The sequence below is a fragment of the Streptomyces spinoverrucosus genome, from assembly GCF_006539505.1.
GTDB classification, from domain to species: domain Bacteria; phylum Actinomycetota; class Actinomycetes; order Streptomycetales; family Streptomycetaceae; genus Streptomyces; species Streptomyces spinoverrucosus.
Window position 1 is genome coordinate 1 of record NZ_BJND01000053.1, and the last position, 55,892, is coordinate 55,892.

The following is a 55,892-nucleotide window of genomic DNA, read 5'->3' on the forward strand; positions in this document are numbered from 1 at the left end:
CCGCGCGTACGCGAGTGCGGCCATCGCCGTGGTGGCTGCCACAGTCTGCGGAACACCGAAAGGGTCAGCTGCGCGTCGTTCTGCGGAGGTGGTGGCGGACCGCTCGTTGGGCTACCGGGCCCAGGGCCTCCAGGGCTGCTACCAGGGCACCCAGTTGCTCCAGGGCGTCCAGCGCCGCTGTGGCGCCCTCTGCGTCCACGCCCTCGTACAGTTCGATGCCTACGAAGGACGCCGCCACCGCCCTCGCCAAGCCCCTGGGGTCCGTGAAGTCGCCGAAGGGTGTTTCGGAGAGGACTCGGGTCAGGGCCTTTTCGATCTCCGTGATCCATAGGGCGAGGCCCGCGGCGGTGGCGGGGGCGAGGGTGGGGTGGGTCTGGGCGCCGGCCAGGAGTTGGCCCAGGAGGGCGACGTGGCCGTCCTGGCGTTCCTGGTCGTGGATTTCGCGGCCTACGGCCAGGAGTTCGGAGAGTGTCCTTACCGAGGCGATGCGGAGGCGGTAGCGGGCGACCGACTGTTCCGCGCCGTAGTGGCAGGCCGCTACCAGGAGTTCGTCCACCGAGCCGAAGTGGTAGAAGACCAGCGCCTGGTTGACCCCTGCTGTTGCCGCGATCGTGCGGGCCGAGGTTTTCGCGATGCCCTGTTCCGTGAGGGTGCGGAGTGCGCCTTCGAGGAGTTTGGCTTTTGTGTCGGCGGACTTCGCCGTTTCCGGGCTCATGCTCGGGGCTCTTCGCGGACCGGGCGGAGGCCGGGGCGGGTGCCGCAGGTGCGGATGTCCGTGTAGGTCGCCTTGAACCATCCCTCGTAGCCGAAGAGAGGGCCGAAGTGTTTGTTGATGACTTTGACCTGGATGCGGAAGCGGGCCGTCGAGTCGTCGTAGGACTCGCGTACCTCTGCCGTGGCGCCGATCAGGTCGGGGACCCGTACGTCCACCGGGCCCTCCCGGAAGCGGTGTTCGCCCGAGCGGATCAGGAGGGAGCCGTCGGGTTCGGCGCTGAAGCGGAGGTCGGTGGCGAGGTGCTGGTGGGTGCCCAGGTAGTCGAGGATGCGGTCGCCCTTGGGGCTGAGCACCATCTGGGCGTCGAAGCGGCGCCGGCGTCCGGGTAGGTCGAAAGTACGCACGAACGTCACCGTCTCACGGCCGAAGCTGTCGGCGTACGGCACGTTCTCGATGATGAAGGGGACGTTCCGGCCGGTGCGCGGGACGAGGATGTTGCGGGTCGCGCCGAGGGCCAGGAACGGCTTGACGTGGGGGCCGCCGTGCCAGATGCGGTGCATGACACCTCTGCCTGTGCAGGCCTCTCCGGTGGTGAGGCCGACCGAGAAGCGGCGCCGGAGCTGGGGGTGGAGGCGGTCGAAGTCGGCGCCCATGGCCGTGGCGAAGATCGAGGTCATCGCGGGGTCTCCAGAGTGCGCAGCAGGCGGGGGGCACGCGCGCGTATGGGTGGGGTGCGTAGGCAGCGGCGGGCCGCCGGTGTGCAGGGGAGGGGGGATTTGAAGATCGCCAGGCAGGCTGTCACGACCAGGAGGAGGGGATAGAGGTATGCCATGGGTGCCGCAAGCGGGCCGAGGTGGTTGAGGACGGATTCGGTGGCCAGGCCTGTGCAGGCGAGGGCGAGCAGGGTGGCGCGTGCGGACAGTTCCGCCAGCCAGTTGCGCAGTGCGCGTTCCGGTGTGATGCCGCGCTCCAGCCAGAGGCGGAGGCGGTCGAAGGACCACGCCGTCGCCCAGCCCATCAGCGGGCGGAAGAGGGCGCGGTCGGCCAGCGCGCCGAAGGCGCCCCAGCGGGGGCGGTAGTCGTAGCCGGTCAGGAAGCGGACGCCGCCGCCGTCGGGGACGTAGCGCCAGTAGCCGCTGCCCTCCGCCAGGAGGGAGAGGGGGTGGGGGGACGCGAAGCGCAGGGCCGAGGTGCGGGTGCCGTCGGGGCGTTCCTTCTCGCCCGCCGAGATCCCGGTGCCGGCGATGGTGAGGAAGGGCAGCACCCGCGTGGCGTAGCGGAAGTGCTGGGGCTCGCCCTCCGCGCGCGGGAGGTAGTCGATCTCGGTGAAGCGCAGGTCCCAGCGCTGGTGCTGGGAGGGGTGCTGGGTGTGTGTCCAGAGCGTGTCGAGGTCCGCGCAGATGCGTGTCTCTATGTAGAGGCTGCCATGGCCCATTGCTTGTTCCCCCAGTTCAGGCAGCTGTTTGAGCGAGTGCTCAAGTGGTGTGAGCATGACCGTACACCTATTTGAGCGGTCGCTCAAAGAGGCGGCAGAAGAAAACCCCGGCCCATTGGGCCGGGGTTTGTCGTGAGTGCGGGTTACTGCGTCAGGTGGCGTTCCACCGTCTCGACCTTGGACGTGAGGCCGTCCGTCACTCCGGGGCGGATGTCCGCCTTGAGGACCAGGGAGACGCGCGGCGCCCTCTGCTCCACGGCGGCCACCGCGCGCTTGACGACGTCCAGGACCTCGTCCCACTCGCCCTCGATGGACGTGAACATCGCGTCCGTGCGGTTGGGCAGGCCCGATGCGCGGACCACGCGGACGGCGTCGGCGACGTACTCCCCCACGTCCTCGCCGACGCCCAGCGGCGTCACGGAGAAGGCGACGATCACGCGTTCACGATCCCTTCCTTGCGGGCGCGCTCCGCGATCACCGCGTTCTCGGCCTCGCGGCGGAGCTTGCGCTCGGCGAAGAAGCCGCCGGTGGGGAGCACGGAGAGGATGAAGTAGAGGGCGGCCGTGCCGAAGCTCCACTTGGTGCGGTTCCAGGCGTCCGCCCAGAAGATCACGTACAGGATGAACAGGACGCCGTGGATCGCGCCCATCACGGGGACCGCGTTGAAGTCCGTGGTCCGCTTCAGCACCGAGCAGACGAGCAGGATCAGGAAGGACACGGCCTCCGGGGCCGAGACCAGGCGGAGGCGGCGGATGGCGGTGGCGGTCTTGAGATCCACGGGTCACCTTCGGTGGAGAGTCGACGACGGTTTGTGAACGGAAGCACAAACGCTCGGCCATTGTGGCAAACGGTGGGTGGAGGGGAGGGCTCGGGGTCCGGGTGCGGCGCCCCCTAGGGGCGCGCTCCGGGGTCGTCTCGGGTCTCGGGCCCTGTCGGCGGAGCCAATCGGCCGATACCTTCACATCCGTGGCGATGTTCCGACTTCAAGGCAGCAAGGTGCTTGCCGTCGACATGACCGGGGATGCCGTGAAGGCGAAGAACGGGTCGATGGTCGCGTACGACGGGCAGATGGCGTTCAAGAAGCTGAGCGGCGGCGGTGAGGGCATACGGGGGATGGTGACCCGGCGCATCACCGGTGAGCAGATGACCGTGATGGAGGTGAAGGGCCACGGGACGTGCTGGTTCGCGGACCGGGCCTCGGAGATCAACCTGGTCGGTCTCCAGGGGGACAAGCTGTACGTGGAGTCGAGCAATCTGCTGGCGACCGACGGCGGGCTGCGGACGGGCACGTCCTTCACGGGGCTGCGCGGCGCCTCGCAGGGCAACGGGCTGTTCACGACGACCGTCGAGGGCCACGGGCAGGTGGCGATCATGTCGGACGGGCCGGCGGTGGTGCTGCGGGTGAGCGCGCAGTATCCGCTGACCGTTGATCCGGGGGCGTATGTGGCGCATCAGGGGAATCTGCGGCAGTCGTTCCAGTCCGGTGTGACCTTTCGCACATTGATCGGGGAGGGCGGGGGCGAGGCCTTCCAGATGCGGTTCGAGGGGGACGGGCTGGTGTACGTCCAGCCCAGTGAGCGGAACACGATCGCGGGGGATGTGTGACATGGGCTTCCGCGAGGTCAATTCGAAGATGGTCGAGGCGACCGTCATGCCCGGGCAGCGGCTGTTCAGTCAGCGCGGCGCCATGCTCGCCTACAAGGGCGAGGTGGGTTTCACGCCCAACATGAGCGGTGGTCAGGGCGGGATCATGTCGATGATCGGGCGGCGGGTCGCGAACGAGGACACGCCCCTGATGACCGTCGAGGGCAGCGGCACCGTGCTGTTCGGGCACGGTGGGCACCACGTGCAGGTGATCAACCTCGCCGGGGACACGCTGTACGTCGAGGCGGACCGGCTGCTCGCCTTCGAGGGCAGTCTGCAGCAGGGGACGATGTTCATGGGCGCGCAGGGCGGGGTCATGGGGATGGTGCGGGGGCAGGTCACCGGGCAGGGGCTGTTCACGACCACGCTGAAGGGACATGGGGCGGTGGCCGTGATGGCCCACGGGGGTGTTTTCGAGATCCCGATCAGTCCGCAGCGGCCGGTGCATGTCGACCCGCAGGCCTACGTGGCCCACCACGGCGACGTGCGCAACAAGCTGTCGACCGCGCTGGGCTGGCGGGACATGGTGGGGCGCGGCTCCGGGGAGGCGTTCCAGCTGGAGCTGAGCGGCAGCGGTGCGGTGTACGTCCAGGCCTCGGAGGAGAAGCTGTGAGCTACGGAACTCCGGGCGCCGGGCCGGTCGTGCACGACCCGATGACGCTGCCCGCCGACGACAACGTGAACGCGTACACCTTCTGTGTGGAGCTGAAGGGGACCCAGTGGTTCCTGCAGAAGGGGAAGATGATCGCCTACTACGGCTCGATCGAGTTCAACGGCGTGGGGCACGGCCGATTGGACCGACTTGTCCGTACGTCGTTCCATTCGCCACTGCACGCCGCGGACTGGGTCGTGGCGGCGGGCTCGGGCAAGATGCTCCTCGCCGACCGGGCCTTCGACGTGAATTCGTACGACTTGGACGAAGGCAATCTGACCATTCGCTCGGGCAACCTGCTCGCTTTTCAGCCAACTCTTGCACTCAAGCAGTCGATCGTGCCGGGCTTTCTGACACTCATCGGAACCGGAAAGTTCGTGGCTGCCTCTAACGGTCCGGTGGTGTTCATGGAGCCGCCGATCCGGGTGGACCCGCAAGCGCTTGTCGGATGGGCCGACTGCCCCTCGCCGTGCCACCACTACGACCATGGCTACATGACGGGTGTAATGGGCGGTCTACGTGCGATGACGGGCCTCGGCGGGGCCTCCGGGGAGGAGCATCAGTTCGAGTTCGCGGGGGCCGGTACGGTGCTGCTCCAGTCGACCGAGACCCTGATGGCCGAGCAGGCCACGGGGGCGACCCCGCACCAGGCCGGCGTGCCGGGCGGTGGTGGGGTACCCGGAGGGCACGGAACGCAAGGCGGCGCACCGCGTCTTCCCGGACAGCTGGGGGACCTCCAGCGTCGCTTCGGGCTGTGAGCGGTAGTCTGCGGAGTGTGACGTCGAACGCGTGCGCACTGTCACACCACCCTCAGTAGTTCACCTTTCAACTTCTTAGGTAGACTTCATTTATGGAGACCGAGACGGCCACGCGCTGGCTGACCGATGCGGAGCAGTGCGCTTGGCGCACCCACCTGGAGGTCAACAGGCTGTTGACGTACCAGCTCGAAAGGGACCTGCAGCCGTTCGGCCTGACGATGAACGACTACGAGATCCTGGTGAATCTCTCCGAGTCGGAGGATTTGCGGATGCGGATGAGCGACCTCGCGTCCGCCACCTTGCAGTCCAAGAGCCGCCTCTCGCACCAGATCACGCGCATGGAGAACGCCAACCTGGTGCGGCGGGAGAACTGCGAGTCCGACCGCCGCGGACTGTACGCGGTGCTCACCGACCACGGCATGGAGACGATGCAGAAGGTCGCTCCCCACCATGTGGCGTCCGTGCGGCGGCACTTCATCGATCTGCTGGCCCCGGAGTCCCTCACTGACCTCGAAAAAGCCCTGAAGCCCATCGCGGAGCATCTGCGCGGCCAGCGCGGGCGCCCCTGACCAAGAGACCCCCGACCCTGGACCCGACAGGGCCCTAGGCGAGCGGCAGGCGGAGTTCGAACAGGGCTCCGCCTGTCGGCGCGTCATGGACCGTGAGGGTGCCGCCGTGGCGGGCGGCCACGTCGCGGGCGATGGCGAGGCCAAGACCGGCTCCGCCCTCGTCCCGGCTGCGGGCCGCGTCCAGCCGTACGAACCGCTCGAAGATCCGCTCCCGGTCACCCTCGGGTACGCCGTCCCCGTCGTCCGCGACCCGGACGACCGCCCGGTCACCCTCCCGGCGTACGGCCACGGTGACCGCCGAGCGGGCGTGCCGCTGGGCGTTGTCCAGCAGATTGGCCAGCACCCGCCCCAGTTGCCCGCGCGATCCGGCCACTTCGAGGGACTCGGCCTCGACCGACACCCCCTTGCGGCCCGCGGCCTGCTCGCGCGCCAGCTCGGCCAGGTCGACCCGCGTGTCGGTGGGCCGCTCCCCCGCGTCCAGCCGGGCGAGCAGCAGCAGATCGGCGGCGAGCCTTTGCAGTCGTACGGTGTCCTCGACCGCGCCGTCCAGATCCAGCAACTCCGGGTGCGCGGCGGCTACTTCGAGCTGGGTGCGCAAGGACGCGATGGGGCTGCGCAGCTCGTGCGAGGCGTCGGCGACGAAACGCCGCTGGCGTTCCACCGAGGTCTCCAGGGCGGCCAGCGTCTCATTGGTGGTGCGGGCGAGGCGGGCGACCTCGTCGTGGGTGCCCGGTTCGGGGACCCGTCGGGAGAGGTCCTCGGAGGCGGTGATCTCCGCCATCTCACGCCGGATGCCCTCGACCGGGTGCAGCGCACGCCCGGTGACCAGCCAGGTCACGCCGGCGACGACGCCCAGCAGCAGCGGGAAGCCGATCAGCATGACGGTCTGCGCGGTGCTCACGGCGTTCTGCTCGGCGGCCAGCGGACCGCCCGCGTACACGGTGAACGTACCCTGGCCCGGGACCTCGACGGCCACCCCGGCGAAGCGGTAGTCCGCGGCCTCGCCGTCGATCGTCGCGGAGCCGTCCGTGATGGACGCGTTCTCGGCGATCTCGCCCGGCTGGAGAGCGGCGCCGGAGGAGTCGTCGGAATCGTCGCCTGAGTCGTCCGAGTCATCCGAGTCGTCTGCATCGGCGTCGCCCGAACCGGTCCCCGGCTCGCGCACCGGCGGCGTCCGCTTCTGGGGCCGTACGGCGTCCGTCCCCGTGCCGCTGATCCGCTCAAGGCCCTCACTGGCCGCGACCAGCCTGCCGTCCTCGTCGACGACCTGGACGGGTCGGTCGTCGTCGTCCAGGGACAGCTGGTCGTACCGCTTGCCGCCGGCCAGGTCGGCCGCGACGGCGCGCGCCGAGCGTTCCGCCTGGGCATCGGCCTGCTGGGTCAGGTTGGAGTACAGGGACAGCAGTACGGCGGCCCCCGCGGCGACCAGTGCCACGGCGACGACGAGGGTGGCGCCGAGCGTGGCCCGGGCCCGCACGGAACCGAACAGGCGTCTCATCTCGGCGCCTCCAGCCCGTACCCGGCGCCGCGCACCGTCCGGATCAGCGCCGCGCCCAGCTTGCGGCGCAGCGCGCTGACGTACACCTCGACGATGTTCGGATCGCCCTCGTACGCGAAGTCCCAGACGTGCTCCAGGATCTCCGCCTTGGACACCACCTCGCCGGCCCGCACGGCGAGCTGCTCCAGCACGGCGAACTCCTTGGCGGTCAGGGCGATCTCGTCGCCGTCCCGGGAGACCCGGCGGGCGGCGGTGTCGACACGGAGGGGGCCGACCGTGAGGATCGGCGAGGCGCCGTGCTGGCCGCGGCGGCGCAGCAGGGCCCTGATGCGGGCGACCAGGACGACGTACGAGAACGGCTTGGTCAGATAGTCGTCGGCGCCCGTGTCCAGGCCCTCCGCCTCGTCGTACTCGCCGTCCTTGGCGGTGAGCATCAGGATCGGTACGTCGTTGCCGGCGGCGCGGAGGGTGGAGCAGACCCGGTAGCCGTTCATGCCGGGGAGCATGATGTCGAGGACGATCAGGTCGTACGGCGACTCGGTCGCCCGGTGCAGGCCCTCCAGGCCGTCGTGGACGACGTCCACGGCGTAGCCCTCCGCCGTCAGGCCCTTGGCCAGGGACAGCGCGAGGCGTTTCTCGTCCTCCACGATCAGCAGCCGCATGCGCCAAGGGTCCCAGACCGAACCTGAAGCGATCTTCAGGTGGCTTCAGCCTGGCTTCAGGCGGCGGACGGCAGCGTGGTGGACGTCGAAACGACAAGCCCAATTCGGGGAGGAACCATGAAGCGCAACATCGTCATCGCCGCCGTGGTCGCGACCGCCGTGATCGGCGGTGGTACGACGCTGGCGTTCGCGGGGGGTGGCGGCGAATCGTCGGGTACGTCGTCGGCGTCGTCGGCCGCCGACGCGGTGAACGCCGACGACCGGGACGACGACGGCGCCGACGACCGGGGCGACGACGGTTCCGAGGTGCGCGGCGCGAAGGTGACGGCCGCGGAGGCGATCGAGGCGGCGCTGAAGGCGCGGCCCGGGACCGTGGTGTCGGTGGACCTGGACGGGGACGACGACGGCGACGACCGGCGGGGCTGGGAGGTCGAGGTGCTCGGCCAGGGCACCACCTCGTACACGGTGCACGTGGACCCGTCGTCGGGGAAGGTGCTCGGGACGGAGACCGACCGGGACGATGACGACGGCCGCGACGACGACGGTCGGGGCAAGCAGCAGGTTCCGGACGACGACAATGGCACCGGCGACGACCAGGGTGACGACCGCGGGGACGACTGACCGTTCCTAGGAGCGGGGCTCCTGGGGGCTGCCGCCCCCCAGACCCCCGCTTCGGCCCTGAACGGGCCTCGTCCTCAAACGCCGGACGGGCTGGGATGCCTGGACCGGCACCCAGTCATGCCCCGTCCGTCACGCCCGCCACCAGCTCATCGGCCGCCCGATAAGGATCCAGCTCCCCGGCGACTATCCGCTCCGCCAGTGCGCTCAGGCGGCGGTCGCCGTGGAGGTCGGCGATGCGTTCCCGCAGGGTCGTCACCGCGATGGTCTCGACCTCGCGGGAGGCCCGGGCCAGGCGGCGTTCCGTCAGGACGCCCCGTTCCTCCATCCAGGCGCGGTGCTTCTCCAGCGCCTCCAGGACCTCGTCGATGCCCTCACCGCGGGACGCGACCGTCTTGACGATCGGTGGGCGCCAGTCGCCGGGGGTGCGGGATTCGCCGAGGCCGAGCATGTGGTTCAGTTCGCGGGCCGTGGCGTCGGCGCCGTCGCGGTCGGCCTTGTTGACGACGTAGACGTCGCCGATCTCCAGGATTCCGGCCTTGGCCGCCTGGATGCCGTCGCCCATGCCGGGGGCCAGCAGGACCACCGAGGTGTCGGCCTGGGAGGCGATTTCCACCTCCGACTGGCCGACGCCGACCGTCTCCACCAGGATCACGTCGCAGCCCGCCGCGTCCAGGACGCGGATCGCCTGCGGGGCGGCCCAGGCGAGGCCGCCGAGGTGGCCCCGGGTGGCCATGGAGCGGATGTAGACGCCGGGGTCGGAGGCGTGCTCCGACATGCGGACCCGGTCGCCCAGCAGGGCTCCGCCGGAGAAGGGGGACGACGGGTCGACCGCCAGGACGCCGACCCGTTTGCCCTGCTTGCGGTACGCCGTCACCAGCGCCGACGTCGACGTGGACTTGCCGACGCCCGGAGAGCCCGTCAACCCCACGACGTACGCCCCGCCCGTCAAGGGCGCGAGCGTCCGCATGACCTCCCTGAGCTGCGGGGACGCCCCCTCGACCAGGGAGATCAGCCGGGCCACGGCACGCGGCCGGCCCTCCCTCGCCTGGGCCACCAGTGTGGAGACGTCCTGCATCACAGCTCCGTTCAGATCACCGACGTAACAGACCGACGCCTGCTCAGGACTTCGGTACCCGCACGATCAGGGCGTCACCCTGGCCGCCGCCACCGCACAGCGCCGCCGCGCCGACCCCGCCGCCGCGCCGCTTCAGCTCCAGCGCCAGGTGGAGGACGAGACGGGCGCCGGACATCCCGATCGGGTGACCCAGGGCGATGGCACCGCCGTTGACATTCACCTTTTCGGTGGACACCCCGAGGTCCTTCATTGACTGCACGGCCACGGCGGCGAAGGCCTCGTTGATCTCGATCAGGTCGAGGTCCGAGATCTCCAGGCCCTCCTTCTTCAGGGCGTGCCGGATGGCGTTGGACGGCTGGGACTGGAGGGAGTTGTCGGGGCCCGCGACATTGCCGTGCGCGCCGATCTCCGCGATCCACTCCAGGCCGAGCTCCTCGGCCTTGGCCTTGCTCATCACCACGACGGCAGCAGCGCCGTCCGAGATCTGCGAGGACGAGCCCGCGGTGATCGTGCCGTCCTTGCTGAACGCCGGGCGCAGCTTGGCCAGCGACTCGGCCGTGGTGTCGCCGCGGATGCCCTCGTCCTTGCTGAAGACGACCGGCTCGCCCTTGCGCTGCGGGATCTCCACCGGGGTGATCTCGGCCTCGAAGATGCCGTTCTTCTGCGCGGCGGCCGCACGCTGGTGGGACTGGGCGGCGATCTCGTCCTGCGGCTCGCGGGCGATGCCGAGGCGCGTGTTGTGCTTCTCCGTCGACTCGCCCATGGCGATGTTCTCGAAGGAGTCGGTCAGGCCGTCGTAGGCCATCGCGTCGAGCATCTGGACCGCGCCGTACTTGTAGCCCTCGCGGGACTTCGGCAGCAGGTGCGGGGCGTTCGTCATGGATTCCTGGCCGCCGGCCACGATCACGTCGAACTCGCCGGCACGGATCAGCTGGTCGGCGAGGGCGATGGCGTCGAGGCCGGAGAGGCACACCTTGTTGATGGTGAGCGCCGGGACACTCATCGGGATGCCGGCCTTGACCGCGGCCTGGCGAGCCGGGATCTGGCCCGCCCCGGCCTGGAGCACCTGGCCCATGATCACGTACTGCACCTGGTCGCCGCCGATCCCCGCACGGTCGAGGGCGGCCTTGATCGCGAAGCCGCCGAGGTCGGCTCCGGAGAAGGACTTCAGCGAGCCGAGCAGCCGTCCCATCGGGGTACGGGCACCCGCGACGATGACGGAGGTCGAGCCGTTCGTTGCAGAAGACATGAGCTGCGATCCCCTATCCGGCCTGCACTGGCCGAGGAGTGAACGAGGGTTTACTTCGAATGTACTGACCGGTACTCCACCCCGTCATCGGGCTGTCGGTGTGATCGCGCGCACGTTGCGTAACCACCTCCCAAGCGCTGCACTGAATCCATGCTGACGCGAATCGACCACATCGGGATCGCCTGCCACGACCTCGACGCGACTGTCGAGTTCTACAAGGCCACCTACGGCTTCGAGGTGTTCCACACCGAGGTCAACGAGGAGCAGGGCGTGCGCGAGGCCATGCTCAAGATCAACGATACGTCCGACGGCGGATCGTCGTACCTGCAGCTGCTCGAACCCATTCGCGAGGACTCCACCGTCGCGAAGTGGCTCGCCAAGAACGGCGAGGGCGTCCACCACATCGCCTTCGGCACGGCGGACGTCGACGGGGACGCGGCCGCGATCAGGGACAAGGGCGTGCGCGTGCTGTACGAGGAGCCCCGCCGCGGCTCCATGGGGTCACGGATCACCTTCCTGCACCCCAAGGATTGTCATGGCGTACTGACAGAACTGGTCACTTCGGCGCCCGTTGAGTCACCTGAGCACTGATGCTCGTACATATGGGCCGGTAGGGTTGGGGGCGGTCGCCGCTCAGCCTAGGGCGATCGCATTCCGGGGTCCGGGTTTCGGGGGACGAGCGTCGGGGCAGCAGCCCATGCTCCGTCGTTGATCTGACACCATTCCCCGGGGGCCCCGTTCGGCGGATGGACGGAGCTCGTTTGGAGAGACTTGCGACCAGGGGACGGATGGGACCGCGCAGTGCGGGGCTACGAGAGCCAGGAGCGAGAGCCGGCGGCTGACGTCGACCACCTCACTCGGTTCGAAGCCGAGATGAAGCGGCTGAGGACCGAGCGGGAAAAGGCCATCCAGCACGCCGAGGACCTCGGCTACCAGGTCGAGGTGCTGCGCGCCAAGCTGCACGAGGCGCGGCGCACCCTCATGACCCGGCCTGCCTATGACAGCGCCGACATCGGCTATCAGGCCGAGCAGTTGCTGCGCAACGCCCAGATGCAGGCGGACCAGATCCGTGCCGACGCGGACCGCGAGCTGAGCCAGGCCCGGGCGCAGACCCAGCGGATCCTCCAGGAGCACGCCGAGCAGGCGGCCCGCCTGCAGGCCGAGCTGCACGCCGAGGCCGTGGCCCGCCGTCAGCAGCTCGACCAGGAGCTCGCCGAGCGCCGGCAGACCGTCGAGTCGCACGTCAACGAGAACGTGGCCTGGGCCGAGCAGCTGCGCTCCCGCACCGAGCAGCAGGCCCGGCGTCTGCTGGAGGAGTCGCGGGCCGAGGCCGAGCAGGCCATGTCGGCGGCGCGTGCGGAGGCCGAGCGGCTGACCGCCGAGGCCCGGCAGCGCCTCCAGAGCGAGGCCGAGGCCGCCCGCGCCGAGGCCGAGCAGCTGCTGCGCCGCGCCCGTACGGACGCCGAGCGGCTGCTGAACGCCGCCTCCACGCAGGCCCAGGAGGCCACCGAGCACGCCGAGCAGCTGCGCACGTCCACGGTCTCGGAGTCCGACGCCGCCCGCCGCCAGGCCGCCGAGCTGAGCCGGGCCGCGGAAGCGCGGATGACCGAGGCCGAGGAGGCCCTGCGCAAGGCGCAGTCCGAGGCGGAGAAGCTGGTCACCGAGGCCAAGGAGGCCGCGGCCAAGACCATCGCCGGCGCCGAGGCGGCCAACGAGACCCGCACGCGCACCGCCAAGGAGCAGGTCGCCCGCCTCGTCAGCGAGGCCACGAAGGAGGCCGAGGCCACCAAGGAGGAGGCCGAGCAGGTCGTCGCCGACGCTCGCGCCGAGGCCGAGAAGATCGTCGCGGAGGCCGCCGAGAAGGCCCGTTCGATCACCGCCGAGGAGACCGCGAGCCAGCTGTCCAAGGCGGCCAGGACCGCCGAGGACGTGCTCAACAAGGCGTCGGAGGACGCCAAGAAGACCACCAAGGCGGCCACCGAGGAGGCCGAGCGGATCCGCCGTGAGGCGGAGACCGAGGCGGACCGGCTGCGCGCCGAGGCGCACGACATCGCCGAGCAGCTCAAGGGCGCGGCGAAGGACGACACCAAGGAGTACCGCGCCAAGACCGTCGAACTCCAGGAGGAGGCACGACGGCTGCGCGGCGAGGCCGAGCAGCTGCGCGCCGACGCGGTCGCCGAGGGCGAGAAGATCCGCGCGGAGGCCCGCAAGCAGGCCGTGGCGCAGATCGAGGAGGCGGCCAAGACCGCCGAGGAGCTGCTCGCCAAGGCGAAGGCCGACGCCGACGAGCTGCGGCAGAGCGCGACCACCGACAGCGAGAAGGTCCGTACCGAGGCCATCGAGCGGGCGACCACGCTGCGCCGGCAGGCCGAGGAGACGCTGGAGCGCACCCGCAAGGAGGCCGAGCGGCACCGCGCGGAGGTCCTGGAGCAGTCCGAGGGCATCCGTGCCGACGCCGAGCGGGCCGCGCGGGAGCTGCGCGAGGACACCGAGCGGGCCGTGGAGGCCCGCCGCGCGGAGGCCGCCGAGGAGCTGACGCGGCTGCACACGGAGGCGGAGTCCCGGCTCGCCGCCGCCGAGCAGGCACTGACCGACGCGCGCGAGGAGGCGGCGCGGATCCGCCGAGAGACCGCCGAGGAGACCGAGCGGCTGCGCGCGGAGTCCGCCGAGCGGATCCGTAGTCTCCAGGCGCAGGCCGAGGCGGAGGCCGAACGGCTGCGCGACGAGGCCGCGTCGGACGCGTCCGCCTCCCGGGCGGAGGGCGAGGCCATCGCCGTACGCCTGCGGTCGGAGGCGGCGGCGGAGGCCGAGCGGCTGAAGTCGGAGGCGCAGGACACCGCGGACCGGGTACGGGCCGAGGCGCAGGCCGCCGCCGAGCGGCTGGCCCAGGAGGCGTCCGAGACGCTGGCCGCCGCGCAGGAGGAGGCCGCCCGGCGCCGCCGCGAGGCCGAGGAACTGCTCGGCGCGGCCCGCCACGAGGCCGACCAGGAGCGCGAGCGGGCCCGCGAGCAGAGCGAGGAGCTGCTGGCGTCCGCCCGCAAGCGCGTGGAGGAGGCGCAGGCCGAGGCCGTACGTCTGGTGGAGGAGGCCGACCGGCGCGCCACCGAGATGGTGTCGGCGGCCGAGCAGCACGCCCAGCAGGTACGGGACTCGGTCGCCGGGCTGCACGAGCAGGCGCAGGACGAGATCGCCGGGCTGCGCAACGCCGCCGAGCACGCGGCGGACCGCACCCGGCGGGAGGCGCAGGAGGAGGCGGACCGGGTCCGCGCCGACGCCTACGCCGAGCGGGAGCGGGCCGCCGAGGACGCGGGCCGCGTCCGGCGGGAGGCGAGTGAGGAGTCCCAGGCCGCCAAGGCGCTGGCCGAGCGCACCATGGCGGAGGCGATCGCCGAGGCCGAGCGGCTGCGCACCGACGCGGCCGAGCACGCCCAGCGGGTGCGCACCGAGGCGTCGGACGCCATCGCCGAGGCCGACCAGGCGGCGGCACGCACGCGTGCGGACGCCCGCGAGGACGCCAACCGGATCCGGTCGGACGCGGCGACGCAGGCGGACACCCTCATCACCGAGGCGCGCAACGAGGCCGAGCGGCTGCAGTCGGAGACCGCCGCCGAGGCCGAGCGGGTGCGCACCGATGCGCTCGCCAAGGCCGAGAAGCTGGTCGGGGACGCGAGCGGCGAGGCGGAGCGGCTGCGTGCCGAGGCCGCGGAGACGGTCGGGTCGGCGCAGCAGCACGCGGAGCGGGTCCGCACCGAGGCCGAGCGGGTCAAGGCGCAGGCCGCCCAGGAGGCGGAACGGGTCACCACGGCGGCGCGCGAGGAGGCCGAGCGGACGCTGGACGAGGCCCGCAAGAACGCCAACAAGCGGCGTTCCGAGGCGGCCGAGCAGGTCGACAAGCTCATCACGGAGACCACCGCCGAGGCCGACAAGCTGCTCAGCGAGGCGCAACAGCAGGCACTGAAGACGACCGCGGACGCCGAGGCGCAGGCCGACACCATGGTGGGCGCGGCCCGCAAGGAGGCCGACCGGCTGGTGTCCGAGGCGACGGTCGAGGGCAACGCGCAGGTGGAGAAGGCCCGTACGGACGCGGACGAACTCCTCGTCGGCGCGCGCCGGGACGCGACCGCGATCCGGGAGCGGGCGGAGGAGCTGCGGGCCCGGATCACCGCGGAGATCGAGGAGTTGCACGAGCGGGCCCGCCGTGAGGCCGCCGAGACCATGAAGGCGACCGGCGACCGCTGCGACGGGCTCATCAAGGCCGCCGAGGAGCAGCTGGCCAAGGCCCAGGCGAAGGCCAAGGAGCTGGTGTCGGAGGCCAACTCCGAGGCCGGCAAGGTGCGTATCGCCGCCGTGAAGAAGGCGGAGGGTCTGCTGAAGGAGGCCGAGCAGAAGAAGGCGGCGCTCGTCAAGGAGGCCGAGGAGCTCAAGGCCGAGGCCATCCAGGAGGCCAGGCGCACGGTCGAGGAGGGCAAGCGCGAACTGGAGATCCTGGTGCGCCGCCGCGAGGACATCAACGCCGAGATCTCCCGCGTGCAGGACGTCCTGGAGGCGCTGGAGTCCTTTGAGGCCCCGTCAGCCGGCAAGGACAACACGGTCAAGGCGGGCGCGACGATCGGCGCCCCTCGATCGGGTGGCAAGTCGTCCGAAAGCTAGCGCCGAGGGTCGATTCGGGTGTCTTCTGGGGCCTTTGACCAAATCTTTGGCATGGTCCTTGGCAAGTGGTCCTGCGGTTAGCCACTCAAAAGAGGTGTCATTCTCCAGATCAAACACGCATCCGCTCGATGACACACCGCTTCGGCCCCTAGGATTCCACCTATCACCTCACCGGTCTCATTCGACAGGAACCCCATGAGCGACACTTCCCCCTACGGCTTCGAGCTTGTGCGGCGTGGGTACGACCGCGCTCAGGTGGACGAACGTATCTCCAAGCTCGTCTCCGACCGTGACAGCGCTCTCGCCCGCATCACCGCTCTGGAAAAGCGCATCGAGGAGCTCCACCTCGAAACGCAGAACGCCCAGGCCCAGGTCAGCGACGCCGAGCCGTCGTACGCCGGTCTTGGCGCACGCGTCGAGAAGATCCTGCGGCTCGCCGAGGAAGAGGCCAAGGACCTGCGCGACGAGGCCCGGCGCGCGGCCGAGCAGCACCGCGAACTCGCCGAGTCGGCGGCCCAGCAGGTGCGCAACGACGCCGAGGCGTTCGCGGCGGAGCGCAAGTCCAAGGCCGAGGACGAGGGCGTCCGGATCGTCGAGAAGGCCAAGAGTGACGCCTCCCAGCTGCGCGGCGAGGCGCAGAAGGACGCGCAGTCCAAGCGGGAGGAGGCGGACGCGCTCTTCGAGGAGACCCGCGCCAAGGCCGCGCAGGCCGCCGCCGACTTCGAGACGAACCTCGCCAAGCGCCGCGAGCAGTCCGAGCGCGACCTGGCGTCCCGTCAGGCCAAGGCCGAAAAGCGCCTGGCCGAGATCGAGCACCGCGCCGAGCAGCTGCGCCTGGAGGCCGAGAAGCTGCGCACCGACGCCGAGCGCCGCGCCCGCCAGACGGTGGAGACGGCCCAGCGCCAGGCCGAGGACATCGTGGCCGACGCCAACGCCAAGGCCGACCGGATCCGTTCGGAATCCGAGCGCGAGCTGGCCGCCCTCACCAACCGCCGCGACTCCATCAACGCCCAGCTGACGAACGTGCGCGAGATGCTCGCCACGCTCACCGGCGCCGCGGTGGCCGCGGCCGGTACGCCGGCCGAGGACGAGCCGATCTCCCGCGGGGTGCCCGCGCAGCAGTCCCGGTAACCACCCGGCGTACAGCTGCTGAACACCTGCGAAGCCCTCTGCCACTCAGGTGGCAGAGGGCTTTGTGCCGTTTTAGCGTTGCCGCATGATCGAGCTGGCGGGGCTGACCAAGCGGTACGGCGAGAAGGTCGCGGTGAACCACCTGACGTTCACCGTCAGACCGGGCGTCGTCACGGGCTTCCTCGGTCCCAACGGCGCCGGCAAGTCGACCACCATGCGCATGATCCTGGGCCTCGACCACCCCACCGCCGGGGACGTCCGGATCGACGGCAAGCACTACGACCAGCTCAAGGACCCGATGAAGTACATCGGGGCCCTGCTGGAGGCGAAGGCCTGGCACGGTGGGCGCAGCGCCTTCAACCATCTGCTGTGCCTGGCCCAGGCCAACGGCATTCCCAAGCAGCGGGTGCACGAGGTCCTCGACACCGTGGGCCTCACGGCGGTGGCGAGGAAGAAGGCCAAGGGCTTCTCCCTCGGCATGGGTCAGCGGCTCGGCATCGCGGGCGCGCTGCTCGGCGATCCACGGATCCTGATGTTCGACGAGCCGGTCAACGGCCTCGACCCCGAGGGCATCCACTGGATCCGCAACCTGATGAAGACGCTGGCCGCGCAGGGCCGTACGGTCTTCGTCTCGTCCCATCTGATGAGCGAGATGGCGCTCACGGCCGAGCACCTGGTCGTCATCGGCCAGGGCCGGCTGCTCGCGGACACCTCCATGGCGGACTTCATCGCGCAGAACTCGCGCAGCTCCGTGCGGATCCGAACCCCGCAGCGCGAGCGGCTGCTCGATGTGCTGCACGGGGCCGGGATCACGGTGGTGGAGGCCGGCAGCGGGGCGTTCGAGGTGGACGGGGGCAAGCCGGAGCGGATCGGGGAGCTGGCGGCGCAGCATCAGATCGTGCTGCACGAGCTGAGTACCCAGCAGGCCTCCCTGGAGGAGGCGTTCATGCGGCTGACGGCGGAGTCGGTGGAGTACCACGCGCACTCCGATCCTGCGGCCGAGCGGCAGCTGGGGGTGCCCCCGGACGAAGTCTGGGGGAGGGGCAACGGCTGGAGGAAGGGCTGACATGGCGGCGACGCAGGTCATCCGGTCCGAGTGGACGAAGATCCGCTCCGTCGCGTCCACGCTGTGGACGCTGTCCCTCGCCGTGGTCGTCACCATCGCGCTGGGCATGCTGATCTCGGCGCTGTCGAAGAACGAGTTCGACAACCTGGACGAGGCCGGCCGGCTCTCCTTCGACCCGACGTTCATCAGCTTCGCCGGCATGAGCCTCGGTCAGCTGGCGATGATCGTGTTCGGGGTGCTCGTCGTCTCGAACGAGTACAGCACCGGCATGATCCGCACCTCGCTGGCCGCCGTACCGCAGCGCGCCACGTTCCTGTTCAGCAAGATCGCCGTCGCCGCGCTGCTCGCCCTGGTCGTCGGCCTGGCCACCAGCTTCGCCGCCTTCTTCCTCGGGCAGGCCATGCTGGGCGACCTGAGGGCGGACCTCGGCGACCCGGGTGTGCTGCGCGCGGTGATCGGCGGCGGGCTCTACATGACCCTGATCGCGATGTTCTCGATGGGCGTCGCCGCGATGCTGCGCTCGCCGATGCTGTCGCTGGGCATCCTGATGCCGTTCTTCTTCCTGATCTCCAACATCCTCGGCAATGTCTCGGCGACGAAGAAAGTCGGCCAGTACCTGCCCGACCAGGCCGGCAGCAAGATCATGCAGGTGGTGACCCCGATCGACGACGACACCCCCTACGGCCCCTGGGGCGGGCTGGGGATCATGGCACTGTGGGTGATCGCGGCGCTCGTCGGCGGTTACGTCACGCTCAAGCGGCGGGACGCCTAGGACAGGCCCCGGCCGTCTGCGTTTTTACCCGGTCTTGGAGGGAACCGTCAGCGCCTCGGTATCCTCCTAACCCTTACGGGGGGCGTGTGCCCCGCTGTCCTGAACCTTTCGATGGGTGCGGAGCATGATCGAGGCAGTCGGCCTGACCAAGCGCTACGGCGACAAGACCGCTGTGTACAACCTTTCCTTCCAGGTGCGGCCCGGGGCCGTCACCGGCTTCCTCGGGCCGAACGGCTCGGGAAAGTCGACGACGATGCGGATGATCCTCGGGCTGGACAATCCGACGGCGGGACGGGTGACCATCGGCGGCTACCCCTACCGCAAACTGCCGAACGCGCCCCGCCAGGTCGGCGCCCTGCTGGACGCCAAGGCGGTGCACGGCGGCCGGGCCGCCCGCAACCACCTGCTGTCCCTGGCCCAGCTGTCCGGCATCCCGGCCCGGCGGGTCGACGAGGTGCTCGGCGTGGTGGGCCTGCAGGACGTGGCCAAGCGGCGCTCCAAGGGCTTCTCCCTCGGTATGGGCCAGCGGCTCGGCATCGCCGCCGCGCTGCTCGGCGACCCGCAGGTGCTGCTGTTCGACGAGCCGGTCAACGGCCTCGACCCCGAGGGCATCCTCTGGGTGCGCAACCTGATGAAGGCGCTCGCGGCGGAGGGCCGTACCGTCTTCGTCTCCTCGCACCTGATGAGCGAGATGGCGCTGACCGCCGACCACCTGATCGTCATCGGGCGCGGGCAGCTGCTCGCCGACATGAGCGTCAAGGACTTCATCGCCGCGAACTCCGCCGGTTTCGCGCGCGTGCGCACGCCCGACACCGAGCCGCAGCTGCGCGAGAAGCTGGCGTCCGCGCTCGCCGAGGCGGGCGGTCACGTACTGCCCGAGCAGGACGGCGCGCTGCGGGTGACCGGGCTGCCGCTGCCGCGTATCAGCGACATCGCGCACGAAACGGACGTACGGCTGTGGGAGCTGTCCCCGCATCAGGCCTCGCTGGAGGAGGCCTACATGCGGATGACGCAGGCCGCCGTCGACTACCGCTCGACCGTCGACCAGAAGGCCGGGCTGCAGCAGCCGCTGCCGCCGGGCGCGCAGCCGCCGCTGCCGGTGCCGGGTCAGGGCCAGCCGGGCTGGTACGCCCCGCCGCCGCCCCAGCAGGGCGGGCAGCCGTTCGCGATGCCGCAGGGGCAGCCGGGGGCGGTGCCTCCGGGGCCGTACGGCGCTCCCTCCGCGCCCGGCGCGCCCGAGGCGGCCCAGGCCAATCCGTACGCCCAGCCGGGCCCGCAGACGGCCGCCCAGGCCGCCCCGCAGGCGCCCGCCGCCCAGCCCGCGCCCGCCGCCCCGGCCGCCGCCCCGCAGGCGCAGCCCCCGGCCGCCGCGCCCACTGCCCAGTCCCCCGCCTCCTCCCCCGACGAGACCAAGCCCGAGGACGCCCGATGAGCACGCCCCAGCCCCCCATGCAGCAGGCCGCGCCCGGCGCGCCGTACGCCGGTTACAGCTCGCCGATCCCCGTCGTCCGCACGCACCTCGGGCACGCGCTCGCCTCGGAGTGGACGAAGATCAAGTCGGTGCGCTCCACGATGTGGACGCTGGGCGTGTTCGTCCTGCTCGTCGTCGGCATCGGACTGCTCGCCGGCGCGCTGGTCGCGAACTCCTCGGAGGCGGAGCTCGGCGGCGAGAACCCGCTGTCCCTCGGCTTCTTCGGGCTGCTGCTCGGCAGCATGTGCATCATCACGCTGGGCGTGCTGACCACGGCGTCCGAGTACGGCACCGGGATGATCCGGACGACGATGACCGCCTGCCCCACGCGCGGGCGGGTGCTCGTGGCGAAGGCGATCGTGTTCTTCTCGGTCGCGTTCGTGGTCACGCTGGTCTCCGCCGGCTTCGTCGCCTTCGCCCAGGTCGGCATGCTCAGCGACGCGCGGGAGCCGTCGGGCGGGGAGTGGCTGAAGGGGACCGTCGGCATCTCGCTCTACATCGCGCTGCTCGGGCTGCTCTCGCTCGTCGTCGGCTCCATCGTCCGGCACTCGGCGGGCGCCATCACCATCATGATCGCCGCGGTGCTCGCCCCGCTGGTCATCGCGATGTTCATGTTCGCGTCCTCGCTGGAGGACCTGCGCCAGGCGCTGTTCGAGTACTCGATCCCGAACCAGCTGAGCATCTTCTACGCCAACTCGCTGTCCGAGTCCGGCCCGTCCGGCTGGGACCCGCTGTGGATCATGCTCGGTGTCACGGCCGCCGCGTTCGCCGGCGCCTACGCCCTGCTGGAGAAGCGGGACGTGTAGCACACAGGACCGAATGTCCTAGAACTTCGGCGAGTTACGGGACCGCTGCACCCGCGTGGTGCGGCGGTCCCGTGCGTTCCAGCACGCCTTGTGCCAGTGCCGGCGGTCGTCGACGCCCGCGTGCGCGGGCCAGGCCACCACGTGCGGTACGGCGGACGGAATCAGCTGGTCGCAGCCGGGGCAGCGGTACGTCTTGCCCTCGGAACTGGCCCCGGCCACATGGCGCACACTCCAGTCCTCGCCCTGCCAGTCCTCCGTGGACTGCCAGCCCCCGTAGCGGCCCGAACGGTCGTCCTCGGCGCTCCGGCCTGACGAGCCTGTGGCCTTCGGGCCCTTCGGACGGTTGCGACGCGGGGACACGGGACACCTCACGGAGCTATACAGGAACCGGGTCGCATCCAGCCTACGCGGCCCGGAGAGGGGTACGCGGAAAGCGGCGAACCTCACAAGTCCCCCTCTCGGACCGTTCATTCTGCCGACAATCCGCAAATCCCTTCGCCAGGCCGTGTCCTCGGCACGTGTCAGACGGTTATGCCGAGTGGGGGAGCTCCGTGTCGGAGCCAAGGAAGCAGGAAGAGCAATGCGCGTAGGAACGTTCGTGTTGGCGGCCCAGTTCCCGGGTCAGGGCCAGGGGGAGGCGCTGTACCGCGCGGTCCGCTCGGCGGAGGTCACCGAGGAGGCGGGGCTCGACTCGGTGTGGCTGGCCGAGCACCACTTCGTGCCGTACGGCACCTGCCCGTCGGCGATCACACTGGCCGCCTTAGTGCTCGGCCGCACCCGCCGCATCCGGGTCGGTACGGCGGTCAGCGTGCTGCCCACCACCCACCCGGTCGCGCTCGGCGAGCAGGCCGCGCTACTGCATGTGACGAGCGGCGGCCGCCTCACGCTGGGCGTCGGCCGCGGCGGCCCGTGGGTGGACCTGGAGGTGTTCGGCGCCGGGCTGGAGGCGTACGAGAAGGAGTACCCCGAATCACTCGATCTGCTCATGCGCTGGCTGCGCGAACCGGCGGTGGCGGGCCCCGGCGGCCGCTTCGCCTTCCGTGAAGTCCCCGTCGTACCAAGGCCGTCGGAGAGTCTGACGGAGGCCGAGGGGCCTGAGGTGCTCGTCGCATGCACGTCCCCGGCGAGTGTGCGGATGGCCGCCGAGCGCGGGCTGTCCATGCTGCTCGGCATGCACGTCGGGGACGAGGAAAAGGCCGAGATGGTCGCCCTGTGGCGGCAGCACGCGCGCGCGGTGGGGCGGTCGGCGGAGGAGATCCGCGGCGCTGCCCATGTGTCGGCCGGCGTCTGCCAGATCGCGGACCGGCGCACCGACGCGGCGGAGACGCTGCTGAAGGCGATGCCGGGATGGCTGAAGCAGGGGCTCGACGCCCATGTCACGGTGGACGGCCGGGAGCGCCGGATGCGCGATCCGCTGGCGTACACCGAACTGCTCTGCGGGCTGCACCCGGTGGGCACCCCGCGGCTGTGCGCCGACCGGCTGGCGGCGACCAGCGAACGCACGGGAGTCTCCCGCTTCGCCCTGCTCGTCGAGGGCTCCGGCGATCTGGTGGCGACGGAGGAGAACGTACGGCGGCTGGGCGCCGAGGTGCTGCCCCAGCTGACGTGAACGGCCCCACCGCGCGGGAGGCTTGCCGCTCCGGTACAGATCGCACCTCCCGCGTACGGAGCGGCAAGCAAGCGGTTCACCGCCTCAGCAGTCCCGCAGCTCCGGGGACTGGTTCAGCAGCTGGCCGCGGATCGAGGTGAAGCGGGCCAGCCTCTCGTCCGCCGAGGCGTCCAGCGGGAACACCGCCACGCGGTGGCAGTTCTGGAAGGCCAGCCGCACACCGAAGTGCCGCTGCAGCGCACCGCGGATGGCGTCACTCGCGAGCGCACGCAGCAGCTGACCGCGTGCCTGCTCGTCCGGCGGGGGCGTCTGGTTGTCGGCGAACTCTCCGCCGTCCACCTTCAGCTGGGCCACCAGGGAGCTGATCATCTCCCATGCGTAGGGCAGGGAGGTCCGGACGCAGTCGACGAAGTCAGCTTCGTCGACCTCGCCTCGCTCGGCCTGTTCGAGTAGGGCCGGTGAGACGTCGAGCGACATGGGTTCTCCTCTCGCACCCCCAACCAGCAGGGGTTGCCGGACAGATGTGGGAGCACGCGAAAGCGAACACGCTGGGTACACAGTTCGCGACCTCCCGTTTAATACGGTAGGCAACCGACGGTGACCGCACCAGAAGAATGCGCATACAGGTAGATCCCAATAGGCACACAATCGGCCACTAATGAACACGGGTTTTCCAGGGCGAATCGCGTGCACACCAGCCCGTCGAGTAGCGTTGCCGACCATGCGTCTCGTCATTGCCCGATGCTCCGTCGACTACGCGGGCCGGCTCACCGCCCACCTCCCGACCGCACCCCGTCTGATCCTGGTGAAGGCGGACGGCAGCGTCTCGATCCACGCGGACGACCGGGCCTACAAGCCCCTGAACTGGATGTCGCCGCCCTGCACGCTGAAGGAGGGGACCGGCGAGGAGGCCGGAGTCTGGACCGTCGTCAACAAGGCGGGCGAGAAGCTGATCATCACGATGGAAGAGGTCCTGCACGACTCCACGCACGAACTGGGCGTCGACCCCGGCCTGATCAAGGACGGCGTGGAAGCACACCTGCAGGAACTGCTCGCCGACCGCATCGAGACCCTCGGCGAGGGCTACACGCTGATCCGCCGCGAGTACATGACGGCCATCGGGCCGGTCGACATCCTGTGCCGGGATACCGAGGGCCAGACCGTCGCGGTCGAGATCAAGCGACGCGGCGAGATCGACGGTGTGGAGCAGCTCACGCGCTATCTGGAACTGCTCAACCGCGATCCCCATCTGGCGCCCGTCCGTGGCATCTTCGCCGCCCAGGAGATCAAGCCGCAGGCTCGCGTGCTGGCGACGGATCGGGGGATCGGGTGCCAGGTGCTGGATTACGACGCCCTGCGCGGCATTGAGGACGACAAGTTGCGGTTGTTCTGAGGCGTACGGCGGTGAGGGCCGGGTCCGTTGGTTCGGACCCGGCCCTCTTGTGCTGCAACGGCCTCAGATCACCTCTTGCGATTGCGAGCTGCTGGGGGTGCCTGCGGCGCTGGATTCCGGGGCGCTGGCCGTGGTGCTGGATTCGATGGGGGAGCTGGCGGTGTTGGAGGTCGAGGGCGACTCCGTCGGCGGTTCAGACGTCTCCGTCGGCGGCTGCGAGGTCTCGGTAGGCGGTTCGGAGGTCTCAGTCGGGGGCTTGGACGTCGCGCTCGGGGGCTTGGGCGACCACGGCGGCTTCGTGGCCGACGGCGACGGCGAGTCCACGGAACCGCCCCCACCCGGGTTCTGCGTCCCACTCGGCTCGTCCGACGGCTCCCCCGCCCCCGAACCCCCCGCCCCCGGGTCCACCGGCGTCGGATCGTCCGTCGTACCGGGCGTGCCGTCGGGGCCCGGATCCGTCGGGCTGCTGGTCGCCCCGGCCGTGTCGCCGTCGTCGTCCTGGTCGGCCTGGTCCGCGCCGAGGCTGTCGTCGCCGGGGCCCTGGCTGGCGGACGGATTGACGCCGACGTGGTCGGAGGGGCTGTCGGCGTCGTTGTTGGAGGTGGCGCCGAGCGTCACAACCGTACCGAGCACCGCCACGAGCAGCGCGCCCGCGCCGGCCGCGACGAGGTTGCGCCGGGCGAGGCCGCGCAGGCCGCCGCCCTTCACGCGTCCGGACGGGGCTCCGGGCGTGGAGCGGTGGGTGATGAGCTCCGGGGCGCTGTCGGGCCGTTGCAGCGGCGGGAACTCCGCCACGGCCGCCGGGACTCCGCCGGGCGGCGAGGCCGACTCCTCGTGGCGGGCGTCGGGCACCTCCTCACCGGCGGTGGCGCCGAGCGCGAGCGTCGCCGCGACGCCCGGTGTCGTGCCCTCCCGGTCGGTCACCAGGGCGAGGGCGCGGCGGCCGGCCACGGTGCCGCGCTTGTCGGCGAGGGCGCCGCGCAGCCCGATGGAGGCCTCCAGTTCGGCGCGGGCCCGGTCGAGCCGTCCCTCGCAGAGCGCGAGGATGCCCAGCTCGTGGTGGAAGTAGGCCTGTTCGGCGACGTCCCCGGCGAGCCTCGCGGCCTCGGCGCCGGCGCGCAGCGCCCGTTCCCAGGCGCTCCAGTGCAGTCCGGCGGCGAACGCGGGCGCGGCGGTGCGGGCCAGCTGGACGGTGGGGCTCTCCTCGCCCTCGGCGGGCGCGGTCGTCGCCGGTACGAGCACACCCAGCGCGGTGAGCAGGGCGTCCGCCTCGGCGCACACGCGCTCCGGGGTGACCGAGGGGTGTCCGGCCCACCAGGCGTAGTGCTTGGCGGCGGTCAGGGCGTGGCCCTCGGGGTCGTCGGCGTATCCGGCGGCCTCCAGCTGGGTCTGCACGCCGGCGGCGAGCCGGTAGCGGGAGCCGACCGGTGAGACCAGCGCGCTGCCGAGCAACTCGCCCAGCGCGGCGTCCGCGTGGGTGTCGCCGACAAGGGCGGGCAGATGAGCCTGGTGGGGCACCTCGCCGCCGAGCGCCACGGCGATCCGCAGGGTGGCGCGGGCGGACGCGCTGAGCCGGGAGGCGAGCAGCGCGGCGGGCGCGGCTCCCTCGGCGAGCGAGGGCAGGGGGATGTCGGCGCCGACGGGCGGGCCGGGGACGGCGTCGAGGGGCTCGTCGACCGGGACGTCCTGGAAGACGCCGAACTCGTCGAGCGCGTCGGCGCCGGCGCGCAGCCGGTCGCGCTGCCGGAGCAGGGCGCCGGCCTGGACGAACCGCAGCGGCAGGCCCTCGGACTCGAACCAGAGGTCGCCGGCCCAGTTGGCCTCGTCCTCGGTGAGCGGCCGGCCCACGGCGTACTCCAGCAGCTCCAGGCCGCCGGCACGGTCGAGGCCGTCGAGGAAGACCTCCTCGATGGCCGACTCGGCGGACGGCGCGGGCACGTCCGGGGTGGCGGAGATGAGGAAGGCGCACTCGGGGGTGGCATCCAGCAGCTCGTCGAGCGCTGCGCCGCCGAACTCGATGTCGTCGAGCACGACGACCGCGCCGATCTGCCGGACACATGCGAGCAGTTCGTCCCGTTCCGGGCGGTGCAGGGGCGCGCTGTGAACGGCGTAGAACAGGTCGTGGAGCAGATCGGTCGTGGTGCGGTGGAAACCGGTCAGGCGGACGACGCCGTCGGGGGCGAGGTCGGAGCAGTCCTCGGCGACGGTGTCGAGGAGGGTGGTGCGGCCGGAGCCGCCGGGGCCGGTCAGGCGCACGGAGCGGCCGCGGGCGAGCAGCCGTACCAGACGCTCGCGTTCGTCCTGGCGGCCGAGGAGCGGCAGGGTGGGGCGGCTCGGGCCGGGCGGGACCGGTGGGGCGGCGGCGCGTTCCACCTCAGCGCGTTGGGCCGGGGTCAGTTTGTCGGGTGTGCCGGGGCGTTCGCCGGGCGGGCAGAGCTCTATCTCGCTGCCGTCGACGGGGTTGACGGTGAGCAGGAAGTCACCGGAGACCAGCTGCACCGTGCGGGCGAGTGCGGGCGCGGGCTGGCCGAAGTCGGAGGTGAGGGAGTCCCTGGGTGGGCGCTGGCGCGGCGGGTTGCCGTCACCGTCATGGCCGTACTCCTCGGGTCCCCGGTTGTTCGGGTCCATAGGTTCAAGCCCCCCAAAAGCGTCGGGTGCGTCGAGTGCCCTCCCGGCCTTGCCGCACACCGCGCTGTCGCTTCTGGTCCGGGCCCGCACGAGGGTCGATCAGACGCGGGCGACCGAACCCTAAACCTTCGCTCAGTATCTACGACAGTCCGGGGTGCCACCCGGTCCGAGACGTCACGGTCTCGTGAGGATTGCGTGCGTCGGGCGTTTCGCCGCGAGCCGCCCGGTCTCCCCGGCCCTGGTGACACCCCCGGTCGAGGTGTCACACCCGGGGCAGGGACTCCACGCCGATGCCGCCCTCGATCGCCAGGATCCGGTGCAGCCGGGTGGCCACCAGCAGGCGCTGCATCTGCGGGGGTACGCCGCGCAGCACCAGGCGTCGGCCGCAGCGGCCTGCCCGCCGGTGGGCACCCATGATGACCCCGAGTCCGGTGGCGTCCCACGAGTCCAGTTCGGACAGGTCGAGGACGAGGTCGCCGTCTCCGTCGTCGACGGCCGAGTGCAGGACCGTACGGGCGTCCGCCGCGCTGCGGACGTCGAGGCGGCCCCCGACGACCACCTCGGCGTGGTCGCCCCTGATGTGCATATGCGCTCCCCGTGAGTGCGGTGACGTACTCCAAGACGGTGGCTGTGCAACGTCTGACTGCTTCTGTGGCGGCGCGGTTGCTGGTTGTAAGCGAACCGATACCGAATTCACCCCTAGGTGTGATGTCTCAGGGGCGTGCCCGCCGCTTCAGTGCTTGTAGAAGCCCTGCCCGCTCTTGCGTCCGATGTCACCGGCGTCAACCATCCGGCGCATCAGCTCCGGCGGAGCGAACTTCTCGTCCTGGGTCTCGGTGTAGATGTTGCTCGTGGCGTGCAGCAGGATGTCGACGCCGGTGAGGTCGGCCGTGGCCAGCGGGCCCATGGCGTGACCGAAGCCCAGCTTGCAGGCGAGGTCGATGTCCTCGGCCGAGGCGACGCCCGACTCGTACAGCTTGGCCGCCTCGACGACGAGCGCCGAGATGAGCCGGGTGGTGACGAAGCCGGCCACGTCGCGGTTGACGACGATGCAGGTCTTGCCGACCGACTCGGCGAACTCCCGTGCGGTGGCGAGGGTCTGGTCACTCGTCTTGTAACCGCGCACCAGCTCGCACAGCTGCATCATCGGCACCGGCGAGAAGAAGTGCGTGCCGACGACCCGCTCCGGGTGCTCCGTCGCGGCCGCGATCTTGGTGATCGGGATGGCGGAGGTGTTGGAGGCGAGCACGGTGTCCGGGCGCACGATCTTGTCGAGGGTGCGGAAGATCTCGTGCTTGACGTCCAGCTTCTCGAAGACGGCCTCGACGACGATGTCCGCTTCGGCGGCCGCGTCCAGGTCAGTGGTCGTGGTGATCCGGGCGAGGGCGGCCTCGGCGTCCTGCGATGCAAGCTTGCCCTTGCTGACGAACTTGTCGTACGAGGCCTTGATGCCGTCGGTGCCACGGGTCAGCGCCTCGTCGGTGACGTCGCGCAGGACGACGTCCCAGCCCGCCTGGGCGGAGACCTGGGCGATGCCGGAACCCATGAGACCGGCCCCGATGACGGCGAGCTTCCGTGCCACTTGACGACTCCCCTGATACGCGCTGTCGTTCTTCTCTCGGGCGGACACTAGCGCTCGTGAGGGCCGGTGTGACTGACTTAGTAACGCGTTTCACGTCTCAGCAAGTGAGACCCCTGTCACGAAGTGAACGTCTAGATTGGCCTCATGGTCAATCTGACGCGCATCTACACCCGCACCGGCGACCAGGGCACCACCGCTCTCGGTGACATGAGCCGGGTCGCCAAGACCGATCTGCGGATCTCGGCCTACGCGGACGCCAACGAGGCCAACGCGGTGATCGGCACGGCGATCGCGCTGGGCAACCTCGACACGGAGATCGTCAAGGTCCTCACTCGCGTCCAGAACGACCTGTTCGACGTGGGTGCGGACCTGTCGACGCCGGTGGTGGAGCAGCCCCAGTTCCCGCCGCTGAGGGTCGAGCAGTTCTACATCGACCGTCTGGAGGCGGACTGCGACCGCTTCAACGAGCGGCTGGAGAAGCTGCGCTCCTTCATCCTGCCGGGCGGCACCCCGGGCGCCGCCCTGCTCCACCAGGCCTGCACGGTCGTACGCCGGGCGGAACGCTCGACGTGGGCGGCCCTGGAGGTCCACGGGGAGACCATGAACCCTCTGACGGCCACCTACCTCAACCGGCTATCGGACCTGCTTTTCATCCTGGCCAGGACGGCCAACAAGGACGTCGGTGACGTGCTCTGGGTCCCGGGCGGGGAGCGCTGAGGCCTCCTCGCGGGGCGCCTTCTTCGGCCAGATGGCGTACGACAGGGCGACCAGGCCGTGGATGCCGGCCGCGCGCCAGGCGGTGAAGATCCAGCTCTCCAGGGAGCCGGTGCGGCTCGGGTCGTCCACGTACCACACGGCGATCAGCAGCAGCACGCTCGCCACCGCCGCGCCGACGACCGAACCGAGCCAGACCCTGCCCTCGTGCCGGGCGCGGGCCATCCCGTAGCGGGGCGGCTTCACGGGCGGCGCGGCGCCGCCGAAGCGGTGGGCGGCGTGGCCGTCGAGCCACTTCACCGTGCGGTGGCCGTGACCGACGGTGTAGCCGATGTAAAGGGCAGCCAGGCCGTGCTTCCAGCTCGGGTCGGCGCCGTTCTTGAGGTCGATCGCGGTGGCGACCAGCAGGACGACCTCCAGCAGCGGTTCGAGCAACAGCATGCCCAGCCCCGTACGGCGCATCCGCAGCACGTAGCGGAAGAACAGCCCCGCGGCCAGCAGCACCCAGAAGCCGACCTCGCAGACGATGATCAGCGCGACGATCACGGCACACTCCTCTCGGTCACCCCTCAAGGCTCCCGTCGCGGCCGCGCCGATTCGTCGTCGGCGGTGAGGAAGTCGCGGTACATCGAAAGATGCAGTCGCGGACCATTCCCCTGGATCAGGCGCCGGGACACCACGCCGTGTTGGATGGTGGCATGGCCGTACGACTCCCCCGCCCGCACCCGTTCGACGCGCGCGTCGCGCTGGCGGGCCTGCTGGGCGGACTGCTGCTGTGGGGCATCGGACTCGCCATGCGGCCGAAGGGTGAGCCGAACGTACTGTTCGCCGGTCCCTGGCCGATCCTGCTGCCGCTCGCCGTGATGGCCGGCTGCGAGCTGCTGCGCCGGGCCGCGCCCCGCGTCGCGCTGCCGGTCGCCACGGTCGCGATCGTGGCGGACCTGCTCACACAGGGCAGTCTGGTCACCGTCCTGATGTTCACCGACGTCATGTACGCCGCCGTGCTGTACGGCACGCCCGCCGCGGCCCGCCGCATCCCGTGGGTCACCGGCATGCTCACGGTGATCGCCACCGTCGTGCCGTTCGCGGCGTGGCGGGAGCCGGAGGCTCTGCTGATCGGCGTCGCCACCGGCGTCGTCGCCTTCGGGCCCGCCAGCACCGGCCTGATCGTGCGCAACCACCGCGAGGCCGCCGACGCCGCCCGGCTGCGCGCCGAGCAGACCGCGCTGCTCGCCGAGATGGACCGCGCCCAGGCCGTCACCGCCGAACGCGCCCGGATGGCACGCGAGTTGCACGACATGGTCGCCAACCATCTCTCCGCGATCGCCATCCACTCCACGGCCGCGCTCTCCCTGGACAACCCCGCGACCTCGAAGGAGGCCCTCGGCGTCATCCGTGAGAACAGCGTCGAGGGGCTCGCGGAGATGCGCCGGCTGATCGGGCTGCTGCGGGACTCCAGCGGCGACACGGAACCGGCCGTCGCCCCCACCCTCGACGGTCTCGGCGCCCTCGTCGACACCGCGCGCGCCAACGGCCTCGACGTCACCCTCGCCGCCGAGCACGGCGAGGGGCTGCCCGCGCCGGTGGAGCTCGCGGCGTACCGGATCGTGCAGGAGTCCCTCACCAACGCCCTCAAGCACGCCGGTCCCGGCCGGGTCACGGTCGCGCTGCGGCAGCGGGACGGCTCGCTGGACATCACGGTGACCAGCCCGTACGGCGACCGGGACGGGCCCCGGGCACCCGGCTCCGGGGCGGGGCTGGTCGGGATGCGGGAGCGGGCCGCCCTGCTGGACGGCCGCTTCGAGGCGGCGCCGGAGGACTCACCCGAAGGCAAGATCTGGGCCGTACGGGCCACCCTCCCCGTCACCGAAGGAGAGACCGAATGATCCGCGTGCTCGTCGCCGAGGACCAGTCCGCCGTGCGCGCCGGGCTCGTGCTCATCCTGCGCAGCGCGCCCGACATCGAGGTGGTCGGGGAGGCGTCCGACGGCGAGCAGGCGGTGGCGCAGGCTCGCGAACTGCGGCCGGATCTGGTGCTGATGGACATTCAGATGCCGCGTCTGGACGGGGTGTCGGCGACCCGGCAGGTGGTGGCGGAGGGGCTGGCCGATGTCCTCGTGCTGACCACTTTCGACCTCGACGAGTATGTGTTCGGCGCGCTGCGTGCGGGCGCGTCCGGGTTCCTGCTGAAGAACACGGACGCGAAGGATCTGCTGGAGGCGGTACGGACGGTGGCGCGCGGCGAGGGCCTGATCTCACCGGCGGTCACGCGCCGACTGATCGCCGAGTTCGCCGCCAAGCCGGTACGGGAGCCGAAGGCCGACCCTTCGGTTCTGGACACCCTCACCCGGCGGGAGCGCGAGGTGCTGTCCTGTCTCGGCGAGGGGCTGTCCAACGCCGATATCGCGACCCGCCTCGACATGGCGGAGGCGACGGTGAAGACGCACGTCAGCCGGTTGCTGGGGAAGCTGGAGCTGCGCAGCCGGGTGCAAGCCGCGGTACTGGCGCAGGAGTTGGGGATCTAGCGCCTGATCCGGCGACTGATCCGGCGGACATATGGGGTAGTGGTCCAGACCTATTGACCTGTGGTCCAGACCTTTCTATTCTCGCGGCACTGTGGGCCTGATGGCTCAGTCATGCCCCCGACAACCAAGGAGGCGCAGCATGCGCTTCAGACACAGAGCCGTGGCAGGATTCGCGACCCTGCTGCTCCCGCTGGCCGGTCTGGTCGGTCTCGCCAGTCCCGCCCAAGCAGCCACCGAAGCCACCGCCACCTACGCCAAGACCCAGGACTGGGGCACCGGCTTCGAAGGCAAGTGGACCGTCAAGAACACCGGCACCACCACCATCAACTCCTGGACCGTGGAGTGGGACTTCCCCTCCGGTACGTCCGTCACCTCCGCCTGGGACGCCGACGTCACCTCCTCCGGCACCCACTGGACCGCCAAGAACAAGTCCTGGAACGGCACACTCGCCCCCGGCGCCTCCGTCTCCTTCGGCTTCAACGGCACCGGCTCCGGAGCCCCGGCCAACTGCAAGCTGAACGGCGGCAGCTGTGACGGCGGCGGCTCGGTCCCCGGCGACAACCCGCCGAGCGCCCCGGGCACCCCCTCCGCCTCCGACATCACCGACACCTCGGTGAGGCTCACCTGGAGCGCCGCCACCGACGACAACGGCATCAAGAACTACGACGTGCTGCGCGGCGGCACCAAGATCGCCACCGTCACCGGCACGACCTACACGGACACCGGCCTGACCGCCGGCACCGACTACTCCTACACCGTCCAGGCCCGCGACACCGCCGACCAGACCGGCCCGGTCTCCGGCGCCCGCGCGGTCCGCACCACCGGCGGCGGCACCGACCCCGGCCCGCAGCCCGGGGAGAAGATCAACCTCGGCTACTTCACCGAGTGGGGCGTCTACGGCCGTAACTACCACGTCAAGAACCTGGTGACGTCGGGCTCCGCGTCCAAGATCACGCACATCAACTACGCGTTCGGCAACGTCAAGAACGGCCAGTGCGTGCTCGACGACGCCTACGCCGCCACCGACAAGGCCTACACCGCCGACCAGTCCGTCAGCGGCGTCGCCGACACCTGGGACCAGCCGCTGCGCGGCAACTTCAACCAGCTGCGCCAGCTGAAGGCCAAGTACCCGCACATCAAGGTGCTGTGGTCGTTCGGCGGCTGGACCTACTCCGGCGGCTTCGGCCAGGCCGCGCAGAACCCGGCCGCGTTCGCCAAGTCCTGCAAGGCCGTCGTGGAGGACCCGCGCTGGGCCGACGTCTTCGACGGCATCGACATCGACTGGGAGTACCCGAACGCCTGCGGCCTGACCTGCGACACCTCGGGTCCGGCGGCGTTTAGGAACCTGACGCAGGCCCTGCGTGCCGAATTCGGCTCGAACTATCTGGTCACCGCGGCCATCACCGCCGACGGCTCCTCAGGCGGCAAGCTCGACGCGGCCGACTACGGCGGCGCCGCCCAGTACCTCGACTGGTACAACGTGATGACGTACGACTACTTCGGCGCCTGGGCCACCACCGGCCCGACCGCCCCGCACTCGCCGCTCACCTCCTACCCCGGCATCCCGACCGCGGGCTTCAACTCCGCGGACGCGATCGCCAAGCTCAAGGCCAAGGGAGTCCCCTCCGCCAAGCTGCTGCTCGGCATCGGCTTCTACGGCCGCGGCTGGACCGGCGTCACCCAGTCCGCCCCCGGCGGCACGGCGACCGGCGCGGCCCCCGGCACGTACGAGGCGGGCATCGAGGACTACAAGGTGCTCAAGAACTCCTGCCCGGTCACCGGCACCGTCGCCGGCACCGCGTACGCGCACTGCGGCAGCAACTGGTGGTCGTACGACACCCCGTCGACGATCGCCGGGAAGATGACCTGGGCCAAGAACCAGGGCCTGGGCGGCGCGTTCTTCTGGGAGTTCAGCGGTGACACCAGCAACGGTGAACTGGTGAACGCCATCAGCAACGGGCTGAACTAGCCCTTGTTGAGCAAGGCCTAAGCGACATTGACGCGCTGACCGGGCGGGGCTGCCTCAAGCCACGCGAGGAAACCGGTCAGCGCGTCTTCGCTCATGGCGAGTTCGAGACGCGTGCCCCGGTGCAGACAGGCGAGGATCACCGCGTCGGAGAGCAGCGCCAGCTCCTCCTCGCCCTCGGGGAGCCGGCGGCCGGCCACCTCGATCGCGGAGCGCTCCAGAATGCGGCGCGGGCGGGGGGCGTAGGAGAAGACGCGGTACCACTCCACACGGTCGCCGTTGTAGCGAGCCACGCCGTAGGCCCAGCCCTTGCCGCCGGTGTCGGGTTTCTCGGGGACGTCCCAGCGCAGGGAGCAGTCGAAGGTGCCGCCGGAGCGCTGGATGAGCCTGCGGCGCAGGCCGAAGACGAACAGCCCCAGCACCACCAGGGCGACGACAATTCCGCACACAGTCAGAGCGAGGACCATCGACACCGACCTCCTCGTCTCCTAGGTAACGGAACGGAAAAAACACCCATATCTGCCTCAGCCGCGGTCAGCTCCGGATTGCTCCGGTGCCGACCGCGGCTGAGTGACGTCATCGCACGGCGGTGTCGGTCAACGTGCCGCCGACGCCGCACGAAGTCGGACGTCCGCGCGGCGCTGGGCCTCGGCGTCGTCCTCCGCCTTCGCGCGCTCCAGGTCCTGCTCGACGCGCTTGACGTCGATCTCGTCGGCCAGCTCGGCGACCTCGGCCAGCAGCGACAGCTTGTTGTCGGCGAACGAGATGAAACCGCCGTGCACCGCGGCGACGACCGTCCCACCTTCACTCGAACGGATGGTCACCGGGCCCGACTCCAGCACACCGAGCAGCGGCTGGTGACCGGGCATGACGCCGATGTCGCCGGACGTGGTGCGCGCGACGACCAGGGTGGCCTCACCGGACCAGACCTGGCGGTCCGCAGCGACCAGCTCGACGTGCAGCTCAGCAGCCAAGGGTGGCTCCTCGGGTCACCACCCGGCGGTTCTGCCGGGTGTTGGTTACAAGTCTAATAGGCGTGGCAGAGGGGGCGGGACGACCCCGCCCCCTCACGACACGAGCCGAGGCCCGGGTCAGGAGACGCCCAGCTCCTTCGCGTTCTTCTTCAGGTCCTCAAGACCACCGCACATGAAGAACGCCTGCTCGGGGAAGTGGTCGTACTCACCGTCGCAGATCGCGTTGAACGCGGCGATCGACTCGTCCAGCGGCACGTCCGAACCGTCCACGCCGGTGAACTGCTTGGCGACGTGGGTGTTCTGGGACAGGAAGCGCTCCACGCGACGGGCACGGTGGACGACGAGCTTGTCCTCCTCGCCCAGCTCGTCGATACCGAGGATCGCGATGATGTCCTGGAGGTCCTTGTACTTCTGCAGGATCGTCTTGACGCGCATGGCGGCGTCGTAGTGGTCCTGCGCGATGTACCGCGGGTCCAGGATGCGGGACGTGGAGTCCAGCGGGTCCACGGCCGGGTAGATGCCCTTCTCGGAGATCGGACGGGACAGAACCGTCGTCGCGTCGAGGTGGGCGAACGTGGTGGCCGGGGCCGGGTCGGTCAGGTCGTCCGCGGGGACGTAGATCGCCTGCATCGAGGTGATCGAGTGACCACGGGTCGAGGTGATGCGCTCCTGGAGGAGACCCATCTCGTCGGCCAGGTTCGGCTGGTAGCCCACCGCGGAGGGCATACGGCCGAGCAGGGTCGACACCTCGGAACCGGCCTGGGTGAAGCGGAAGATGTTGTCGATGAAGAACAGCACGTCCTGCTTCTGCACATCGCGGAAGTACTCCGCCATGGTCAGACCGGCGAGGGCCACGCGCAGACGGGTGCCCGGGGGCTCGTCCATCTGACCGAAGACCAGCGCGGTCTTGTCGATGACGCCCGAGTCCGACATCTCCTCGATGAGGTCGTTGCCCTCACGGGTGCGCTCACCGACACCGGCGAACACGGAGACACCGTCGTGGTTGTTGGCGACGCGGTAGATCATCTCCTGGATGAGCACCGTCTTGCCGACGCCGGCGCCGCCGAACAGACCGATCTTGCCGCCCTTGACGTACGGGGTCAGCAGGTCGATGACCTTGACACCGGTCTCGAACATCTCGGTCTTCGACTCGAGCTCGTCGAAGTTCGGGGCCTTGCGGTGGATGGACCAGCGCTCGCCCTCGTAGCTCTCGTCGACGTTCAGCACCTCACCGAGGGTGTTGAACACCTTGCCCTTGGTGAAGTCGCCGACCGGGACGGTGATGCCGTCGCCGGTGTTCACGACCGGGGCCTGGCGGACCAGACCGTCGGTGGGCTGCATGGAGATCGCGCGGACCAGGCCTTCACCCAGGTGCTGGGCGACCTCCAGGGTCAGCGTCTTCTTCTCGCCCTGGTTCGCCGGGTCGGATACCTCGACGTGGAGGGCGTTGTAGATGTCCGGCATCGCGTCGACGGGGAACTCCACGTCGACGACCGGGCCGATGACCCGCGCGACGCGGCCCGTCGCCGTGGCCGTCTCAACAGTGGTGGTCATTAGTAGTCACTCCCCGCGGTCGCGTCGGCCAGGGCGCTCGCGCCACCGACGATCTCGCTGATTTCCTGGGTGATTTCGGCCTGGCGGGCCGCGTTGGCAAGCCGGGTGAGGTTCTCGATGAGCTCACCGGCGTTGTCAGTGGCCGACTTCATCGCGCGCCGCGTGGCGGCGTGCTTGGAGGCGGCCGACTGGAGCAGCGCGTTGTAGATACGGCTCTCCACATAGCGCGGCAGCAGGGCGTCGAGGACGTCCTCCGCCGACGGCTCGAAGTCGTACAGCGGGAGGATCTCGCCCTTGGGCTTGGCCTCCGCGGCGACCTCTTCGAGGCTGAGCGGCAGCAGGCGCGCGTCCAGCGCCGTCTGCGTCATCATCGACACGAACTCGGTGAAGACGATGTGCAGCTCGTCCACGCCGCCGTCCGCCGCGTCCTTCTCGACGATGGCCTCGATCAGCGGCGCCGCGACCTTCTTGGCGTCCGCGTACGAGGGCTCGTCGGTGAAGCCGGTCCACGACTCCGCGATCGTGCGCTCACGGAAGTTGTAGTGGGCCACACCGCGCCGGCCGACGATGTACGTGTCGACCTGCTTGCCCTCGCGCTCGAGGCGCTCGGTCAGCTGCTCCGCCGCCTTGATGGCGTTGGAGTTGAAGGCACCGGCGAGACCACGGTCGCTCGTCAGCAGCAGCACCGCGGAACGGGTGACCGTCTCGGCCTGGGTGGTCAGCGGGTGCTTGGTGTTCGACCCGGTACCGACCGCCGTGACCGCGCGGGTCAGTTCCTGCGCGTACGGCGTGGAGGCCGCCACCTTGCGCTGCGCCTTGACGACGCGCGAGGCGGCGATCATCTCCATCGCCTTGGTGATCTTCTTGGTCGCGGTGACGGATCGGATGCGACGCTTGTAGACCCGGAGCTGGGCTCCCATGAGTCAGGTCCCTTCCTTTACGTCACTTGGCGACAGCGGCCGGAGCCTCTTCGCCGAGCAGCTTGCCGTCCGAGGTCTCGAACTGCTTCTTGAACTCCGCGACGGCGTCGTCGATCGCCTGGATGGTGTCGTTCGACATCTTGGCGCCCTCCTTGATGGAGGTCATCAGGCCCTGCTCCTTGCGGTGCAGGTACTCGATGAGCTCCTTCTCGAAGCGGCGGACGTCCGCGACCGGAACCTCGTCCATCTTGCCGTTGGTGCCGGCCCAGATGGAGACGACCTGGTCCTCGGTGGCCATCGGCTGGTACTGAGCCTGCTTGAGCAGCTCGACCATGCGCTGACCGCGCTCCAGCTGCGCCTTCGACGCGGCGTCCAGGTCGGAACCGAAGGCGGCGAACGCCTCCAGCTCACGGAACTGGGCGAGGTCGACACGCAGACGGCCGGAGACCTGGCGCATCGCCTTGTGCTGCGCGGAACCACCGACTCGGGAGACGGAGATACCGACGTTCAGCGCGGGGCGCTGACCGGCGTTGAACAGGTCCGACTCCAGGAAGCACTGGCCGTCGGTGATGGAGATGACGTTGGTCGGGATGAACGCCGAGACGTCGTTGGCCTTGGTCTCGACGATCGGCAGACCGGTCATCGAACCGGCACCCATGTCGTCCGAGAGCTTCGCGCAGCGCTCCAGCAGCCGGGAGTGCAGGTAGAAGACGTCACCCGGGTAGGCCTCGCGGCCCGGCGGGCGGCGCAGCAGCAGGGACACGGCACGGTAGGCGTCGGCCTGCTTCGACAGGTCGTCGAAGATGATCAGGACGTGCTTGCCCTGGTACATCCAGTGCTGGCCGATGGCCGAGCCGGTGTACGGCGCCAGGTACTTGAAGCCGGCCGGGTCGGACGCCGGGGCGGCGACGATGGTCGTGTACTCCAGCGCGCCGTTCTCCTCCAGCGCGCGGCGGACCGACGCGATGGTGGAGCCCTTCTGGCCGATGGCGACGTAGATGCAGCGGACCTGCTTGTTCGGGTCGCCGGTGCGCCAGTTGTCGCGCTGGTTGATGATCGTGTCGACGGCCAGGGCGGTCTTGCCGGTCTGACGGTCACCGATGATCAGCTGACGCTGGCCACGGCCGATCGGGGTCATCGCGTCGACGGCCTTGTAGCCGGTCTCCATCGGCTCGTGCACCGACTTGCGCTGCATGACCGTGGGGGCCTGCAGCTCAAGGGCGCGGCGGCCGTCGGTCTCGATCTCGCCGAGGCCGTCGATCGGGTTGCCGAGCGGGTCGACAACGCGGCCGAGGTAGCCCTCGCCGACCGCGACGGAGAGGACCTCACCGGTGCGGGTGACCGGCTGACCCTCCTCGATGCCGCTGAACTCACCGAGGACGATGGCACCGATCTCGCGCTCCTCGAGGTTGAGGGCGAGGCCGAGGGTGCCGTCCTCGAACTTCAGCAGTTCGTTGGCCATGGCCGAGGGCAGACCCTCGACCTTCGCGATGCCGTCGCCGGCAAGGGTGACCGTACCGACCTCCTCGCGCGAGGCCGCGTCCGGCTTGTACGACTGGACGAAGGTCTCCAGTGCGTCCCGGATCTCCTCCGGCCGGATCGTGAGCTCCGCCATCTGGGTTCCCTGCTCTCCTTGTTGGGCCCGAAGTTTCACTTTGGGGGTCTGGGGGCGACCCCCAGGAATCCTCTGCACGGCCCAACATGGGCCGTAAGTACGTACTGCTTGTTCAGTTGCGGCTAGCTCGCCAGCCGGCGCTCGGCGTCCGCGATGCGGTCCGCGAGGGAGCCGTTGATGACCTCGTCACCGACCTGCACCCGGATCCCGCCGACGACCTCGGGGTCCACGTCGAGATTGAGGTGCATCTGACGGCCGTAGAGCTTCGCCAGGGCGGCGCCGAGGCGCTGCTTCTGTACGTCGCTCAGCGGCACCGCCGAGGTGACGACCGCGACCATGCGGTCCCGGCGCTCCGCGGCGAGCTTGGACAGGGACTCCAGTCCCGCCTCCAGGCTACGTCCCCGCGGCGCGGTCACAAGGCGCGTCACCAGACGTTCGGTGGCCGGGGCCGCCCGTCCGCCGAGCAGGCTGCGCAGCAGCTCGCTCTTGGCCGAGGCGGTGGCCTTGCGGTCGGTCAGCGCGGCGCGCAGCTCGGTGCTGGACGCGACGATCCGGCCGAACCGGAACAGCTCGTCCTCGACGCTGTCGAGCGTGCCGGCCGCCTGCGCGGCGGTGAGGTCGGCGGTGCTGGCCAGCTCCTCCAGGGCGTCCACCAGGTCACGCGACTGCGACCAGCGGGAACGCACCATGCCGGACACCAGGTCCGCGGCCTCGCCGCTGACCTGCGTGCCGAACAGGCGCTGGGCCAGCTCGGCCTTGGCCTCACCGGCCTGCGCCGGGTCGGTGAGGACCCGACGCAAGCTGACCTCGCGGTTGAGCAGCGCGGTCACCGCGGCCAGCTCGTCGGCGAGCCGCGCCGCGTCCACGGACGTGTTGTCCGTCAGCGCGTCGAGACGCTCACGTGCGGCTGCCAGGGCCTCGCGGCTCGCTCCGTTCATCGAGACGCCTCGGCCTTCTCCTCGAGCTCGTCGAGGAAGCGGTCGATCACACGGCTCTGGCGGGCGTGGTCCTCCAGGGACTCACCGACCAGCTTGCCGGCCAGCTCGGTGGCGAGCTTGCCGACGTCCTGCCGCAGCGCGGTCGAGGCGGCCTTGCGGTCGGCCTCGATCTGGGTGTGACCGGCGGCGACGATCTCCTCGCGCTGCCGCTGGCCTTCCGCGCGCATCTCGGCGATGAGCGCGGCACCCTGCTCCTGCGCCTCCTGGCGCAGCCGCGCGGCCTCGTGCCGGGCCTCGGCGAGCTGGGCCTTGTACTGCTCAAGGACGCTCTGGGCCTCGACCTTCATGGTCTCGGCCTCTTCAATACCGCCTTCGATCGCCGCGCGGCGCTCTTCCAGAACCTTGTTGATGTTCGGAAGCAGCTTCTTCCAGAAGAAGAAGAACACGATGGCGAAGGCGATGGTGCCGACGAGCAGCTCGGGGCCCGGCGGGATGAGCGGGCTCTGCTCCTCCTCGGCCGCCAGCTGCACCAGGTTGGCGATCACATCAGTGCCTTTCGTCGAAACGTGCCAGTAAGGAGTGATTACCTACCGAACACGAACGGCATAACGATGCCGATGAGGGCGAGCGCCTCACAGAAGGCGAAGCCCAGGATCTGGTTGGCGCGGATGAGGCCGGCCGCCTCGGGCTGGCGGGCCAGGGCCTGGGTGCCGTTGCCGAAGATGATGCCGACGCCGATGCCGGGGCCGATCGCGGCGAGGCCGTAGCCGATGGAGCCGAGCGAACCGGAGACAGCGGCGAGGGTCTCAGTGGCAGCCATGCTGAATCTTCCTTCTCTTTCATGGACCGGCGGGGGTTGGCCACCGGACGTATCTGGGCTTGCGGGGCGGTGGGGGCTCAGTGGTGCTCGGCGAGAGCGCCCTGAATGTACGAGCAGGCAAGGAGCACGAAGACGTACGCCTGGACCGCCTGCACGAAAAGCTCGAAGAGGATCATCGCCACGGTCATGACGAAGGAGACACCGGCCGCCGGGATCATCCAGCTGTTGAGCAGGTACCAGGAGGCGACGGTGAACATCACCAGCATCAGGTGACCGGCGAACATGTTGGCGAACAGTCGGACCGCGTGGGTGAAGGGCCGGACCAGGACGTTCGAGAAGAACTCGATGATCACGACGAGCGGCAGCACCGCGCCGAGCGACTTGTCGTAGCCGGTGAGGTTCTTGAAGCCGCCCACGAAGCCGTGCTTCTTGAAGGTCAGCGACATCCACACGATGTAGACGATGGCGGCCAGCACGATCGGGTACGCGATGATCGACGACACCGGGAACTGGGCCAGCGGGATCACGGACCAGATGTTCATGATCCAGATGAAGAAGAACAGCGAGACCATCAGCGGGACGTACTTCTCACCCTCCCGCTTGCCGAGGGTCTCGTAGACGATGCCGCGGCGGACGAAGTCGTAGCCGGCCTCGCCGATCATCTGGAGCTTGCCCGGCACCACCTTCGCCTTGCCGAAGGCCGCCCAGAAGAAACCGATGACGAGCACGGTGGTGATGAGCGCGAGCAGCATCACCTTGTTGAACTCGAACCCCCCGACCGTGGCGATCGGCTGGAAGAGGAACGAGTGCAGACCCGGAGCCGGGAAGCCACACCCGTTGTCGGACATGATCCGACAACTCCAGTCAAAGGCGAGCTGGGTCTGGTCAGCACTCACCACGGGCTCCTTCGGCGTGACGCATGGGTACGGCAACCTCGTTGTGTCGGCGCGGCACAGGGCCGCGGGTCGGCACCGGACTGGTGTTACGGATGTGGGGGCGGCTGGGGGACATCAAGCCTCGCGATTGAGCAGGCGTCAGCTCAGATGCCCGCGCCCGCGATGCCGCAGTTGGCACCGGACGATAGCAGGAGTTCTCACTGGCCTTTATCCCGCCCCTACCCCTCACGACGACGGCCCTGTCTTCTCGGGCTTCTCGCTCTTCGTGGGCTCCGGATCGACGTAGAAGATCTTGGCCTTCATGTGCGCACGGGCCTGCGCGGCCATCCAGACGACGGTCGCGATGACGAGGCCGATGGCGAACGTCTTCGGATTGAAGAGAGAGGTGTCCTTGAAGAGGGCGACGAAGATCAGGAGCAGCAGGAGCTGGGCAACGTAGAGCATCAGCCCCATGGCCTGGAACAGCTGCGGGAGCGTTTTTGCCGTCCACTGCAGAACGAACAGGCCGATTCCCATGAAGAGGATGGCCAGCACCGTGCCGACGGCCGCACCGAGCGCACCCTTGCCGCCGGCCACCGCACCACTGACAGCGACCGCGACCACACCGACAGCGGCCGTGGGCACAGCTGTCTGCAGAAGGTTCCGGGCGTCATTGGACGGCATGGCGGCAACTCCGCTTTCACAGGGGGCAGGTGTCGTCATGGACGAGCGTAGTCCCGGGTTGAGAGAGAACCTCATGCCGCTGGACCGTCGCACTGCGGCCCTTCGGCTCTATCCGGGGGGTTCTCGTGAACGGTATCACAAACTATTTGATGAGGTCTTTACCTGGAGGTGTGCGCACTGTCACACATGAGAGTGACGGTGCGCGTCTGTGCGGAAACCGAGCCGACTTGTCTGGTATAGGGGCGTTCGTTCCCCCACGGCTTGGCAATGCTTTAGTCAGATTCTTACCTTGTGATGCGCGAGCGGGGGCCGACGGCGGTCGCTCCGTTGGCTCCGGAGACCCCGACGGCGACCGGGGTGCGCTCCGCCTCCTCGGCGGGAGCCTCCGCCGGGACCTCGGATGCCGGTGGCAGGACGACCTTGCTCCGGCGGTAGCGCGGCGGCACGAAGTGCTCGGCCCACAGCGGGGCGCGCGGGGTGAAGCGGGGCAGCAACAGCAGAACCAGGCCGATGGCGCTGAGCAGCACCACGCCCAGCACGATCCACATGGACGCCGAGTTCACCGAGTAGCCCAACGCACCGAAGGCGATCAGCGCCGACCAGAAGTACATGATCAGCACGGCCCGGCTGTGCGAGTGGCCGATCTCCAGCAGCCGGTGGTGCAGGTGGCCCCGGTCGGCGGCGAACGGGGACTGGCCGCGCCAGGTGCGGCGCACGATCGCCAGGATCAGGTCCGCGGCCGGGATCGCGATGATGGTCAGCGGCATCAGCAGCGGGATGTAGACCGGCACCATCTGGTGCACCGCGTTGCGCTCGGAGCCGGAGAACAGCTTCATCACGTCCGGGTCGACCTGCCCGGTCACCGAGATCGCGCCCGCCGCCAGCACCAGGCCGATCAGCATCGAGCCGGAGTCGCCCATGAAGATGCGCGCCGGGTGCATGTTGTGCGGCAGGAAGCCCAGGCACATGCCCATCAGCACCGCCGCGAAGAGAGTGGCCGGGGCGGCCGCCTCGATGCCGTACGAGTACCAGATCCGGTAGGCGTACATGAAGAACGCGGCCGACGCGATGCACACCATGCCCGCCGCCAGCCCGTCCAGCCCGTCGACGAAGTTGACCGCGTTGATGGTGATGACGACCAGGGCGACGGTGAGGAGCGTGCCCTGCCACTGGGTCAGCGCGACCGTGCCGACGCCCGGCACCGGCAGCCACAGGATCGTCAGACCCTGCATCACCATCACACCGGCGGCGATCATCTGGCCGCCCAGCTTGATCAGGGCGTCGATCTCGAACTTGTCGTCCAGGACGCCGATCAGCCAGATCAGCGCGGCCCCGGACAGCAGCGCCCGGGGCTCGTTGGACTTCTCGAAGACCTCGCTGAGGTTGGTGAGATGGTCGGCGACCAGCAGGCCCGCGCACAGGCCGAAGAACATCGCGATCCCGCCGAGCCGTGGAGTGGGTTCCCGGTGCACGTCACGTGCCCGGATCTCCGGCATCGCTCCGGCCACGATCGCGAATTTCCGTACCGGCCCTGTCAGCAGGTACGTCACCGCGGCCGTGATGCAGAGCGTCAGCAGGTATTCACGCACGGGCTTCCCCACAGGTCTCGCTGGCCATCTCAGCCCCACACCCTAGCGAGGGACGCATATGGGTGGGGACTTCCGGGTAGCGAAGATGGTTGCACGTGTGGCTGTGTACGGATTCCCTGCTACCCCCGTTCACGGCTGATACGGCGGCGGATACGGCGGGAATCCGCCTGCCAGGTCCCGTACTTCCTCCCGCACCTGCCTGCTGTCGGCCTGGTCGCGCAGCACCTCCGCGAGCAGCTTGGCGATCCGGGCCATCTCGCCCTCCCCCATCCCCTGGGTGGTGACGGCCGCGGTGCCCAGGCGCAGGCCGCGGGCGTCGTCGTGCGGCAGGGCGCAGCTGTCGAGGATCATCCCGGCGGCGGCGAGCCGGCCGCGTGCGATGCGGCCGTCGACGCCGAGCGGGGCCGGGTCGGCGGTGATGAGGTGGGTGTCCGTGCCGCCGGTGGTGATGGCGAGCCCCTCGGCGGCCAGTGCGGCGGCCAGGAACCGGGCGTTGGCGACCACCTGATGGGCGTACGCCTGGAAGGCCGGTGTGGCCGCCTCGCCGAAGGCGACGGCCTTGGCGGCGATGGTGTGCATCTGGGCGCCGCCCTGGGTGAAGGGGAAGACGGCCCGGTCGACGCGTTCGGCGAGGTCGGCGCCGCACAGGAGCATGCCGCCGCGCGGTCCCCGCAGCACCTTGTGAGTGGTGGCGCACACCACATCGGCGTACGGCACCGGACTGGGCGCCGCTCCCCCGGCGACGAGTCCGATGGGGTGGGCCGCGTCGGCGATGAGGTAGGCGCCCACCTCGTCGGCGACCTCGCGGAAGTAGGCGTAGTCGAGGTGCCGTGGGTAGGCGATCGAGCCGCACACGATCGCCTTGGGGCGGTGCGTGCGGGCCAGGGTGCGGACCTGGTCGTAGGCGATGAGGCCGGTCTCCTCGTCGACGCCGTAGCTCACGAAGTCGAACCAGCGGCCGGAGAAGTTGGCGGGCGAGCCGTGGGTGAGGTGGCCGCCGTACGGCAGGCCGAGGGCGAGGACGGTGTCGCCGGGGCGCAGCAGGGCGGCGTAGGCGGCGAGGACGGCCGAACTGCCCGAGTGAGACTGGACGTTGGCGTGCTCGGCGCCGAACAGCCGCTTGGCGCGCTGTACGGCGAGCCGCTCGGCGACGTCCACGATCTCGCAGCCGCCGTGGTAGCGGGCCCCCGGATAGCCCTCCGCGTACTTGTTGGCGAGCGGCGAGCCGAGGGCGGCGAGCACGGCGGGCGAGGTGAAGTTCTCGGCGGCGATCAGCTGGAGCGTGGTCGACTGCCGGTCCAGCTCCCCGAGCAGGATCTCGGCGAGCGCGGGATCCTGCCGCCGCAGGAGATCGGCCTCTTGGGCATGGGTGACCGGCATGGTGGACTCCGGGCGTCGGCTGGGGACGTAGGTCCAATGTAGGCCGCGCCGGTCGCGGGCGCCCGCTGTCGTACGGCGGGCGGGAGTCAGGTCCGCGCCGCCACTCCCGTCAACGCCGTCACCACGGGGTCCAGTGCCTGATGTATCTCGTCGCCGACCGACCGGAAGAACGTCAGCGGTGCCCCGTACGGGTCGTACACCTCGTCGGCCTCGGCGGTGGGCGCCAGCAGCCAGCCTCGTAGCGCGGCGGCGGCCCGCACCAGCGCGCGGGCCCGCGCCACCACCCCGTCCTCCAGCGGAGGCAGGGTCGCCGGGTCGATGGCCTTCACCAGCCGGGTGAACTCCTTCAGCGTGAAGGTGCGCAGCCCCGCCGAGTGGCCCATCGAGATCACCTGGGCGCGGTGGTCACGGGTGGCGGTGAGCACCAGGTCGGCACGGATCACATGCTCGTCCAGCAGCTCCCGCCCCACGAAGCCGGAGGCGTCCGCGCCGAAGTCGGCCAGCACCGCCTCGGCGTTGGCCTCCATGGGCGCGCCCTCGTGGCCCCAGGTGCCGGCGCTCTCCACGATCAGCCCGCCGCCCAGGACACCCAGCCGCTGCGACACGAAATGCCGGGTCAGCCGCTCGGTGATGGGCGAGCGGCAGACGTTTCCGGTGCTGACGTGGAGGATGCGGAAGCTGTCGCGCGGAAGCCCCACGAACGTCGTCGTGATCTCCGCCGCGCTCTCCCCGTTGCCTATGCCACGCCCCGCGTCAGGGGCTGTCAATTGGCCACCTCAAGGTCGGGTACGACCTTGCGCAGCTCGTCCGGCGAGAGGGCGCCCTCGCGCAGCAGGACGGGCACGGGGCCGGTGACGTCGACGATGGAGGACGGCACGTTGCCGGGGGTCGGGCCGCCGTCGAGGTAGACGGAGACGGAGTCGCCGAGCATCTGCTGGGCGGCGTCGCAGTCCTCCGGCGCCGGGTGCCCGGTGAGGTTCGCCGACGACACGGCCATGGGGCCGACCTCGGTGAGCAGCTCGATGGCGACCGGGTGCAGTGGCATGCGCACGGCAACCGTGCCCCGGGTGTCGCCCAGGTCCCACTGCAGCGACGGCTGGTGCTTGGCGACCAGCGTCAGCGCGCCCGGCCAGAACGCGTCGACCAGCTCCCAGGCCAGCTCGGAGAAGTCGGTGACCAGGCCGTGCAGGGTGTTCGGGGAGCCGATGAGGACGGGCGTGGGCATGTTGCGGCCCCGGCCCTTGGCCTCCAGCAGGTCGGAGACGGCCTCCGCGGAGAACGCGTCCGCGCCGATGCCGTACACGGTGTCGGTGGGGAGGACCACCAGCTCGCCGCGGCGGACGGCGGACGCGGCCTCACGCAGACCGGTCACGCGGTCGGTGGCGTCGTTGGTGTCGTATCGCCGTGCCATTTCAGCGGTCCTCCTCGTACACGTACTGCTGGTGTGAAGTCTGGTGGGTGCTCACGGCAACGCCTTACGGGCCGTGGCGAAGCGCGGGCGGTTGTTGAGGTCGGGGTGGTCGGCCGCGTCGGCCCAGCCCCGCTCCTCGGTGAAGATCCACGGCACCTGGCCGCCCTGGGTGTCGGCGTGCTCGATGACGACGACACCGCCGGGGCGCAGCAGCCGGTGCGCGGTGCGTTCCAGGCCCCGGATGAGGTCGAGGCCGTCCTCGCCGGAGAACAGCGCCATCTCGGGGTCGTAGTCCCGGGCCTCGGGAGCGACGTACTCCCATTCGGTGAGCGGGATGTACGGCGGGTTGGAGATCACCAGGTCGACCTGCCCGTCGAGGTCCGGGAACGCGGTCAGGGCGTCGCCCTGGCGCAGGTCGACCCGCGACCCCTCGACGTTCTTACGGGTCCACCGCAGCGCCTCTTCGGACAGCTCCACGGCGTGCACGCGGGAGCGCGGCACCTCCTGGGCGAGCGCGAGCGCGATGGCGCCGGAGCCGGTGCACAGGTCGACGATCAGCGGCTCGACCACGTCCATGGCGCGCACGGCGTCTATGGCCCAGCCGACCACGGACTCCGTCTCCGGGCGCGGCACGAACACACCCGGCCCGACCTGGAGTTCCAGGTAGCGGAAGAAGGCCCGCCCGGTGATGTGCTGGAGCGGCTCGCGCTGCTCACGGCGCGCGACGACCTCCCAGTAGCGGGCGTCGAAGTCGGAGTCCTGCACGGAGTGCAACTCGCCCCGCTTCACGCCGTGCACGAACGCGGCGAGCTCCTCCGCGTCGGTGCGCGGCGAGGGCACGCCGGCGTCGGCCAGCCGCTGGGTGGCCTGGGCCACCTCCGCGAGCAGCAGACTGCGGGGGCTTGGGGGTCGCCCCCCAAAAGATGGCTGCACGCTCGTCCTCCGTGGTACTCGTAAGTGCCTTACGCGGCTGCGAGCTTGGCGGCCGAGTCCGCGTCGACACAGGCCTGGATCACCGCGTCGAGTTCGCCGTCCAGGACCTGGTCCAGGTTGTACGCCTTGAAGCCGACGCGGTGGTCCGAGATGCGATTCTCCGGGAAGTTGTACGTACGGATCTTCTCGGAGCGGTCGACGGTACGGACCTGGCTGCGACGGGCGTCGGCGGCCTCCCTCTCCGCCTCCTCCTGCGCCATGGCGAGCAGCCTGGAGCGCAGGATACGCAGTGCCTGCTCCTTGTTCTGCAGCTGGCTCTTCTCGTTCTGGCAGGAGGCGACGACTCCGGTCGGAATGTGCGTGATGCGCACGGCGGAGTCGGTGGTGTTCACGGACTGGCCGCCGGGGCCGGAGGACCGGTAGACGTCGATACGCAGGTCGTTCGGGTTGATCTCGACGTCGACCTCCTCCGCCTCGGGCGTGACGAGGACACCGGCGGCGGAGGTGTGGATACGGCCCTGGGACTCGGTGGCGGGTACGCGCTGCACGCGGTGCACACCACCCTCGTACTTCAGGCGGGCCCAGACCCCCTGCCCGGGCTCGATCTGTCCGCGCGTCTTCACGGCGACCTGGACGTCCTTGTAGCCGCCCAGCTCGGACTCGGTGGCGTCGATGATCTCGGTCTTCCAGCCGACCCGCTCGGCGTACCGCAGATACATGCGCAGCAGATCACCGGCGAACAGCGCCGACTCGTCGCCGCCCGCGCCCGCCTTGATCTCCAGGATCACGTCCTTGTCGTCGCTGGGGTCGCGCGGGACCAGCAGCAGCCGGAGCTTCTCCGTCAGCTCCTCGCGCTGCTGCTCCAGCTCCTTGACCTCGGCGGCGAACTCCGGGTCGTCCGCGCCCAGTTCGCGGGCCGTCTCGATGTCGTCGCCGGACTGCTTCCAGGAGCGGTACGTGGCGACGATCGGGGTCAGCTCGGCGTAGCGCTTGTTCAGCTTGCGCGCGTTCGCCTGGTCGGCGTGGACCGACGGGTCGGCGAGCTTCTTCTCCAGGTCGGCGTGCTCGGCGACGAGCTCCTCGACGGCCTCGAACATCTCTGGCTCCTGTTGGTGCGTACGGGGGTGAAGTGGGCGGCGACCAAAAACGCCGGTCCCGGCACGCCTGTGGTAGGGCGCGGCCGTGGACCGGCGAATTGGAGCTCGCTACTTCTTGGAGCCGGCAGCAGCCTTGCCGAAGCGGGCCTCGAAGCGGGCCACACGGCCACCGGTGTCGAGGATCTTCTGCTTGCCCGTGTAGAACGGGTGGCACTCGGAGCAGACCTCGGCACGGATGGTGCCGCTCTCGATCGTGCTACGGGTGGTGAACGACGCGCCGCAGGTGCAGCTGACCTGCGTCTCGACGTACGCGGGGTGGATGTCGCGCTTCAAGGTGTCTCCTAGGTTTCGGGAGGGCGCCGGGTCGCCTGCCGCGGGATGCGACGGCGTGAACCGGAGCCGACGTACCAGTCTGCCAGGACTGGGGCCATCCCCCAAAACCGGGGGTTGCTGTGATCTATTCCGTGAGGGTCGTCTTGGGCTGGTCGCGCAGTTCCCCGCGCCCCTTAGGGCGTGATCACGCCCTTGGCTTCGCCTGTTGCCGTGCCTTCTGTCGCCGCCTTGGGGATGGGCTTGTCGTTCTTCAGGGCCGTCCAGACCTGCTGGGCCTTGGGCTCGTCGAGGAGGACCCTGTTGGGGTCGGCGGGGTCGTACTGGACCGGCATCGTGACCATCGTCATCTTCGAGGCGCTGATGCCCTTGAGGCCGCTCGCGAAGGACATCAGGGCGTCGACCGAGCCGAGGGAGGAGTCGGTCGTGACCGCGTTGGTGGCGGTGTCGGCGAGGTCGTAGAGCTTCTTCGGGTTGGTGAAGAGGCCGATGTCCTTGACCTGCTCGACCAGCGCCTTGATGAAGGCCTGCTGGAGCTGGATGCGGCCGAGGTCGGAGCCGTCGCCGACGCCGTGCCGGGTGCGGACCAGGCCGAGGGCCTGCTGGCCCGTGAGCTGGTGCGTCCCGGCCTCGAGGTTCAGGTGGCTGTCGGGGTCGTTGATGTCCTTCGTGGTGGTGACCTCGACGCCGCCCAGCTCGTCGATGAGCTTCTGGAAGCCGGTGAAGTCGACCTCCAGGTAGTGGTCCATCCGGATGCCGGTGAGGGACTCCACGGTCTTCACGGCGCACGCGGCGCCACCGGTGGTGTACGCGGAGTTGAACATCACGCCGGAGGCCGGGTCGTGCGTGGTGCCGTCGGTGTCCGTGCACTCGGGGCGGTCGATCAGGGTGTCGCGCGGTATGGAGACCACGCTGGCCTTCTTCCGGCCCTCGTAGACGTGCACGATCATCGCCGTGTCCGAGCGGGCGCTGCCGTCGTCGGCGCCGCCGCCCAGCTGCTGGTTGCTGCCGGAGCGGGTGTCCGAGCCGAGGACCAGGATGTTCTCGGAGCCGTTGTCGACCTTGCCGGGCCGGTTGGTGCCCAGGGCGTGGTCGATGTCGACGCTCTTGATGTTGCCGTTGAGCTTGAAGTACACGTATCCGACGCCGGTGCCGCCGAGGACGACGATGCCCGCCGCGGTCCAGGCCGTGATCAGCAGCCCTCTGTGGCCCTTGGCCCGGGGCTTGCGGCGGCGGCCCTTGGCCCGGCGGCGCGGGCCCCTCGTGCCGGGCTCACCCGGTATGCCGGGCTCCGGCGTGCTGTCGGCAGGCATGTGCTCCTCAGCTCTCGTCGGATCAATGACCCCCTGCGATCAGGAATGGGCATGAACCACACCCATCGTCGCTCTGTCCGGTCAGACGGGAAAACTCGGGACAGGGTTGCATGACGCACCGTGCCCACCCGGGGCTCGGGTGGGCACGGTGCGTAGCCGTGGTGGGCCGGATGTCTCCCGGCTCACCTGGGGTTTCAGGTCAGGATGTCGTACTGCTTGAAGTAGGTCCCGACCGAGATCCGTGTGGTGAAGAACTCACGCGTGGAGTTCCCGGTGCCCCGGTACAGGTAGAGGGTGCCGCCGGGCGTGCGGGCCAGGAGGTCGGCGCGGCCGTCGCCGCTGACGTCGCCGACCGTGTCGAGCGCGTTGTACGTCGAGTTGCTCCAGGTCGTGATCTTGATCCTGCTCGCGAACGCCCCGGTGGCCTTGCCCGTGCCCTTGTACAGGTAGAGGTAGCCGTTGCTCGCGTTGCGTGCGATGAGGTCGGTCCGGCCGTCGCCGGTGAAGTCGCCCTGGCCGCGCAGCTGGTTGTACTGGTTCCAGCCGGAGCCGACCTGCACCCGGGCGGCGAAAGTGCCGTTGCCCTTGCCGGGGTAGATCCACAGCACGCCGGCCGAGTCGACCGACAGCAGGTCGGGCAGGTAGTCGCCGGTGACGTCGCCCGGGGTGACGATCCGGGTGCGGGTCTTCCAGTTGTCGGCGATCCGCCGGGTGACCCAGGAGTTGCTGGAGAACACGTAATGGGCCCAGAAGACGTCGCCGTCGCTGCTGCGGCGGTAGACGAGGTCCTGGTAGCCGTCCCGGTCGAGGTCGGTCTGTGCGACGAGGTTCACCCCGGCCCAGCTGCCCCAGTTCTCACCGGCCACGAACGAGGTGCCCCGGGAGTACCGGGAGTAGCCGGTGTCCGTGGAGGCGCTGCGCAGCCACAGATCGCCCCGGTGGTCGCCGTCGAAGTTGGTGTCGTCCAGCCGCGGGTAGGCGGCCCCGACGTACGTGGTCACCTTGGTGAAGACGCTGTAGGCACCCTCGGCGACGCAGTCCTGCACACCCCACGAGACGATGCCGACGATCCGGTTGCCCACCACCAGCGGGCCGCCGGAGTCGCCGTTGCAGGCGGTGGTGGTGCCGCTGTCGCTGCCGGTGGCGGGGTTGCCCGCGCAGACCATGTGGCCCTTGATGAAGCTGGTGCCGTAGGCGCCGGCGCAGGTGCTGTCCGACTGGACGGGCAGCGTGGCCGTCTTCAGCGTCTCGGAGATGTTGTCGTGGGTGGAGCTGGTCCGGCCCCAGCCGTACACCTTGGCGCTGGTCCCGGCGGCGTACGAGGCGGTGTCCCCGGCCGTCGTCATACGGATCGGCGTCGCCTTGACCGCGTACGGCAGGGTGAGGACCGCGATGTCGGCGTCGATGGTCGACGCGCGGTACGACGAGTGGTGCCACTGCCGCCAGACGCCGCTGATGGTGCCGCCGTGCAGGTCGGTGACGTAGCCCTGGTCGTCGACGGACGGGAGCTGCGCGGTGCCGGTGATCACCGAGCCGTGGCGGTGCCAGTCGTATCCGGCGACGCAGTGCGCGGCGGTGAGGATCTTGGTCGGCGCGACCACCGCTCCGCCGCAGAAGAAGCCGATGTCGTCGGCGGTGTCGGCGGTGCCCTTGTCGTCGCCGTACCAGAGCTGGGCCATCCACGGCGCGGACGTGATGGTCGTGGTGGTCCCGCCGATGATCTTCGCGTCGATGCCCGTTCCGGTGGTCCCGGCGCTGTACGACGACTTCGCCGGCGCCTGCCCGGCCGTGTCGTCCCCGGCGATCGCGGTGCCGACCCGCCGCTCCAGCTCGGCGGCCGACGGGGAGCTGGTGGCGGGCTTGACGGTGGGCTTCGGCAGCGGCGTCGCCGCCTCGGCGGAGGTGGTCAGCAGCGCGGCGGCGACAGCGACGGCGACTCCTGCCGCGGAGACGGGCAGGGCGATACGTATCCGGCGTCTGTGCCGACCGCCGCCGGACGTGGTCGTGAACAAGAGATGTCCCCCCAGGGATGCTTGAGTGAGAAGGGGGTGAACTGATCACCCCCTTCCCCTCAGCGCCGAAAGGCCGGTCCGCGTCACTGAGGTGACGCGGACCGGCCTTCGAGGGACGTACAGCTGACTAGTCGCCGTTGCCCGGGGTGGGCGTCGTCTTCTGAATCTGGAGCAGGAACTCCGCGTTCGACTTCGTCTGCTTCATCTTGTCGAGGAGCAGCTCGACAGCCTGCTGCTGGTCGAGCGCGTGCAGCACCCGGCGCAGCTTCCAGACGATGTTCAGCTCCTCGGCGCCGAGCAGGATCTCTTCCTTACGGGTACCGGACGCGTCCACGTCCACCGCCGGGAAGATGCGCTTGTCGGCGAGCTTCCGGTCGAGCTTGAGCTCGGCGTTGCCGGTGCCCTTGAACTCCTCGAAGATCACCTCGTCCATGCGGGACCCGGTGTCCACCAGGGCGGTGGCGAGGATGGTCAGCGAGCCGCCGTCCTCGATGTTGCGGGCCGCACCGAAGAAGCGCTTCGGCGGGTAGAGGGCCGTGGAGTCGACACCACCGGACAGGATGCGGCCGGAGGCAGGGGCGGCGAGGTTGTACGCACGGCCCAGGCGGGTGATCGAGTCCAGCAGCACCACCACGTCGTGACCCAGCTCCACGAGGCGCTTGGCGCGCTCGATGGCGAGCTCGGCGACCGTGGTGTGGTCCTCGGCCGGGCGGTCGAAGGTCGAGGAGATGACCTCGCCCTTGACCGACCGCTGCATGTCGGTGACCTCTTCCGGACGCTCGTCGACGAGGACGACCATCAGGTGGCACTCGGGGTTGTTGTGCGTGATCGCGTTGGCGATCGCCTGCATGATCATGGTCTTACCGGTCTTCGGCGGGGCCACGATCAGACCGCGCTGGCCCTTACCGATCGGCGAGACCAGGTCGATGATGCGGGTGGTGAGGACGCCGGGGTCCGTCTCCAGGCGGAGGCGGTCCTGCGGGTACAGCGGCGTCAGCTTGTTGAACTCCGGGCGGCCGCGGCCGTGTTCGGGCGCCATGCCGTTGACGGAGTCCAGCCGGACGAGGGCGTTGAACTTCTCGCGCCGCTCGCCTTCCTTGGGCTGACGGACAGCGCCGGTGATGTGGTCGCCCTTGCGCAGGCCGTTCTTGCGGACCTGGGCGAGGGAGACGTACACGTCGTTCGGCCCGGGCAGGTAGCCCGACGTACGGATGAAGGCGTAGTTGTCGAGGATGTCCAGGATGCCCGCGACCGGGATCAGGACGTCGTCCTCGGCGATCTGCGGCTCGCTGCCCATCTCGTCACGGCCCCGGCGGCCCCGGCGGTCCCGGTAGCGGCCGCGACGGCCGCGCCGGCCGCCCTCGAAGTCGTCGTCGCTCTGACCCTGGCCGCCGCCCTGCTGCTGACGCTGCTGCTGGCCCTGGCCCTGGTTCTGCTGCTGGTCGTCGCCCTTGGTGCGGCGGTCGCGGTCCCGGTCCCGGTCGCGGTCCCGGCCGCGCTCGCGGCGGTCGCGACGGCGGCCCTCGCCGCCCTCACCGGCGTCGCCCTTGGCCTCGCCCTGCGGCTGCTGCTGCGGCGCGGGCGTCTCGGCCTTCGGCTCGCTCTTGGCCTCGGCGGCGACGGTCTCGGGGCTGCCTGCCTCGGCGGTGGCCCGCCGACGACGGCGCTCCGCGGGGGCGTCCTCTCCCCCACGCTCGCCTTCGCTCGCGCGGGCGGTGCCCCCGGCAGGCTGGCCGGGGATCTCGATCTGCTGCTGGGCCACGGCCTTCTCAGCGGGCGCCTCGGCCTTCTTCTCGGCCTTCTCGGCGGGGGCCTCCTCGCCGGTGCGCGCCTTGGAGGTGGCGCGGCGCTTCGGCTTGGTCTCGGTGGCGGCCTCGGTCTTCGCCGGGGCTCCCCCTCCTGCCTGCGCCTCCTTGATGACCTCGATCAGCTGGCTCTTGCGCATGCGCGCGGTGCCCCTGATGCCGAGGCCGGATGCGACCTGCTGCAGCTCGGCCAGCACCATGCCCTCGAGGCCGGTACCGCGGCGCCGCCGGGAGCCGGCACCGGTGGCAGGCGCGGAGGCGTCCGTGGCGGGCGCGGCAGCGGTCTCCTCGACACGTGCGCCCATCAGATCGGTGGTGTCGCTCACGAAGGGTCCTTCCCTGGAGCGGACGTCGGCCTGTCTGGCTCGGCGACCGGTTGTGCTGTCCGGCTTCGGTCCTTGCTGACTGAACCGTGCCGGGGCGGTGGTCCGCCTAAGCGGCGGAGGAAATATCTGGTGATGGCGCTTCCTTGAGCCGTGGCACCCAGTGTCACGTGGCGTGGTCGCACCGGTTCCGGAGCGTGCCCGTCGGACCGCTCAGTGTCGACGTACGACGTACTGCCCGCGTACGAGGTACGAAACACAGTGCGGCTTGGGGAGCTCCCGGAAGAATGTCTGTCCCGGACTGGGACACGAGGCACCTCGCCATGGTGGGGTCGGGTGCAGACTTGAGGTTAACACTACCGGATCCAACAAACATTCCCCCTCTCGAAATCCGGCAATCGCGTGCTTTTAATCGGCGCTCGTCGCTTCGGCGCCGGTGGTCGCGAGCGGCAGCACGCTCGCTCCCGGCACGTCCAGGGCCAGCCGGTTCGCCGCCCAGCCCGGGCCGGCCAGCTGTTCCACCTTGTCGGCCGTGCCCTCGTCGGCCAGCGCGAGCACGGTGGGTCCGGCGCCGGAGATGACCGCGGGGATGCCGTCGGCCCGCAGCCGCTCCACCAGGGCCGCGCTCTCGGGCATGGCGGGCGCGCGGTACTCCTGGTGCAACCGGTCCTCGGTGGCGGGCAGCAGCAGCTCGGGGCGCCTGGTCAGGGCCTCGACGAGCAGCGCGGCACGGCCCGCGTTGGTGGCGGCGTCGACGTGCGGCACGGTGCGCGGGAGCAGGCCGCGCGCCGTCTCCGTCAGGACCGGCTTCCCGGGCACGAAAACCACCGGAACGATGGAATCGGCGGGATCCATCCTGATCGCCCGCGCGGCTCCGGCCTCCATCCAGGAGAGCGTGAAACCGCCGAGCAGACAGGCCGCGACGTTGTCCGGGTGCCCCTCGATCTCGGTGGCCAGCTCCAGCAGGCGCGTGTCGTCCATGCGGGCCTCGCCGCCTATCGTCACGGCCCGTGCGGCGACAATTCCGGCGCAGATCGCGGCCGAGGAGGAGCCCAGGCCACGACCATGCGGAATGCGGTTCGCACAGACGATTTCCAGGCCGCGCGGCTGTCCGCCCAGGGAATCGAAGGCGGTGCGGAGAGAGCGTACGAGAAGGTGGTTTTCGTCACGTGGCAGCGTCTCGCTGCCCTCACCCGCGATGTCGATGTGCAGCCCGGAGTCGGCCACCCGGACGACCACGTCGTCGTAGAGCCCCAGCGCGAGGCCTAGGGCGTCGAAGCCCGGGCCGAGGTTGGCGCTGGTGGCGGGGACGCGCACCCGTACGGCGGCGGCGCGGAAGGCTGGACCGGCCATCGCTCGATGACACTCCTTGAGCTGCGTGATTGTCGAAGACATCCGATGACGTACGACGAACCCTTCGGGCCGCTGTCCGATCACTCCGGGGATGCACTCCGGAGACCACGACGACGGCGCGGCGCCCTGCCTATGCGAGGCATATGCGGGGGGCGGGTTCAGTACAGCCTATCGAAGGAAGGTTCTGTGGCGACATAGGGCGCACAGGAGGCGCACGATGCGTGTCGTAAGCCCCCTGTGCCCCCCTTCCAGGGGAAGCCCTGGGTCAAGCGGTACGTCAGACCAGTCCGAGGCGCTCGGCAGCGGTGGCCGCGTCCACCGGAACCGTGACCGGCTGCGGTGCGCCGGCGACGGCCCAGTCGGGGTCCTTGAGGCCGTTTCCGGTGACCGTGCAGACGATGCGCTGGCCCGGGTCGACCTTGCCGAGTTCGGCGGCCTTCAGCAGACCGGCCACCGAGGCGGCGGAGGCGGGCTCCACGAAGACGCCCTCCTGCGCGGCCAACAGGCGGTAGGCGCGCAGGATTTCACGGTCCGTCACCTCGTCGATGAGACCGCCGGACTCGTCCCGCGCGTTGAGCGCGTGCTGCCAGGAGGCGGGGTTGCCGATCCGGATCGCGGTGGCGATGGTCGAGGGGTCCTTGACGACCTCGCCGCGCACGATCGGCGCGGAGCCGGAGGCCTGGAAGCCCCACATACGGGGCGTCCTGGCGGCGACGCCGTCGGCGGCGTACTCCTTGTACCCCCTCCAGTACGCCGTGATGTTGCCCGCGTTGCCC

At 70.1% G+C, this 55,892-nt stretch carries 55 protein-coding genes (1 of these 55 running past the window's edge); 18 read left to right on the forward strand and 37 right to left on the reverse strand.

What is annotated here, in order from left to right; all coding sequences use genetic code 11:
* Positions 1-64: 64 nt before the first annotated feature.
* The 5 genes from SSP24_RS30415 to SSP24_RS30435 all read right to left on the reverse strand — a co-directional run bounded on the left by SSP24_RS30415 (position 65) and on the right by SSP24_RS30435 (position 2,928).
* Complete coding sequence (locus tag SSP24_RS30415) at positions 65-715, reverse strand: TetR/AcrR family transcriptional regulator (protein WP_141313184.1); 651 nt, start codon at positions 713-715, stop codon at positions 65-67.
* Complete coding sequence (locus SSP24_RS30420) at positions 712-1,392, reverse strand: DUF4166 domain-containing protein (protein WP_141313185.1); 681 nt, start codon at positions 1,390-1,392, stop codon at positions 712-714. Before SSP24_RS30420 ends, SSP24_RS30415 begins: the two co-directional genes overlap by 4 nt.
* Positions 1,389-2,150 (reverse strand): hypothetical protein, encoded by a 762-nt coding sequence (locus SSP24_RS30425; RefSeq protein ID WP_141313244.1) that lies wholly within the window; start codon positions 2,148-2,150, stop codon positions 1,389-1,391. Before SSP24_RS30425 ends, SSP24_RS30420 begins: the two co-directional genes overlap by 4 nt.
* Positions 2,151-2,293: 143 nt before the next feature.
* Positions 2,294-2,587, reverse strand: coding sequence for an MTH1187 family thiamine-binding protein (locus tag SSP24_RS30430; protein WP_141313186.1), 294 nt, complete (start codon positions 2,585-2,587; stop codon positions 2,294-2,296).
* On the reverse strand, positions 2,584-2,928 hold the full coding sequence (locus SSP24_RS30435) for a DUF3817 domain-containing protein (RefSeq protein ID WP_141313187.1): 345 nt from the start codon (positions 2,926-2,928) through the stop codon (positions 2,584-2,586). The genes SSP24_RS30430 and SSP24_RS30435 overlap by 4 nt, the downstream gene beginning before the upstream one ends.
* A 194-nt stretch (positions 2,929-3,122) precedes the next feature.
* On the opposite strand from SSP24_RS30435, the gene SSP24_RS30440 reads away from it, so the two are divergent.
* From SSP24_RS30440 to SSP24_RS30455, 4 genes are all read left to right on the forward strand, one after another.
* Entirely contained in the window at positions 3,123-3,755 is a 633-nt protein-coding gene (locus tag SSP24_RS30440) for an AIM24 family protein (protein WP_141313188.1), read from the forward strand.
* A gap of 1 nt (position 3,756) precedes the next feature.
* Positions 3,757-4,407 carry an AIM24 family protein gene (locus SSP24_RS30445; protein ID WP_141313189.1) on the forward strand — a complete coding sequence of 217 codons (651 nt, stop codon included), beginning with the start codon at positions 3,757-3,759 and terminating at the stop codon, positions 4,405-4,407.
* Positions 4,408-4,448: 41 nt separating this feature from the next.
* A complete protein-coding gene (locus tag SSP24_RS30450; RefSeq protein WP_141313245.1) occupies positions 4,449-5,204 on the forward strand; it encodes an AIM24 family protein in 756 nt (251 codons plus the stop codon).
* 92 nt (positions 5,205-5,296) lie between these two features.
* Positions 5,297-5,773 carry a MarR family winged helix-turn-helix transcriptional regulator gene (locus SSP24_RS30455; RefSeq protein WP_141313190.1) on the forward strand — a complete coding sequence of 159 codons (477 nt, stop codon included), beginning with the start codon at positions 5,297-5,299 and terminating at the stop codon, positions 5,771-5,773.
* A gap of 34 nt (positions 5,774-5,807) precedes the next feature.
* On the opposite strand, the gene SSP24_RS30460 is transcribed toward SSP24_RS30455, so the two are convergent.
* On the reverse strand, positions 5,808-7,271 hold the full coding sequence (locus SSP24_RS30460; protein ID WP_141313191.1) for a sensor histidine kinase: 1,464 nt from the start codon (positions 7,269-7,271) through the stop codon (positions 5,808-5,810).
* The gene (locus SSP24_RS30465) at positions 7,268-7,933 is read right to left on the reverse strand and encodes a response regulator transcription factor (RefSeq protein WP_141313192.1); all 666 of its coding nucleotides are present in this window, start codon (positions 7,931-7,933) and stop codon (positions 7,268-7,270) included. Before SSP24_RS30465 ends, SSP24_RS30460 begins: the two co-directional genes overlap by 4 nt.
* A gap of 117 nt (positions 7,934-8,050) precedes the next feature.
* Here SSP24_RS30465 and SSP24_RS30470 point away from each other — a divergent pair, with 117 nt between their 5' ends.
* Positions 8,051-8,554 carry a PepSY domain-containing protein gene (locus SSP24_RS30470; protein WP_141313193.1) on the forward strand — a complete coding sequence of 168 codons (504 nt, stop codon included), beginning with the start codon at positions 8,051-8,053 and terminating at the stop codon, positions 8,552-8,554.
* A gap of 115 nt (positions 8,555-8,669) precedes the next feature.
* On the opposite strand, the gene meaB is transcribed toward SSP24_RS30470, so the two are convergent.
* Both meaB and SSP24_RS30480 read right to left on the reverse strand, forming a co-directional pair.
* Entirely contained in the window at positions 8,670-9,629 is a 960-nt protein-coding gene (meaB, locus tag SSP24_RS30475; protein WP_141313194.1) for a methylmalonyl Co-A mutase-associated GTPase MeaB, read from the reverse strand.
* A gap of 43 nt (positions 9,630-9,672) precedes the next feature.
* Entirely contained in the window at positions 9,673-10,878 is a 1,206-nt protein-coding gene (locus SSP24_RS30480; RefSeq protein ID WP_141313195.1) for an acetyl-CoA C-acetyltransferase, read from the reverse strand.
* 150 nt (positions 10,879-11,028) lie between these two features.
* Here SSP24_RS30480 and mce point away from each other — a divergent pair, with 150 nt between their 5' ends.
* From mce to SSP24_RS30515, 7 genes are all read left to right on the forward strand, one after another.
* Positions 11,029-11,469, forward strand: coding sequence for a methylmalonyl-CoA epimerase (gene mce, locus SSP24_RS30485; RefSeq protein ID WP_141313196.1), 441 nt, complete (start codon positions 11,029-11,031; stop codon positions 11,467-11,469).
* A gap of 210 nt (positions 11,470-11,679) precedes the next feature.
* Entirely contained in the window at positions 11,680-15,528 is a 3,849-nt protein-coding gene (gene scy, locus SSP24_RS30490; protein WP_141313197.1) for a polarized growth protein Scy, read from the forward strand.
* A gap of 195 nt (positions 15,529-15,723) precedes the next feature.
* Positions 15,724-16,659: a coiled-coil domain-containing protein gene (locus SSP24_RS30495; protein ID WP_141313198.1), complete on the forward strand. Its 936-nt coding sequence runs from the start codon at positions 15,724-15,726 to the stop codon at positions 16,657-16,659.
* 85 nt (positions 16,660-16,744) lie between these two features.
* Positions 16,745-17,725 (forward strand): ABC transporter ATP-binding protein, encoded by a 981-nt coding sequence (locus SSP24_RS30500; protein WP_141313199.1) that lies wholly within the window; start codon positions 16,745-16,747, stop codon positions 17,723-17,725.
* Position 17,726: 1 nt separating this feature from the next.
* Positions 17,727-18,497: an ABC transporter permease gene (locus SSP24_RS30505; RefSeq protein WP_141313200.1), complete on the forward strand. Its 771-nt coding sequence runs from the start codon at positions 17,727-17,729 to the stop codon at positions 18,495-18,497.
* 124 nt (positions 18,498-18,621) lie between these two features.
* Positions 18,622-19,929 (forward strand): ABC transporter ATP-binding protein, encoded by a 1,308-nt coding sequence (locus SSP24_RS30510; protein ID WP_141313201.1) that lies wholly within the window; start codon positions 18,622-18,624, stop codon positions 19,927-19,929.
* Positions 19,926-20,774 carry an ABC transporter permease gene (locus tag SSP24_RS30515; protein ID WP_141313202.1) on the forward strand — a complete coding sequence of 283 codons (849 nt, stop codon included), beginning with the start codon at positions 19,926-19,928 and terminating at the stop codon, positions 20,772-20,774. The genes SSP24_RS30510 and SSP24_RS30515 overlap by 4 nt, the downstream gene beginning before the upstream one ends.
* Before the next feature lie 18 nt (positions 20,775-20,792).
* On the opposite strand, the gene SSP24_RS30520 is transcribed toward SSP24_RS30515, so the two are convergent.
* Positions 20,793-21,134, reverse strand: a complete 342-nt coding sequence (locus tag SSP24_RS30520) for an Rv1322 family protein (RefSeq protein WP_141313203.1) — start codon at positions 21,132-21,134, stop codon at positions 20,793-20,795.
* Positions 21,135-21,354: 220 nt separating this feature from the next.
* On the opposite strand from SSP24_RS30520, the gene SSP24_RS30525 reads away from it, so the two are divergent.
* Positions 21,355-22,383 carry an LLM class flavin-dependent oxidoreductase gene (locus SSP24_RS30525; RefSeq protein WP_141313204.1) on the forward strand — a complete coding sequence of 343 codons (1,029 nt, stop codon included), beginning with the start codon at positions 21,355-21,357 and terminating at the stop codon, positions 22,381-22,383.
* A gap of 84 nt (positions 22,384-22,467) precedes the next feature.
* Here SSP24_RS30525 and SSP24_RS30530 read toward each other — a convergent pair whose 3' ends face one another.
* Positions 22,468-22,860 (reverse strand): SCO5389 family protein, encoded by a 393-nt coding sequence (locus SSP24_RS30530; protein ID WP_141313205.1) that lies wholly within the window; start codon positions 22,858-22,860, stop codon positions 22,468-22,470.
* A 244-nt stretch (positions 22,861-23,104) separates the two neighbouring features.
* On the opposite strand from SSP24_RS30530, the gene nucS reads away from it, so the two are divergent.
* Entirely contained in the window at positions 23,105-23,776 is a 672-nt protein-coding gene (gene nucS / locus SSP24_RS30535; protein WP_141313206.1) for an endonuclease NucS, read from the forward strand.
* Positions 23,777-23,839: 63 nt separating this feature from the next.
* Here the strand turns inward: nucS and SSP24_RS30540 are convergent, their stop codons facing one another.
* From SSP24_RS30540 to SSP24_RS30550, 3 genes are all read right to left on the reverse strand, one after another.
* Positions 23,840-26,404 (reverse strand): ATP-binding protein, encoded by a 2,565-nt coding sequence (locus SSP24_RS30540; protein WP_141313207.1) that lies wholly within the window; start codon positions 26,402-26,404, stop codon positions 23,840-23,842.
* Between the two features lie 262 nt (positions 26,405-26,666).
* Positions 26,667-26,990, reverse strand: coding sequence for an STAS domain-containing protein (locus tag SSP24_RS30545; RefSeq protein ID WP_141313208.1), 324 nt, complete (start codon positions 26,988-26,990; stop codon positions 26,667-26,669).
* A gap of 147 nt (positions 26,991-27,137) precedes the next feature.
* The gene (locus SSP24_RS30550) at positions 27,138-27,986 is read right to left on the reverse strand and encodes a 3-hydroxyacyl-CoA dehydrogenase family protein (RefSeq protein WP_141313209.1); all 849 of its coding nucleotides are present in this window, start codon (positions 27,984-27,986) and stop codon (positions 27,138-27,140) included.
* A 144-nt stretch (positions 27,987-28,130) separates the two neighbouring features.
* Here SSP24_RS30550 and SSP24_RS30555 point away from each other — a divergent pair, with 144 nt between their 5' ends.
* A complete protein-coding gene (locus SSP24_RS30555) occupies positions 28,131-28,703 on the forward strand; it encodes a cob(I)yrinic acid a,c-diamide adenosyltransferase (RefSeq protein ID WP_141313210.1) in 573 nt (190 codons plus the stop codon).
* Here the strand turns inward: SSP24_RS30555 and SSP24_RS30560 are convergent.
* A complete protein-coding gene (locus SSP24_RS30560; RefSeq protein WP_141313211.1) occupies positions 28,620-29,246 on the reverse strand; it encodes a hypothetical protein in 627 nt (208 codons plus the stop codon). The genes SSP24_RS30555 and SSP24_RS30560 overlap by 84 nt on opposite strands.
* Before the next feature lie 152 nt (positions 29,247-29,398).
* Between SSP24_RS30560 and SSP24_RS30565 the strand changes: the two genes are divergently transcribed.
* The 3 genes from SSP24_RS30565 to SSP24_RS30575 all read left to right on the forward strand — a co-directional run bounded on the left by SSP24_RS30565 (position 29,399) and on the right by SSP24_RS30575 (position 33,193).
* On the forward strand, positions 29,399-30,586 hold the full coding sequence (locus SSP24_RS30565) for a sensor histidine kinase (protein WP_141313212.1): 1,188 nt from the start codon (positions 29,399-29,401) through the stop codon (positions 30,584-30,586).
* Positions 30,583-31,224 carry a response regulator gene (locus tag SSP24_RS30570; protein ID WP_141313213.1) on the forward strand — a complete coding sequence of 214 codons (642 nt, stop codon included), beginning with the start codon at positions 30,583-30,585 and terminating at the stop codon, positions 31,222-31,224. The genes SSP24_RS30565 and SSP24_RS30570 overlap by 4 nt, the downstream gene beginning before the upstream one ends.
* Before the next feature lie 139 nt (positions 31,225-31,363).
* A complete protein-coding gene (locus SSP24_RS30575; protein WP_141313214.1) occupies positions 31,364-33,193 on the forward strand; it encodes a glycoside hydrolase family 18 chitinase in 1,830 nt (609 codons plus the stop codon).
* A gap of 17 nt (positions 33,194-33,210) precedes the next feature.
* On the opposite strand, the gene SSP24_RS30580 is transcribed toward SSP24_RS30575, so the two are convergent.
* From SSP24_RS30580 to thrC, 22 genes are all read right to left on the reverse strand, one after another.
* Complete coding sequence (locus SSP24_RS30580) at positions 33,211-33,657, reverse strand: DUF2550 domain-containing protein (RefSeq protein ID WP_141313215.1); 447 nt, start codon at positions 33,655-33,657, stop codon at positions 33,211-33,213.
* 129 nt (positions 33,658-33,786) lie between these two features.
* Positions 33,787-34,164 (reverse strand): F0F1 ATP synthase subunit epsilon, encoded by a 378-nt coding sequence (locus tag SSP24_RS30585; RefSeq protein WP_141313216.1) that lies wholly within the window; start codon positions 34,162-34,164, stop codon positions 33,787-33,789.
* A gap of 117 nt (positions 34,165-34,281) precedes the next feature.
* Positions 34,282-35,718, reverse strand: coding sequence for a F0F1 ATP synthase subunit beta (atpD, locus tag SSP24_RS30590; protein ID WP_141313217.1), 1,437 nt, complete (start codon positions 35,716-35,718; stop codon positions 34,282-34,284).
* A complete protein-coding gene (locus SSP24_RS30595) occupies positions 35,718-36,638 on the reverse strand; it encodes a F0F1 ATP synthase subunit gamma (protein WP_141313218.1) in 921 nt (306 codons plus the stop codon). The genes atpD and SSP24_RS30595 overlap by 1 nt, the downstream gene beginning before the upstream one ends.
* A gap of 22 nt (positions 36,639-36,660) precedes the next feature.
* Positions 36,661-38,253: a F0F1 ATP synthase subunit alpha gene (gene atpA, locus SSP24_RS30600; RefSeq protein ID WP_141313219.1), complete on the reverse strand. Its 1,593-nt coding sequence runs from the start codon at positions 38,251-38,253 to the stop codon at positions 36,661-36,663.
* Positions 38,254-38,375: 122 nt separating this feature from the next.
* On the reverse strand, positions 38,376-39,191 hold the full coding sequence (locus SSP24_RS30605) for a F0F1 ATP synthase subunit delta (RefSeq protein WP_141313220.1): 816 nt from the start codon (positions 39,189-39,191) through the stop codon (positions 38,376-38,378).
* Entirely contained in the window at positions 39,188-39,736 is a 549-nt protein-coding gene (locus SSP24_RS30610; RefSeq protein ID WP_141313221.1) for a F0F1 ATP synthase subunit B, read from the reverse strand. The genes SSP24_RS30605 and SSP24_RS30610 overlap by 4 nt, the downstream gene beginning before the upstream one ends.
* 38 nt (positions 39,737-39,774) lie before the next feature.
* Positions 39,775-40,011, reverse strand: coding sequence for an ATP synthase F0 subunit C (gene atpE / locus SSP24_RS30615; protein WP_141313222.1), 237 nt, complete (start codon positions 40,009-40,011; stop codon positions 39,775-39,777).
* A 77-nt stretch (positions 40,012-40,088) separates the two neighbouring features.
* On the reverse strand, positions 40,089-40,907 hold the full coding sequence (gene atpB, locus SSP24_RS30620; RefSeq protein WP_506005161.1) for a F0F1 ATP synthase subunit A: 819 nt from the start codon (positions 40,905-40,907) through the stop codon (positions 40,089-40,091).
* 225 nt (positions 40,908-41,132) lie between these two features.
* Positions 41,133-41,570: a Cg1360 family ATP-synthase-associated protein gene (locus SSP24_RS30625; RefSeq protein WP_141313247.1), complete on the reverse strand. Its 438-nt coding sequence runs from the start codon at positions 41,568-41,570 to the stop codon at positions 41,133-41,135.
* A gap of 284 nt (positions 41,571-41,854) precedes the next feature.
* Positions 41,855-43,159, reverse strand: a complete 1,305-nt coding sequence (locus SSP24_RS30630) for an MraY family glycosyltransferase (RefSeq protein ID WP_141313223.1) — start codon at positions 43,157-43,159, stop codon at positions 41,855-41,857.
* Positions 43,160-43,288: 129 nt separating this feature from the next.
* Positions 43,289-44,539, reverse strand: coding sequence for a serine hydroxymethyltransferase (gene glyA / locus SSP24_RS30635; protein WP_141313224.1), 1,251 nt, complete (start codon positions 44,537-44,539; stop codon positions 43,289-43,291).
* A gap of 86 nt (positions 44,540-44,625) precedes the next feature.
* Complete coding sequence (locus SSP24_RS30640) at positions 44,626-45,306, reverse strand: arsenate reductase/protein-tyrosine-phosphatase family protein (RefSeq protein ID WP_141313225.1); 681 nt, start codon at positions 45,304-45,306, stop codon at positions 44,626-44,628.
* On the reverse strand, positions 45,303-45,950 hold the full coding sequence (locus tag SSP24_RS30645) for an L-threonylcarbamoyladenylate synthase (protein WP_141313226.1): 648 nt from the start codon (positions 45,948-45,950) through the stop codon (positions 45,303-45,305). The genes SSP24_RS30640 and SSP24_RS30645 overlap by 4 nt, the downstream gene beginning before the upstream one ends.
* Positions 45,951-46,001: 51 nt before the next feature.
* On the reverse strand, positions 46,002-46,841 hold the full coding sequence (prmC, locus tag SSP24_RS30650) for a peptide chain release factor N(5)-glutamine methyltransferase (RefSeq protein WP_141313248.1): 840 nt from the start codon (positions 46,839-46,841) through the stop codon (positions 46,002-46,004).
* 71 nt (positions 46,842-46,912) lie between these two features.
* Positions 46,913-47,980 carry a peptide chain release factor 1 gene (gene prfA, locus SSP24_RS30655; protein ID WP_141313227.1) on the reverse strand — a complete coding sequence of 356 codons (1,068 nt, stop codon included), beginning with the start codon at positions 47,978-47,980 and terminating at the stop codon, positions 46,913-46,915.
* Positions 47,981-48,088: 108 nt separating this feature from the next.
* Positions 48,089-48,313, reverse strand: coding sequence for a 50S ribosomal protein L31 (gene rpmE, locus SSP24_RS30660; RefSeq protein WP_014675000.1), 225 nt, complete (start codon positions 48,311-48,313; stop codon positions 48,089-48,091).
* Positions 48,314-48,486: 173 nt separating this feature from the next.
* Positions 48,487-49,623: an LCP family protein gene (locus tag SSP24_RS30665; protein ID WP_141313228.1), complete on the reverse strand. Its 1,137-nt coding sequence runs from the start codon at positions 49,621-49,623 to the stop codon at positions 48,487-48,489.
* Positions 49,624-49,817: 194 nt separating this feature from the next.
* Positions 49,818-51,635, reverse strand: a complete 1,818-nt coding sequence (locus SSP24_RS30670) for a trypsin-like serine protease (RefSeq protein WP_229866267.1) — start codon at positions 51,633-51,635, stop codon at positions 49,818-49,820.
* 127 nt (positions 51,636-51,762) lie between these two features.
* Positions 51,763-53,766, reverse strand: coding sequence for a transcription termination factor Rho (gene rho / locus SSP24_RS30675; protein ID WP_141313229.1), 2,004 nt, complete (start codon positions 53,764-53,766; stop codon positions 51,763-51,765).
* A 405-nt stretch (positions 53,767-54,171) separates the two neighbouring features.
* Positions 54,172-55,116: a homoserine kinase gene (gene thrB / locus SSP24_RS30680; protein ID WP_141313230.1), complete on the reverse strand. Its 945-nt coding sequence runs from the start codon at positions 55,114-55,116 to the stop codon at positions 54,172-54,174.
* Positions 55,117-55,393: 277 nt separating this feature from the next.
* Positions 55,394-55,892, reverse strand: the final stretch of a protein-coding gene (thrC, locus tag SSP24_RS30685; protein ID WP_141313231.1) for a threonine synthase. It continues 560 nt past the right edge of the window; the window shows 499 of its 1,059 coding nt (coding positions 561-1,059); the start codon falls outside the window, past its right edge; the stop codon is at positions 55,394-55,396.

What these genes read in the sequence shown, in the direction of transcription:
- SSP24_RS30465 (WP_141313192.1), bottom strand. Translation starts at nt 7,933, where the DNA reads ATGCGGCTGCTGATCGTGGAGGACGAGAAACGCCTCGCGCTGTCCCTG.
- SSP24_RS30460 (WP_141313191.1), bottom strand. Translation starts at nt 7,271, where the DNA reads ATGAGACGCCTGTTCGGTTCCGTGCGGGCCCGGGCCACGCTCGGCGCC.
- SSP24_RS30575 (WP_141313214.1), top strand. Translation starts at nt 31,364, where the DNA reads ATGCGCTTCAGACACAGAGCCGTGGCAGGATTCGCGACCCTGCTGCTC.
- SSP24_RS30665 (WP_141313228.1), bottom strand. Translation starts at nt 49,623, where the DNA reads ATGCCTGCCGACAGCACGCCGGAGCCCGGCATACCGGGTGAGCCCGGC.
- prfA (WP_141313227.1), bottom strand. Translation starts at nt 47,980, where the DNA reads ATGTTCGAGGCCGTCGAGGAGCTCGTCGCCGAGCACGCCGACCTGGAG.
- SSP24_RS30570 (WP_141313213.1), top strand. Translation starts at nt 30,583, where the DNA reads ATGATCCGCGTGCTCGTCGCCGAGGACCAGTCCGCCGTGCGCGCCGGG.
- meaB (WP_141313194.1), bottom strand. Translation starts at nt 9,629, where the DNA reads ATGCAGGACGTCTCCACACTGGTGGCCCAGGCGAGGGAGGGCCGGCCG.
- SSP24_RS30625 (WP_141313247.1), bottom strand. Translation starts at nt 41,570, where the DNA reads ATGCCGTCCAATGACGCCCGGAACCTTCTGCAGACAGCTGTGCCCACG.
- SSP24_RS30555 (WP_141313210.1), top strand. Translation starts at nt 28,131, where the DNA reads ATGGTCAATCTGACGCGCATCTACACCCGCACCGGCGACCAGGGCACC.
- SSP24_RS30445 (WP_141313189.1), top strand. Translation starts at nt 3,757, where the DNA reads ATGGGCTTCCGCGAGGTCAATTCGAAGATGGTCGAGGCGACCGTCATG.
- SSP24_RS30415 (WP_141313184.1), bottom strand. Translation starts at nt 715, where the DNA reads ATGAGCCCGGAAACGGCGAAGTCCGCCGACACAAAAGCCAAACTCCTC.
- SSP24_RS30595 (WP_141313218.1), bottom strand. Translation starts at nt 36,638, where the DNA reads ATGGGAGCCCAGCTCCGGGTCTACAAGCGTCGCATCCGATCCGTCACC.
- SSP24_RS30525 (WP_141313204.1), top strand. Translation starts at nt 21,355, where the DNA reads ATGCGCGTAGGAACGTTCGTGTTGGCGGCCCAGTTCCCGGGTCAGGGC.
- SSP24_RS30500 (WP_141313199.1), top strand. Translation starts at nt 16,745, where the DNA reads ATGATCGAGCTGGCGGGGCTGACCAAGCGGTACGGCGAGAAGGTCGCG.
- atpA (WP_141313219.1), bottom strand. Translation starts at nt 38,253, where the DNA reads ATGGCGGAGCTCACGATCCGGCCGGAGGAGATCCGGGACGCACTGGAG.
- mce (WP_141313196.1), top strand. Translation starts at nt 11,029, where the DNA reads ATGCTGACGCGAATCGACCACATCGGGATCGCCTGCCACGACCTCGAC.
- SSP24_RS30480 (WP_141313195.1), bottom strand. Translation starts at nt 10,878, where the DNA reads ATGTCTTCTGCAACGAACGGCTCGACCTCCGTCATCGTCGCGGGTGCC.
- thrB (WP_141313230.1), bottom strand. Translation starts at nt 55,116, where the DNA reads ATGGCCGGTCCAGCCTTCCGCGCCGCCGCCGTACGGGTGCGCGTCCCC.
- SSP24_RS30580 (WP_141313215.1), bottom strand. Translation starts at nt 33,657, where the DNA reads ATGGTCCTCGCTCTGACTGTGTGCGGAATTGTCGTCGCCCTGGTGGTG.
- SSP24_RS30505 (WP_141313200.1), top strand. Translation starts at nt 17,727, where the DNA reads ATGGCGGCGACGCAGGTCATCCGGTCCGAGTGGACGAAGATCCGCTCC.
- SSP24_RS30565 (WP_141313212.1), top strand. Translation starts at nt 29,399, where the DNA reads ATGGCCGTACGACTCCCCCGCCCGCACCCGTTCGACGCGCGCGTCGCG.
- nucS (WP_141313206.1), top strand. Translation starts at nt 23,105, where the DNA reads ATGCGTCTCGTCATTGCCCGATGCTCCGTCGACTACGCGGGCCGGCTC.
- SSP24_RS30645 (WP_141313226.1), bottom strand. Translation starts at nt 45,950, where the DNA reads ATGGCACGGCGATACGACACCAACGACGCCACCGACCGCGTGACCGGT.
- SSP24_RS30470 (WP_141313193.1), top strand. Translation starts at nt 8,051, where the DNA reads ATGAAGCGCAACATCGTCATCGCCGCCGTGGTCGCGACCGCCGTGATC.
- SSP24_RS30510 (WP_141313201.1), top strand. Translation starts at nt 18,622, where the DNA reads ATGATCGAGGCAGTCGGCCTGACCAAGCGCTACGGCGACAAGACCGCT.
- SSP24_RS30540 (WP_141313207.1), bottom strand. Translation starts at nt 26,404, where the DNA reads ATGGACCCGAACAACCGGGGACCCGAGGAGTACGGCCATGACGGTGAC.
- SSP24_RS30440 (WP_141313188.1), top strand. Translation starts at nt 3,123, where the DNA reads ATGTTCCGACTTCAAGGCAGCAAGGTGCTTGCCGTCGACATGACCGGG.
- SSP24_RS30425 (WP_141313244.1), bottom strand. Translation starts at nt 2,150, where the DNA reads ATGGGCCATGGCAGCCTCTACATAGAGACACGCATCTGCGCGGACCTC.
- SSP24_RS30420 (WP_141313185.1), bottom strand. Translation starts at nt 1,392, where the DNA reads ATGACCTCGATCTTCGCCACGGCCATGGGCGCCGACTTCGACCGCCTC.
- SSP24_RS30515 (WP_141313202.1), top strand. Translation starts at nt 19,926, where the DNA reads ATGAGCACGCCCCAGCCCCCCATGCAGCAGGCCGCGCCCGGCGCGCCG.
- SSP24_RS30450 (WP_141313245.1), top strand. Translation starts at nt 4,449, where the DNA reads ATGACGCTGCCCGCCGACGACAACGTGAACGCGTACACCTTCTGTGTG.
- glyA (WP_141313224.1), bottom strand. Translation starts at nt 44,539, where the DNA reads ATGCCGGTCACCCATGCCCAAGAGGCCGATCTCCTGCGGCGGCAGGAT.
- SSP24_RS30530 (WP_141313205.1), bottom strand. Translation starts at nt 22,860, where the DNA reads ATGTCGCTCGACGTCTCACCGGCCCTACTCGAACAGGCCGAGCGAGGC.
- SSP24_RS30605 (WP_141313220.1), bottom strand. Translation starts at nt 39,191, where the DNA reads ATGAACGGAGCGAGCCGCGAGGCCCTGGCAGCCGCACGTGAGCGTCTC.
- SSP24_RS30495 (WP_141313198.1), top strand. Translation starts at nt 15,724, where the DNA reads ATGAGCGACACTTCCCCCTACGGCTTCGAGCTTGTGCGGCGTGGGTAC.
- atpE (WP_141313222.1), bottom strand. Translation starts at nt 40,011, where the DNA reads ATGGCTGCCACTGAGACCCTCGCCGCTGTCTCCGGTTCGCTCGGCTCC.
- atpD (WP_141313217.1), bottom strand. Translation starts at nt 35,718, where the DNA reads ATGACCACCACTGTTGAGACGGCCACGGCGACGGGCCGCGTCGCGCGG.
- SSP24_RS30545 (WP_141313208.1), bottom strand. Translation starts at nt 26,990, where the DNA reads ATGCACATCAGGGGCGACCACGCCGAGGTGGTCGTCGGGGGCCGCCTC.
- SSP24_RS30455 (WP_141313190.1), top strand. Translation starts at nt 5,297, where the DNA reads ATGGAGACCGAGACGGCCACGCGCTGGCTGACCGATGCGGAGCAGTGC.